The 57,015-nt window shown below is 61.4% G+C and carries 51 protein-coding genes and 3 pseudogenes (2 of these 54 only partly in view); 33 read left to right on the plus strand and 21 right to left on the minus strand.

Annotated elements, in window-relative coordinates:
- The 3 genes and pseudogenes from AB4O23_RS08630 to catA all read left to right on the plus strand — a co-directional run.
- A protein-coding gene (locus AB4O23_RS08630) for a muconate cycloisomerase family protein (protein WP_017531070.1) crosses the window boundary here: on the plus strand, positions 1-709 show its 3' portion. The gene continues 419 nt to the left of window position 1, outside the view; the window shows 709 of its 1,128 coding nt (coding positions 420-1,128); the start codon falls outside the window, past its left edge; its stop codon occupies positions 707-709.
- A gap of 12 nt (positions 710-721) precedes the next feature.
- Complete coding sequence (catC, locus tag AB4O23_RS08635; RefSeq protein WP_017531069.1) at positions 722-1,012, plus strand: muconolactone Delta-isomerase; 291 nt, start codon at positions 722-724, stop codon at positions 1,010-1,012.
- A 41-nt stretch (positions 1,013-1,053) separates the two neighbouring features.
- Positions 1,054-1,982, plus strand: a pseudogene (catA, locus tag AB4O23_RS08640) (catechol 1,2-dioxygenase).
- Between the two features lie 139 nt (positions 1,983-2,121).
- Here the strand turns inward: catA and AB4O23_RS08645 are convergent.
- Positions 2,122-2,595, minus strand: a complete 474-nt coding sequence (locus AB4O23_RS08645; protein ID WP_017531067.1) for an Lrp/AsnC family transcriptional regulator — start codon at positions 2,593-2,595, stop codon at positions 2,122-2,124.
- A 144-nt stretch (positions 2,596-2,739) separates the two neighbouring features.
- On the opposite strand from AB4O23_RS08645, the gene kynU reads away from it, so the two are divergent.
- Positions 2,740-3,990, plus strand: coding sequence for a kynureninase (gene kynU / locus AB4O23_RS08650; protein WP_017531066.1), 1,251 nt, complete (start codon positions 2,740-2,742; stop codon positions 3,988-3,990).
- Between the two features lie 67 nt (positions 3,991-4,057).
- Entirely contained in the window at positions 4,058-5,464 is a 1,407-nt protein-coding gene (locus tag AB4O23_RS08655; RefSeq protein WP_460150435.1) for an amino acid permease, read from the plus strand.
- On the opposite strand, the gene AB4O23_RS08660 is transcribed toward AB4O23_RS08655, so the two are convergent.
- Positions 5,410-6,306, minus strand: a complete 897-nt coding sequence (locus AB4O23_RS08660) for a LysR family transcriptional regulator (RefSeq protein ID WP_017531064.1) — start codon at positions 6,304-6,306, stop codon at positions 5,410-5,412. The two genes, AB4O23_RS08655 and AB4O23_RS08660, sit on opposite strands and share 55 nt — an antisense overlap.
- 190 nt (positions 6,307-6,496) lie before the next feature.
- On the opposite strand from AB4O23_RS08660, the gene AB4O23_RS08665 reads away from it, so the two are divergent.
- From AB4O23_RS08665 to AB4O23_RS08680, 4 genes are all read left to right on the plus strand, one after another.
- Positions 6,497-7,261 carry a sulfite exporter TauE/SafE family protein gene (locus tag AB4O23_RS08665; RefSeq protein ID WP_068933582.1) on the plus strand — a complete coding sequence of 255 codons (765 nt, stop codon included), beginning with the start codon at positions 6,497-6,499 and terminating at the stop codon, positions 7,259-7,261.
- A gap of 118 nt (positions 7,262-7,379) precedes the next feature.
- Entirely contained in the window at positions 7,380-7,970 is a 591-nt protein-coding gene (locus AB4O23_RS08670; RefSeq protein ID WP_460062880.1) for an NAD(P)H-dependent oxidoreductase, read from the plus strand.
- Positions 7,971-8,000: 30 nt separating this feature from the next.
- A complete protein-coding gene (locus tag AB4O23_RS08675; RefSeq protein ID WP_017531141.1) occupies positions 8,001-8,897 on the plus strand; it encodes a LysR family transcriptional regulator in 897 nt (298 codons plus the stop codon).
- Between the two features lie 102 nt (positions 8,898-8,999).
- Complete coding sequence (locus AB4O23_RS08680; RefSeq protein ID WP_065876575.1) at positions 9,000-10,445, plus strand: SulP family inorganic anion transporter; 1,446 nt, start codon at positions 9,000-9,002, stop codon at positions 10,443-10,445.
- Positions 10,446-10,449: 4 nt separating this feature from the next.
- Here AB4O23_RS08680 and AB4O23_RS08685 read toward each other — a convergent pair.
- Positions 10,450-10,913, minus strand: a pseudogene (locus AB4O23_RS08685) (lysozyme inhibitor LprI family protein).
- A 247-nt stretch (positions 10,914-11,160) separates the two neighbouring features.
- Between AB4O23_RS08685 and AB4O23_RS08690 the strand changes: the two are divergent.
- The 5 genes from AB4O23_RS08690 (at position 11,161) to AB4O23_RS08710 (ending at position 17,886) form a co-directional block, all read left to right on the plus strand.
- A complete protein-coding gene (locus AB4O23_RS08690; protein WP_017531138.1) occupies positions 11,161-12,510 on the plus strand; it encodes a GntT/GntP/DsdX family permease in 1,350 nt (449 codons plus the stop codon).
- Positions 12,511-12,522: 12 nt separating this feature from the next.
- Positions 12,523-13,383: a MurR/RpiR family transcriptional regulator gene (locus AB4O23_RS08695; protein ID WP_460085038.1), complete on the plus strand. Its 861-nt coding sequence runs from the start codon at positions 12,523-12,525 to the stop codon at positions 13,381-13,383.
- A gap of 1 nt (position 13,384) precedes the next feature.
- A complete protein-coding gene (locus AB4O23_RS08700) occupies positions 13,385-14,842 on the plus strand; it encodes an N-acyl-D-amino-acid deacylase family protein (RefSeq protein ID WP_065876573.1) in 1,458 nt (485 codons plus the stop codon).
- 133 nt (positions 14,843-14,975) lie between these two features.
- Positions 14,976-17,429, plus strand: a complete 2,454-nt coding sequence (locus tag AB4O23_RS08705) for a dermonecrotic toxin domain-containing protein (protein ID WP_460069886.1) — start codon at positions 14,976-14,978, stop codon at positions 17,427-17,429.
- Positions 17,430-17,517: 88 nt separating this feature from the next.
- The gene (locus AB4O23_RS08710; protein WP_116079762.1) at positions 17,518-17,886 is read left to right on the plus strand and encodes a glyoxalase superfamily protein; all 369 of its coding nucleotides are present in this window, start codon (positions 17,518-17,520) and stop codon (positions 17,884-17,886) included.
- 73 nt (positions 17,887-17,959) lie between these two features.
- On the opposite strand, the gene AB4O23_RS08715 is transcribed toward AB4O23_RS08710, so the two are convergent.
- The 3 genes and pseudogenes from AB4O23_RS08715 to AB4O23_RS08725 all read right to left on the minus strand — a co-directional run bounded on the left by AB4O23_RS08715 (position 17,960) and on the right by AB4O23_RS08725 (position 25,819).
- Positions 17,960-18,823 (minus strand): methyl-accepting chemotaxis protein, encoded by an 864-nt coding sequence (locus AB4O23_RS08715; RefSeq protein ID WP_411736595.1) that lies wholly within the window; start codon positions 18,821-18,823, stop codon positions 17,960-17,962.
- 39 nt (positions 18,824-18,862) lie between these two features.
- A pseudogene (locus AB4O23_RS08720) lies at positions 18,863-19,879 on the minus strand (methyl-accepting chemotaxis protein); the annotation flags it as partial.
- 192 nt (positions 19,880-20,071) lie between these two features.
- Positions 20,072-25,819, minus strand: a complete 5,748-nt coding sequence (locus AB4O23_RS08725; RefSeq protein WP_460062886.1) for a dermonecrotic toxin domain-containing protein — start codon at positions 25,817-25,819, stop codon at positions 20,072-20,074.
- 178 nt (positions 25,820-25,997) lie between these two features.
- Between AB4O23_RS08725 and AB4O23_RS08730 the strand changes: the two genes are divergently transcribed.
- Positions 25,998-26,615, plus strand: coding sequence for an FKBP-type peptidyl-prolyl cis-trans isomerase (locus AB4O23_RS08730; protein ID WP_017531131.1), 618 nt, complete (start codon positions 25,998-26,000; stop codon positions 26,613-26,615).
- A gap of 58 nt (positions 26,616-26,673) precedes the next feature.
- On the opposite strand, the gene AB4O23_RS08735 is transcribed toward AB4O23_RS08730, so the two are convergent.
- The 3 genes from AB4O23_RS08735 to AB4O23_RS08745 form a co-directional block, all read right to left on the minus strand.
- Positions 26,674-26,931, minus strand: a complete 258-nt coding sequence (locus AB4O23_RS08735) for a PA4570 family protein (protein ID WP_017531130.1) — start codon at positions 26,929-26,931, stop codon at positions 26,674-26,676.
- A 162-nt stretch (positions 26,932-27,093) separates the two neighbouring features.
- Complete coding sequence (locus tag AB4O23_RS08740) at positions 27,094-27,435, minus strand: zinc ribbon domain-containing protein YjdM (protein ID WP_017531129.1); 342 nt, start codon at positions 27,433-27,435, stop codon at positions 27,094-27,096.
- Between the two features lie 130 nt (positions 27,436-27,565).
- Positions 27,566-28,534: a polyprenyl synthetase family protein gene (locus tag AB4O23_RS08745; RefSeq protein ID WP_017531128.1), complete on the minus strand. Its 969-nt coding sequence runs from the start codon at positions 28,532-28,534 to the stop codon at positions 27,566-27,568.
- A 239-nt stretch (positions 28,535-28,773) separates the two neighbouring features.
- On the opposite strand from AB4O23_RS08745, the gene rplU reads away from it, so the two are divergent.
- The 7 genes from rplU (at position 28,774) to AB4O23_RS08780 (ending at position 34,381) form a co-directional block, all read left to right on the plus strand.
- Positions 28,774-29,088 (plus strand): 50S ribosomal protein L21, encoded by a 315-nt coding sequence (rplU, locus tag AB4O23_RS08750; RefSeq protein ID WP_017847748.1) that lies wholly within the window; start codon positions 28,774-28,776, stop codon positions 29,086-29,088.
- 34 nt (positions 29,089-29,122) lie between these two features.
- Complete coding sequence (gene rpmA, locus AB4O23_RS08755; protein ID WP_003176049.1) at positions 29,123-29,380, plus strand: 50S ribosomal protein L27; 258 nt, start codon at positions 29,123-29,125, stop codon at positions 29,378-29,380.
- 193 nt (positions 29,381-29,573) lie between these two features.
- Complete coding sequence (gene cgtA, locus AB4O23_RS08760; protein WP_003176048.1) at positions 29,574-30,797, plus strand: Obg family GTPase CgtA; 1,224 nt, start codon at positions 29,574-29,576, stop codon at positions 30,795-30,797.
- Between the two features lie 123 nt (positions 30,798-30,920).
- Positions 30,921-32,039: a glutamate 5-kinase gene (proB, locus tag AB4O23_RS08765; protein WP_026067516.1), complete on the plus strand. Its 1,119-nt coding sequence runs from the start codon at positions 30,921-30,923 to the stop codon at positions 32,037-32,039.
- Positions 32,040-32,055: 16 nt separating this feature from the next.
- Positions 32,056-32,520, plus strand: coding sequence for a CreA family protein (locus tag AB4O23_RS08770; protein ID WP_017531125.1), 465 nt, complete (start codon positions 32,056-32,058; stop codon positions 32,518-32,520).
- Between the two features lie 100 nt (positions 32,521-32,620).
- On the plus strand, positions 32,621-33,103 hold the full coding sequence (locus AB4O23_RS08775; RefSeq protein ID WP_065876569.1) for a glutathione peroxidase: 483 nt from the start codon (positions 32,621-32,623) through the stop codon (positions 33,101-33,103).
- 174 nt (positions 33,104-33,277) lie between these two features.
- Entirely contained in the window at positions 33,278-34,381 is a 1,104-nt protein-coding gene (locus AB4O23_RS08780; RefSeq protein ID WP_017531123.1) for an NADH:flavin oxidoreductase, read from the plus strand.
- 33 nt (positions 34,382-34,414) lie between these two features.
- On the opposite strand, the gene AB4O23_RS08785 is transcribed toward AB4O23_RS08780, so the two are convergent.
- Positions 34,415-35,593, minus strand: coding sequence for a glycosyltransferase family 4 protein (locus AB4O23_RS08785; protein ID WP_017531122.1), 1,179 nt, complete (start codon positions 35,591-35,593; stop codon positions 34,415-34,417).
- Positions 35,594-35,647: 54 nt separating this feature from the next.
- Complete coding sequence (gene cysZ / locus AB4O23_RS08790) at positions 35,648-36,412, minus strand: sulfate transporter CysZ (protein WP_017531121.1); 765 nt, start codon at positions 36,410-36,412, stop codon at positions 35,648-35,650.
- Between the two features lie 281 nt (positions 36,413-36,693).
- Between cysZ and trxB the strand changes: the two genes are divergently transcribed.
- Positions 36,694-37,656 carry a thioredoxin-disulfide reductase gene (trxB, locus tag AB4O23_RS08795; RefSeq protein ID WP_017531119.1) on the plus strand — a complete coding sequence of 321 codons (963 nt, stop codon included), beginning with the start codon at positions 36,694-36,696 and terminating at the stop codon, positions 37,654-37,656.
- 158 nt (positions 37,657-37,814) lie between these two features.
- Here trxB and AB4O23_RS08800 read toward each other — a convergent pair whose 3' ends face one another.
- Genes AB4O23_RS08800 through AB4O23_RS08825 form a run of 6 tightly spaced genes read right to left on the minus strand, consistent with a single transcriptional unit; the run spans position 37,815 to position 40,745 of the window.
- Positions 37,815-38,156, minus strand: coding sequence for a HopJ type III effector protein (locus AB4O23_RS08800; RefSeq protein WP_017531118.1), 342 nt, complete (start codon positions 38,154-38,156; stop codon positions 37,815-37,817).
- The gene (locus tag AB4O23_RS08805) at positions 38,149-38,445 is read right to left on the minus strand and encodes a DUF1244 domain-containing protein (RefSeq protein ID WP_017531117.1); all 297 of its coding nucleotides are present in this window, start codon (positions 38,443-38,445) and stop codon (positions 38,149-38,151) included. The genes AB4O23_RS08800 and AB4O23_RS08805 overlap by 8 nt, the downstream gene beginning before the upstream one ends.
- Before the next feature lie 16 nt (positions 38,446-38,461).
- Positions 38,462-38,833, minus strand: a complete 372-nt coding sequence (folX, locus tag AB4O23_RS08810) for a dihydroneopterin triphosphate 2'-epimerase (RefSeq protein ID WP_003176029.1) — start codon at positions 38,831-38,833, stop codon at positions 38,462-38,464.
- A 2-nt stretch (positions 38,834-38,835) separates the two neighbouring features.
- Positions 38,836-39,396: a GTP cyclohydrolase I FolE gene (folE, locus tag AB4O23_RS08815; protein WP_065876568.1), complete on the minus strand. Its 561-nt coding sequence runs from the start codon at positions 39,394-39,396 to the stop codon at positions 38,836-38,838.
- A gap of 20 nt (positions 39,397-39,416) precedes the next feature.
- Positions 39,417-40,127, minus strand: coding sequence for a dihydromonapterin reductase (folM, locus tag AB4O23_RS08820; RefSeq protein ID WP_065876567.1), 711 nt, complete (start codon positions 40,125-40,127; stop codon positions 39,417-39,419).
- A gap of 57 nt (positions 40,128-40,184) precedes the next feature.
- Positions 40,185-40,745, minus strand: a complete 561-nt coding sequence (locus tag AB4O23_RS08825; protein ID WP_460062896.1) for an antibiotic biosynthesis monooxygenase — start codon at positions 40,743-40,745, stop codon at positions 40,185-40,187.
- 227 nt (positions 40,746-40,972) lie between these two features.
- Between AB4O23_RS08825 and AB4O23_RS08830 the strand changes: the two genes are divergently transcribed.
- On the plus strand, positions 40,973-41,932 hold the full coding sequence (locus AB4O23_RS08830; RefSeq protein WP_065876566.1) for a MerR family transcriptional regulator: 960 nt from the start codon (positions 40,973-40,975) through the stop codon (positions 41,930-41,932).
- A gap of 2 nt (positions 41,933-41,934) precedes the next feature.
- Here AB4O23_RS08830 and AB4O23_RS08835 read toward each other — a convergent pair whose 3' ends face one another.
- On the minus strand, positions 41,935-42,540 hold the full coding sequence (locus tag AB4O23_RS08835) for a hypothetical protein (protein ID WP_460062898.1): 606 nt from the start codon (positions 42,538-42,540) through the stop codon (positions 41,935-41,937).
- 59 nt (positions 42,541-42,599) lie between these two features.
- On the minus strand, positions 42,600-43,067 hold the full coding sequence (locus AB4O23_RS08840) for a PAS domain-containing protein (protein ID WP_017531111.1): 468 nt from the start codon (positions 43,065-43,067) through the stop codon (positions 42,600-42,602).
- A gap of 128 nt (positions 43,068-43,195) precedes the next feature.
- Between AB4O23_RS08840 and AB4O23_RS08845 the strand changes: the two genes are divergently transcribed.
- From AB4O23_RS08845 to AB4O23_RS08875, 7 genes are all read left to right on the plus strand, one after another.
- Positions 43,196-43,651 carry a flavodoxin gene (locus tag AB4O23_RS08845; RefSeq protein WP_017531110.1) on the plus strand — a complete coding sequence of 152 codons (456 nt, stop codon included), beginning with the start codon at positions 43,196-43,198 and terminating at the stop codon, positions 43,649-43,651.
- Positions 43,652-43,851: 200 nt separating this feature from the next.
- On the plus strand, positions 43,852-44,634 hold the full coding sequence (locus AB4O23_RS08850; RefSeq protein WP_017531109.1) for a class II aldolase/adducin family protein: 783 nt from the start codon (positions 43,852-43,854) through the stop codon (positions 44,632-44,634).
- Positions 44,634-45,536 (plus strand): alpha/beta fold hydrolase, encoded by a 903-nt coding sequence (locus AB4O23_RS08855; protein WP_065876564.1) that lies wholly within the window; start codon positions 44,634-44,636, stop codon positions 45,534-45,536. The genes AB4O23_RS08850 and AB4O23_RS08855 overlap by 1 nt, the downstream gene beginning before the upstream one ends.
- A gap of 118 nt (positions 45,537-45,654) precedes the next feature.
- Entirely contained in the window at positions 45,655-46,566 is a 912-nt protein-coding gene (locus AB4O23_RS08860; RefSeq protein ID WP_017531107.1) for an SDR family oxidoreductase, read from the plus strand.
- Positions 46,567-47,051: 485 nt separating this feature from the next.
- Entirely contained in the window at positions 47,052-48,842 is a 1,791-nt protein-coding gene (locus AB4O23_RS08865; RefSeq protein WP_065876562.1) for a DUF1302 domain-containing protein, read from the plus strand.
- A gap of 26 nt (positions 48,843-48,868) precedes the next feature.
- Entirely contained in the window at positions 48,869-50,227 is a 1,359-nt protein-coding gene (locus AB4O23_RS08870; RefSeq protein WP_017531105.1) for a DUF1329 domain-containing protein, read from the plus strand.
- A 184-nt stretch (positions 50,228-50,411) separates the two neighbouring features.
- A complete protein-coding gene (locus AB4O23_RS08875; RefSeq protein WP_460062902.1) occupies positions 50,412-52,913 on the plus strand; it encodes a LuxR C-terminal-related transcriptional regulator in 2,502 nt (833 codons plus the stop codon).
- Here AB4O23_RS08875 and AB4O23_RS08880 read toward each other — a convergent pair.
- A complete protein-coding gene (locus AB4O23_RS08880) occupies positions 52,910-53,782 on the minus strand; it encodes a helix-turn-helix domain-containing protein (protein WP_017531103.1) in 873 nt (290 codons plus the stop codon). The two genes, AB4O23_RS08875 and AB4O23_RS08880, sit on opposite strands and share 4 nt — an antisense overlap.
- A 138-nt stretch (positions 53,783-53,920) precedes the next feature.
- On the opposite strand from AB4O23_RS08880, the gene AB4O23_RS08885 reads away from it, so the two are divergent.
- The gene (locus tag AB4O23_RS08885) at positions 53,921-54,823 is read left to right on the plus strand and encodes a DMT family transporter (RefSeq protein ID WP_017531102.1); all 903 of its coding nucleotides are present in this window, start codon (positions 53,921-53,923) and stop codon (positions 54,821-54,823) included.
- 108 nt (positions 54,824-54,931) lie between these two features.
- Here AB4O23_RS08885 and norR read toward each other — a convergent pair whose 3' ends face one another.
- Positions 54,932-56,473 (minus strand): nitric oxide reductase transcriptional regulator NorR, encoded by a 1,542-nt coding sequence (gene norR / locus AB4O23_RS08890; RefSeq protein WP_460150437.1) that lies wholly within the window; start codon positions 56,471-56,473, stop codon positions 54,932-54,934.
- Between the two features lie 147 nt (positions 56,474-56,620).
- Here norR and hmpA point away from each other — a divergent pair, with 147 nt between their 5' ends.
- Positions 56,621-57,015: the start of an NO-inducible flavohemoprotein gene (gene hmpA, locus AB4O23_RS08895; protein ID WP_017531100.1), read on the plus strand. Its footprint extends 787 nt past the window's final position; only the first 395 of its 1,182 coding nucleotides appear in the window; it begins with the start codon at positions 56,621-56,623; the stop codon falls past the right edge of the window.

Here is a 57,015-nt window from a genome sequence, read left to right on the forward strand (position 1 = left end):
GACCCTGGCCAGCGGCAATACCGAACAAGACATCGCCGAAGCCGAGAAGATGCTCGACCTGCGCCGCCACCGTATCTTCAAACTGAAGATCGGTGCCGGTGAAGTCAGCCGCGACCTGGCCCACGTCATCGCGATCAAGAAGGCCCTGGGTGAGCGCGCCAGTGTGCGCGTCGACGTCAACCAGGCCTGGGACGAAGCCGTGGCGCTGCGGGCGTGCAAGGTGTTGGGCGATAACGGCATCGACCTGATCGAGCAGCCGATCTCTCGCAACAACCGTGGCGGCATGGCGCGGCTGAACCTGTCGAGCCCGGCGCCGATCATGGCCGATGAGTCCATCGAGTGTGTCGAAGATGCCTTCAACCTGGCCCGTGACGGTGCGGCCTCGGTGTTTGCGCTCAAGATCGCCAAGAATGGCGGCCCGCGTGCCGTATTGCGCACGGCGGCCATTGCCGAAGCGGCGGGTATCGGCCTGTACGGCGGCACCATGCTGGAGGGCGGTATCGGCACCCTGGCCTCGGCCCACGCCTTCCTGACCCTGAACAAACTGGCTTGGGATACCGAGCTGTTCGGCCCGCTTTTGCTCACCGAAGACATCCTCACCGAGCCGCTGGTGTACCGCGATTTCCATCTGCATGTCTCCACCGCGCCGGGCCTGGGCCTGGCCATCGACGAAGAGCGCCTGGCGTTCTTCCGCCGTGATAAACACTAAGAGGCGCCCGCCATGCTGTTCCACGTAAAAATGACTGTGAACCTGCCCGTCGACATGAACCCCGAGCGCGCCGCCCACCTCAAGGCCGACGAAAAAGCGCTTGCCCAGCGGTTGCAACAGGAGGGCAAATGGCGCCACCTGTGGCGCATTGCCGGGCTTTACGCCAACTACAGCGTGTTCGATGTCGATAGCGTGCAGGAACTGCATGACCTGCTGATGCAACTGCCGCTTTACCCTTACATGGCCATCGAAGTGAACGCCCTGTGCCGCCACCCTTCGTCGATCCATGAGGACGACCGTTAAGCCGGTCCTACACCTGATAACTACAAGATGAGGAGTGCACCATGTCCATTCGACTGTCCCAGACTGCCCATGCCCAACAGTTTCTCGAAGAAGCCAGCGGCAACCTTAATGACGGCGGTAACCCGCGCACCAAGGCGCTGATCTACCGCATATTGCGCGACACCGTGAACATCATCGAAGACCTGGAGGTGACGCCCGAAGAGTTCTGGAAGGCAGTCAACTACCTCAACGAACTGGGCAAGAACCAAGAGGCCGGGCTACTCGTCGCCGGGCTGGCCTGGAGCATTACCTGGACATGTTGATGGATGCCGCCGATGAAGAGGCCGGCAAGACCGGCGGCACTCCGCGCACCATCGAAGGCCCGCTGTACGTAGCCGGCGCGCCACTCTCCCAGTACGAAGCGCGCTTGGATGATGGGACCGACGCCGCAGTGCCGCTGTTCATGCGCGGCCAGGTGCGCGATACCAATGGCAAACCGTTGGCCGGCGCGATTGTCGATGTGTGGCAGGCCAATACCGGCGGCACTTATTCCTGGTTCGATGGCACTCAATCGGAGTTCAACCTGCGCCGCCGTATCCAGACCGATGCCCAGGGCAACTACCGTTTTCGCAGCATCGTGCCGTCGGGCTACGGCTGCCCGCCGACCGGTCCGACCCAGCAGTTGCTCGACCAACTGGGGCGCCATGGGCAGCGGCCGGCGCATATCCACTTCTTCATCTCGGCGCCGGGCTATCGGCACCTGACCACGCAGATCAACCTGTCGGACGACCCCTACCTGCACGACGACTTTGCGTATGCGACACGCGATGAATTGATCGCCGAGATCCGCTTCAGTGACGACCAGCAACTGGCGCGGGAGTTTGGGGTGCAAGGGCGCCTCGCGCAGATTGATTTTGATTTTGAGCTGCAGGTGGCTGATGCACCGCTGGAACAGAAACGCATGCAGCGAGTGCGAGCCCTCGAAGACTGATAAGCGCGGTCAAAATATGGGAGGGGCGGTGCGACGATTCGACTTGCTCCCGATAGCAGTGTGTCAGTCACTTAAATGTTTACTGATCCGCCGTTATCGGGAGCAAGCCCCCTCCCACATTTGATCTTTGTTGCTGTCGCTATTTGCGTACGACCAGATCCAGCACCTCATCGCGATCCTTGATCTTCTGCAACACGATCTCCGACCGTATATCCATCACCCCCGCCGTGCGGTTCAGGTGGTTCACGATAAAGTCCGAAAAATGCTTGAGGTTCCTCGCCTGCACCCGCAGCACGTAGTTGCTCGCGCCGGTGATCACATAGGCGCTGGCCACCTCCGGCCAGCCTTGCACTTTCTTGATGAACGTTTCGTGCCAGTCCTCGACATCCTGGCGTAACGACAGGTGCACGATGGCTTCCAGCTCGATGCCCAGTTGCTCGGCATTCAACACCGCGCGGTAACCGCTGATGACTCCCTCGCTCTCCAGAAGGCGCAAACGGCGCAGGCAGGCGGAGGGAGACAGCGCGACTTTTTCCGCCAGTTCCTGGTTGCTGATACGGCCATCCTGTTGCAGGAAATGCAGGAGGCGCAGGTCGGTGGCGTCGAGAATCATGGTTAGAATAAATCCGCGTGTTTAGGTGTTAAATTCGAATTTCCTACAGCTTAATTAGCTTGTTGCCCACCACTTTGCACGAAAATTCTGCAAATCTTCGTTCATTATTTGCTTCGTCTTCACTGATAAGAACCAGGACCTGTCATGACCTCCCGAAGCCATTGCCAAACCCTCGACGCCCAGGACCCGCTGGCGCCTCTGCGCGATCAGTTCGCGCTGCCGGCGGGGGTGATCTACCTTGACGGTAACTCCCTCGGCGCGCGCCCGGTGGCCTCGCTGGCGCGGGCGCAACAGGTGATCGCCGAGGAGTGGGGCAATGGCTTGATCCGCAGTTGGAACAGCGCCGGCTGGGCCGACCTGTCGCTGCGCCTGGGCAATCGCCTGGCCCCCCTGATCGGCGCGGGTGCGGGCGAAGTGGCGATCACCGATACCACGTCGATCAACCTGTTCAAAGTACTCAGCGCCGCCTTGACCGTGCAGCGCCAACGCGAACCCGCGCGCAAGGTGATCGTCAGCGAAGCGAGCAACTTTCCCACCGACCTGTACATCGCCGAAGGCCTGGCCGAGCTGCTGCAACAGGGCTATTGCCTGCGTCTGGTGAACAGCCCGGACGAACTGCCCCAGGCGATCGACGCCGACGTGGCGGTGGTGATGCTTACCCACGTCAACTACAAAACCGGCTACATGTACGACATGCAGGCGCTCACTGCCCTGAGCCATGAGTGCGGCGCCCTGAGCATCTGGGACCTGGCGCATTCGGCTGGCGCGGTGCCTATCGACCTGCGCGCCGCCGGGGCGGATTACGCCATTGGCTGTACCTACAAATACCTCAACGGCGGGCCCGGTTCCCAGGCGTTCGTATGGGTCAACCCGGCGTTGGTCGACCAGGTGCGTCAGCCGCTGTCGGGCTGGTTCGGGCATACCCGGCAGTTCGCCATGGAGTCCAACTACGCGCCGAGTGCCGGCATCGCCCGCTACCTGTGCGGTACCCAGCCGATCACTTCGCTGGCCATGGTCGAGTGCGGGCTGCAGATTTTTGAACAGACCGACATGGCCTGCCTGCGCCGTAAATCCCTGGCGTTGACGGACCTGTTTATCGCGTTGGTCGAAGCGCGTTGCGCCGCCCATGGTCTTGTGCTGATCACCCCGCGTGAACACGCCCGGCGCGGCAGCCATGTGAGCTTCGAACATCCTGAAGGTTATGCGGTGATCCAGGCGCTGATCGCGCGCGGGGTGATCGGCGATTACCGCGAGCCGCGCATCATGCGCTTTGGGTTTACGCCGCTCTACACCCGTTTCAGTGAGGTGTGGGACGCGGTGGAAATCCTCGGTGAAATCCTCGATGAAAGCACCTGGGACCAACCGCAGTTCAAAGTGCGCCACAGCGTCACCTGAATTAGACACAGGGGATCGGCGCCAATATCCAAACAGTGCAATCACAATAATAAAGAGGCACACCAACGTGACCACGCCAGACCAAGGCTTTGCAGAAATCACCCACCGCGAACTGGGCCTGAGGCGCCAGCTCACTTCTGGCCAGATGAGCATGATCGCCATCGGTGGCGCCATCGGCACCGGGCTGTTCATGGGCAGTGCCTATGCCATCGGCTATGCCGGGCCCAGCGTGCTGGTGAGCTACGCCATCGGCGCATTGATCACCTTGCTATTGATGGGCTGCCTGGCGGAGATGACGGTGGCGCATTCCACCTCGGGGTCGTTTGGCGCGTACGCCGAGTTCTACATCAGCCCACTCGCCGGGTTCCTGGTGCGTTATGCGTACTGGGCGGCGATTGTGCTGGCGGTGGGCGCCGAGGTCACGGCGGTGGCGATGTACATGAAGTACTGGTTCGCCAACGTGCCGGAGTGGGTGTGGATCGTGGCGTTTTCCAGTGTGCTGATTGTGCTCAACGCCATCAGCGTGAAGACCTTCGGCAATTTTGAATACTGGTTCTCCACCATCAAGATCAGCGCGATTGTCGGCTTCATCATCCTGGCGGTGTACGTGGTGTTCGGTTCCGGCAACCCGGAATACGGCGTGCATCACTACACGGCTCACGGCGGTTTTTTCCCGCATGGGTTGAGCGGCATGTGGATCGCGGTGATCGTATCGATCTTCAGCTACCTCAGCGTCGAAATGATTGCCGTGGCCGCCGGTGAAGCCGCCGACCCGGAGCAGGCCGTGAAGAAGGCCTTTCGCGCCACCATCGTGCGCCTAGTGGTGTTTTACCTGCTGACCCTGGCGCTGATGCTGGCCATCGTGCCGTGGAACCAGGCCGGTCAGGCCCAGAGCCCGTTCGTCACGGTGATGCAGACCATCGGCATTCCCGGCGCTACCGGGGTGATGAACTTCGTGATCCTGATTGCCGCGTTGTCGGCGATGAACAGCCAGCTCTACATCACCACGCGCATGATGTTCAGCTTGTCCCGCGCCGGCTTTGCGCCCAAGTCCATGGGCGCCCTGACCAAGAGCGGCATCCCGTTGAACGCGTTGCTGCTGTCCAGCTCGGGCATTGCGCTGGCGACCTTGCTCAACGTGCTGTACCCGCAAAGCTCGTTCACCCTGATGATGGCGATCTCGATGTTTGGCGCGATCTTCACCTGGTTCATGATCTTTCTCACGCACCTGTTCTTCCGCCGCTATCGCAAGCGCCATGGCGGGGCGAAGTTGTCCTTCGAGCTGCGCCTGTTTCCCTACAGTACGCTGCTGGCCTCGGTGCTGATGGGCGCGGTGATGATCACCACGTATTTCACCGACGCGTTCAGGATGACCTTGGTCTTTGGCGTGCCGTTCCTGTTGATTCTGAGCGCGGTGTATTACGGGTTTTTCCGCAAGGGCAGGGCCAAGGCCTCGAACAAGGCTTTGGCGTAACCCGGCAACTGCTCGAACGAACGCGCGCAGAGCAACAACTGGCGGCAGGCCCAGCCTTCTTGCAGAGGCTGGGCCGTGAAGGCGCGTTGCAACGGCCAGCGGTCCAGTGCCGCCTGGGGCACGATGCCCAGGCCCGCGCCCCGGGCGACCATGCGAATCACCCCCTCAAACCCCTCGGCACGGACGCGCGTCTGCAAGCGAAAGCCGGCGTGCAGCGCTTGTTCCTCCAGGTACGACGCGAGTGCACTGTGGGCGGCCAGGCCGACGTAATCGTGTGACAGGCTGTCGATAAAACTCACCGTTTTATTCGCCAGGGGATGCTCCAGGGGCAGGATCAGCACCAGCGGGTCATCGCGAAAGGGCAATGTCTGCAAGCCATGGGTGTCGACGGCGTCGGAAATAATCCCCAGGTCCGCCGTGCCCTGGCGCAGGGCCTGGGTGATACGCAGGCTGGGCAACTCCTGCAGGTCGATCTCAAGGTTGGGGTGTTCGCACAGAAAGTCCGCCAGCAGTTCCGGCAGGTATTCCGTCAGCGCCGTGGTGTTGCACAGCAGGCGCACCTGGCCTTTGATGCCCTTGGCGTACTCGGCCAGGTCCTGTTGCAAATGGTCGGCCTGTTGCAGCAGCAGACGCGCGTGGCGGGCCAGCGCCTTGCCCGCGGCGGTTGGCGTGACGCCACGGCGACCGCGCGCCAGCAACTCGATGCCCAGCGACGCTTCCATGGCGCGAATGCGGGCGCTGGCGGCGGCCAGGGATAAATGGCTGCGGCCGGCGCCGGCGGTGATATTGCCGGTGTCGAGGGTGTGCAGGTATAGGCGCAGGTCGATCAGGTCAAAGTGCATGGCTGGGGTTCTCGAATGGCGTTACTGGCCTCATCGGGGGCAAGTCCCTTCCCACATGTTGATTTGCGAATACATTCAAATGTGGGAGGGAGGCTTGCCCCCGATGAGGCCCTCAGCCTCACATAAAACAAGAGGCTGCCTCAGTATATGGCGAATATCCAGCCCAGCTCCAAACCCGCACAATCGCCCCATGAATACCTTCCTCGCGCTCTACCAAAACCTCGGCCCCGCCCTGACTTTGCTGGTGATCGGCACCTTCCTGCTGGCCGGCACCGTCAAGGGTGTGATCGGCCTGGGCTTGCCGACTGTCGCAATGGGCCTGCTCGGCCTGGCTATGCTGCCGGCGCAGGCTGCGGCGTTGCTGATCATTCCGTCAACGGTGACCAACCTGTGGCAACTGGCATTCGGCGGCCACCTGAGTGGCTTGCTCAAGCGGCTGTGGCCAATGCTCGTGCTGATTTTCCTCGGCACGGGGCTTGGCACGGTGTGGCTGGGCATGGATGGCGGGCGTTGGGTGGTGCGGGCGCTGGGCGGTGCACTGCTGTTGTACGCGCTGAGCGGGTTGTTCCTGCCCGCCTTCAGGGTCAAGCCTGAAACCGAGCGCTGGCTGGCCCCGCTGTGTGGGCTGGTCACTGGCGTGATCACCTCAACGACCGGGGTGTTTGTGATTCCTGCGGTGCCGTACCTGCAAGCGCTGGGCTTGAATCGCGATCAACTGGTGCAGGCGTTGGGGCTGTCGTTCAGCGTGTCGACGCTGGCGCTGGCGGCGGGGTTGGCCTGGCGCGGCATGCTGGGCACGGGTGAAATCAGCGCCTCGCTGCTGGCGCTGGTGCCGGCGCTGTTGGGCATGTGGCTGGGCCAGGCACTGCGCCAGCGCATCAGTGCGGTGCTGTTCAAGCGCCTGTTTTTTATCGGCATGGCACTGTTGGGCGGGCATCTGCTGATCAGCGGTTAACAATGCGCTGGGTATTCGTGCTTTTTGGTCAAAGGTATTTTGCCGCGTGGCGGCTTATTCCCAGGGGCTGAGGTCGATAGTCTGCGTCCAGACATTTCAACCTTCTGGATGCCCTCCCATGAAAAAAGTACTCCTGCTCAACGGCGGCAAAAAGTTCGCCCACTCCGATGGCCGCTACAACAACACCCTGCATGATGCCGCGTTGGCCGTGCTGGACCGTGGCGGCGTCGACGTCAAGGTCACGCACATCGACCAGGGCTACGACGTGGCTGAAGAGGTCGCCAAGTTTCTCTGGGCCGACGTGATCATCTACCAGATGCCCGGCTGGTGGATGGGCGCACCGTGGATCGTCAAGAAATACATCGACGAAGTCTTTACCGAAGGCCACGGCAGCCTGTATGCCAGCGACGGTCGTACGCGTTCCGATGCCTCGCAGAAGTACGGCAGTGGCGGTCTTATTCAGGGCAAGCAGTACATGCTCTCGCTGACCTGGAATGCACCGCAGCAAGCCTTCGACGACCCGAGCGATTTCTTCGAGGTCAAGGGCGTGGATGCGGTGTACTTCCCGTTCCACAAGGCCAATGAGTTCCTCGGCATGCGCCGCCTGCCGACCTTCCTCTGCGTGGACGTGATGAAACGCCCGGCGATCGAGGCCGACGTGGCGCGCTACGAGCAGCATCTGGCGCAGGTGTTCAGCCTCTCGGTGTAAGCTGCGCGCAACCTACACCGAGGACCGCCCATGAAAGCCCGATCCGATGAGCTACAGACCTTCGTCAGCGTGATCGAGTGCGGCTCGATTTCCGCTGCGGCGGAGCAGGTCGGGCAGACGCCCTCGGCGGTCAGCCGCACGTTGTCGCGTCTGGAAGCCAAGCTCGACACCACGCTGATCAACCGCACCACACGGCGCATGGACCTGACCGAGGAGGGCAAGTACTTTTTCGAGCAGGCCAAGCTGATCCTGGCGCAGATGGATGAGCTGCAAGAGCGCATGTCATCGCGCCGCCAGAACCCCGCCGGGCGCTTGCGCATCAACGCTGCCGTGCCATTCATGCTGCATGGGATCGTGCCGTACATCGCCGAGTTTCGCAGCCTCTACCCGGATATCCAGCTGGAGCTGAACAGCGATGACCTGATCATCGACCTGCTTGAGCAAAGCACCGACATCGCCATTCGCATCGGTGCCCTGGCGGATTCCACCCTGCACGCACGCTCACTTGGCTGCACCCCGTTGCACATCCTCGCCAGCCCCGGTTACCTCAAGCAGTACGGCGCACCGCAGGCCGTTGCCGAACTGGCGGAACACACGTTGCTTGGCTTCACCCACACCGAAACCCTCAACCACTGGCCGTTGCGCCATGGGGAGGGCGACCGCTGGCTGATCGAACCGGGTATTGCTGCGTCCAGCGGTGAAACCCTGCGTCAGTTGGCGCTGGAAGGGCAGGGCATTTGTTGCCTGTCGAACTTCATGACCAGCGCCGACATCGACGCCGGGCGCCTGGTGCCGGTGCTGGAGGCGTTCAACAGTGGCTATCGCCAGCCGATCCATGCGGTGTTCTATCGCAACTCGCAGTTGGCGTTGCGGATCCAGTGCTTCCTGGACTTTATCCAGGCCAAGTTGGCGCGGTATGCCTGCTGAATGGGCGGCTACCGGGTTCATCTGTTGTTACACATTACTGGCCCCACCCGCTGCAATTTCGTACCATTCCCCGCCTAATCCCCCGCAATTCCCTGGTACCTCATGAACCTCACCCGTCTGCGCGCCGATGCCCTGGCCGGCCTCACCACGTCTTTCGCGCTGCTGCCCGAGTGCATCGCCTTTGCGTTGGTCGCTCACCTCAACCCGCTGATGGGGCTGTATGGCGCCTTTATCATCTGCACCCTCACCGCGTTGTTCGGTGGGCGCCCGGGCATGGTCTCGGGCGCGGCGGGGTCGATGGCGGTGGTGATCGTCGCGCTGGTGGTGCAGCACGGCGTGGGCTACCTGCTCGCCACGGTGCTGCTGGGCGGGTTGATCATGCTCACGTTCGGCCTGTTGCGCCTGGGCAAACTGGTGCGCATGGTGCCGCATCCGGTGATGCTGGGTTTCGTCAACGGCTTGGCGATCATCATCGCGCTGGCGCAGTTGGAGCATTTCAAGAGCGGCGAGCACTGGCTCAGCGGGACGCCGTTGTATGTGATGAGCGGGCTGGTCGTGGCGACCATGGCCATCGTCTACGTGCTGCCACGCATCACCCGCGCGGTGCCACCGGCGCTGGTGGCGATCCTCGGCGTAGGCCTGGCGGTGTATCTGCTGGGGTTGCCGACCCGCACCCTCGGCGACATGGCGCACATCGCCGGCGGCCTGCCGGGCTTCGCGCTGCCGCAGGTGCCCTGGACCCTGGAAACCCTGGGCATCATTGCGCCTTATGCGTTCCTGATGGCCATGGTCGGCCTGCTGGAAACCCTGCTGACCCTCAACCTCACCGACGAAATCACCGAGACCCGTGGCTACCCGGACCGCGAAAGCGTGGCCCTGGGCGCGGCGAATATGGTGTCGGGCCTGTTCGGCGGCATGGGCGGTTGCGCGATGATCGGGCAAACCGTGATCAACCTTAGTTCCGGCGGGCGCGGGCGTTTCTCCGGGGTGTTTGCCGGGGTGATGATCCTGCTGTTCATTCTGTTTCTGTCGCCGCTGATCGAGCGCATCCCGCTGGCGGCGCTGGTGGGGGTGATGTTCGTGGTATCCCAGCAGACGTTCGCCTGGGCGTCGCTGCGGGTGATCAACAAAGTACCGGCCAATGACGTGCTGGTGATTATTGCGGTAACGGTGATCACGGTATTCACCGACCTGGCAACCGCCGTGCTGTGCGGGATCGTCATCGCAGCGTTGAACTTTGCCTGGCAACAGGCCCGTGAGCTGTACGCCGATGAACATCTGGAGGCTGATGGCAGCAAGCTCTATCGCCTGCACGGCACGTTGTTCTTTGCCTCTACCACCGGGTTTTTGAACCAGTTCGATCCGGCCAACGACCCGGCGCAGGTCACACTGGATTGCCGCCACCTGAGCTTTGTCGACTACTCGGCAATTGCCGCGCTGATGACCCTGCGCGAGCGGTACACCAAGGCCGGCAAGCATTTACGCGTGCTGCACTTGTCGGAGCGCTGCAAGAAGCTGCTCAAGCGCGCTCGCGTTCATCCTGAATAAGTGATCACGGCCCGACCAGGTCTTCCAGTTCCTGGGCGCGTGCCTGGGTCATGTCCAGCACGCAGCCGGTGCCATTGACCTGATCGATGGTGCCGCCGGTGGCCGAGCCGATAAATTGGCAATTGGCATCGCGGTACTTTATCCACAGGCGCTGCACGTCTTGCAGTTGCTGCCGGCGGTGGCCGAGCCGATAAATTGGCAATTGGCATCGCGGTACTTTATCCACAGGCGCTGCACGTCTTGCAGTTGCTGCCGGCGGTTGCCTTCCTGCGCCGCGAGTGCGGTTGTGTAGGCGGTGTTCAGGCGCGTGTCCTGCACTTTGGTTTCCTTGATATTGCACGTGACCATGTCGGCGGTGGTGTTGGCGCCGTCCATGCATTTTTTCAGGGCCGGGTTCTCGGCGGCGGTGGCAGTAGTACCGCACAGGGCGAGCAGCAAGATACTGGCGGCGAATGGCGTACGAATCATCTGCGTTTTTCCTGGGCATCAAGGGATGTGAGTTTTATGACTCAAGCGCGTCCGTTGAGTTTCCAGCCGTGTGATCTTCATGTAAGAACGCCCCGCGAATTTTCATCCGCGGGTGTCGCGCATATCCCGACGCGACAGCACTTATCCGTGGGCGAAACTTACTTTCATAAAAATTGAAAACCCTCCTCGGTAATGATTTATGAGTTTCACAACCTATTCGACGTGACCCTTTTACGAGGAGTACCGCATGGCTGCATCACCGGGCTTCGGGCTACTGGCATATGCTGCCATCGCCATCATTGCTTTGATCGTGCTGATCGCACGCTACCGGCTCAACCCATTTATCGTCATCACCCTGGTGTCCATCGGCCTGGCGCTGATGGCCGGGATGCCGGCGGACACCATCATGGGCTCCTATGAAGCGGGCGTGGGCAAGACCCTGGGGCACATTGCCCTGGTGGTGGCGCTGGGCACCATGCTCGGCAAGATGATGGCCGAGTCCGGTGGCGCCGAGCAGGTGGCACGCACCTTGATCAACCGTTTCGGTGAGCGCAATGCCCATTGGGCGATGGTCTGCATCGCGTTCCTGGTGGGGCTGCCGCTGTTTTTCGAAGTGGGTTTTGTGTTGCTGGTGCCGATCGCCTTTACCGTGGCGCGGCGCGTAGGTGTGTCGATCCTGATGGTCGGCTTGCCGATGGTCGCCGGCCTGTCGGTGGTGCATGCACTGGTGCCGCCGCACCCGGCCGCGATGATGGCGGTGCTGGCGTATAACGCGTCGGTGGGGCAGACCGTGTTGTATGCGATTTTGATCGGCATCCCTACGGCGATCATCGCCGGCCCGGTGTATGCCAAGTTCATCGTGCCGCGCATTCAACTGCCGGCGGAAAACCCGCTGGAGCGCCAGTTTATCGAGCGTGAACCGCGCACCCGTCTACCGAGTTTTGCCCTGACCATGGGCACTATCCTGTTGCCGGTGGTGCTGATGATGATCGGCGGTTGGGCCAACGTGATCTCAGCGCCGGGCACGGGCTTTAACCAGTTCCTGGCCTTTATCGGCAACTCGGTGATCGCGCTGTTGCTGGCGACCCTGGTGAGTTTCTGGACCCTGGGCCTGGCCCAGGGCTTGAACCGCGAATCGATCCTCAAATTCACCAATGAATGCCTGGCACCGACCGCCAGCATTACCTTGCTGGTGGGCGCGGGCGGCGGGTTGAACCGCATTCTGGTGGATGCCGGCGTGACCCACGAAATTCTTGGCCTGGCCCATGCCTTCCAGCTGTCGCCGCTGGTGATGGGCTGGCTGTTCGCGGCCTTGATGCGCATCGCCACCGGCTCGGCCACCGTGGCGATGACGACGGCGTCCGGCGTGGTCGCGCCGGTCGCCCTGGGCCTGGGTTATCCACACCCGGAATTGCTGGTGTTGGCCACGGGCGCAGGCTCGGTGATTTTTTCCCACGTCAATGACGGCGGCTTCTGGCTGATCAAGGAATACTTCAATATGACGGTGATCCAAACCTTCAAGACCTGGACCGTATTGGAGACGCTGATTTCGGTGGTTGCCTTCGCTCTGACCTACGGCCTGTCCTGCCTTCTGTAACCCGGAGCCTCGATGGACATCCTCTACCAGATCCGCGCCCGCCAAGCCTCGTTCAGCGCTGGCGAAGGGCGTATTGCCCAACTGATGCTGGAGGACGTGGGCTTTGCCGCGTCCGCCAGCCTGGAAGAACTGTCCCAGCGGGCCGAGGTGAGCACGGCGACGTTGTCGCGCTTTGCCCGCAGTGTGGGATGTCGGGATTTACGCGATCTGCGCCTGCAACTGGCCCAGGTCAGCGGCGTCGGCAGCCGCTTCCTGGACCCGGCGGGGTTGCCCGAGCAGTCGGCGTTCCATCGGCAGATTCTCGGCGATATCGAGGCGACGTTGCGTCAGCACCTGTCTGGGTTCAGTCAGGCGAGCTTTGCCGATGCGGTGAGCCTGTTGGGCAAGGCGCGGATGATCCATGCGTTCGGCATGGGCGGCCCATCGAGCCTGTGCAGCGATGAATTGCAAGTGCGCCTGGTGCGCCTGGGCTATCCGATTGCAGCCTGTCATGACCCGGTGATGATGCGCGTCACCGCCGCCACCTTGGGCGCGGAGCACGCGCTGATCGTGTGTTCCCTCACCGGCCTCACCCCCGAGTTACTGGCGGTGACGGAGCTGGCGCGCAACTACGATGTGCGCATCCTCGCCATCACCCTGGCCGACTCGCCCCTGGCACGCTTGGCAGACGTTGTGCTGGCGCTGCAACCGGCCGAAACCAGCTTTATCTACAAACCCACGGCGGCGCGCTACGGCATGCTGCTGGCCATTGACCTGCTCGCCACCGAGCTGGCGCTGGCCCTGCCCGACGCCAACCAGGAACGCCTGCGCCGAATCAAGCTGGCCCTGGACGATTACCGTGGCGGCCCCGATAGCCTGCCGCTTGGAGACTGATATGAAGTACGACACGCTGATTCGCCAGGCGATGGTCATTGATGGCAGCAACACGCCTGGCTACGTCGCCGATGTGGGGCTGCGCGAGGGGCGTATCGAGGCGATCGGTGACTTGTCCACCGCCGTGGCCGCGCATGATATCGACGCCCGTGACCGCGTATTGGCGCCAGGTTTTATCGACGTGCATACCCACGACGACACCGTGGTGATCCGCCAGCCGCAGATGTTGCCCAAGCTCAGCCAGGGAGTGACCACGGTGATCGTCGGCAACTGCGGCATCAGTGCCTCGCCGGTCAGTTTGCGCCGTGATCCGCCAGACCCGATGAACCTGCTGGGCACGCGTAAGGCGTTCACCTATCCGCGTTTCGCCGACTACCGCGCCGCGGTGCAACGCGCCCACCCAGCCGTCAACGTTGCGGCGCTGGTCGGCCACACGGCGCTGCGCAGCAACCATATGGACGACCTGCACCGTACCGCCACGGCGGAGGAAATTACCGCCATGCGCGTGCAGTTGCGACAGAGCCTTGAAGCTGGCGCGCTGGGTTTATCCACAGGGCTTGCCTACGCCAGCGCGTTTAATGCCAAGACCGATGAGGTACTGCAACTCAGTGAAGAGCTGACCGCCAGCGGCGCGGTGTACACCACCCATTTGCGCAGCGAATTCGAACCGGTGCTGGAGGCCATGGACGAGGCGTTCTTGATTGGCCGGCATGCCAGGGCGCCGGTGATTATTTCCCACCTCAAATGTGCCGGCGCGGGGAACTGGGGGCGTAGCCCGCAGCTGTTGGCGGCGTTGGAACATGCCGCGAAAAGCCATCCGGTGGGCTGCGATTGTTATCCCTATGCGGCCAGCTCTTCGACCCTGGACCTCAAGCAAGTGACCGATGCGTTTCGCATCACCATCACCTGGTCCACGCCGCACCCTGACATGGGCGGGCGTGATCTGCAGGCTATCGCGGCAGAGTGGGGCGTTTCGCTGATGAACGCCGCGCGTCGCCTGCAACCGGCGGGCGCGGTGTATTACGGCATGGACGAGGCGGATGTACGACGCATCCTGGCGCATCCATTGTCGATGGTGGGCTCTGATGGCTTGCCGGAAGATCCGTTTCCGCACCCGCGATTGTGGGGCGCGTTTCCACGCGTGTTGGGGCATTTCAGCCGGGATGTGGGGTTGTTCCCGTTGCACACGGCGGTGCACAAAATGACCGGCTTGTCGGCCGCGCGTTTCGGGTTGTCGGAGCGCGGCGAAATTCGTGTAGGGCACCGGGCGGATCTGGTGTTGTTTGATCCCTTGCGGGTGCGCGATGTAGCGGATTTCAAAACGCCGCAGCGTGCGGCGCAGGGCATTGATGAGGTGTGGGTCAACGGCGTTCTGAGCTACCACGAAGGTCAGGCAAACGGGCAGCGGGGCGGGGTTTTCCTGGCGCGTTCCGGCAATTTGAACGCGGGTTTCCAGTAGGTTTCACGGCCGTTGTCGGCGCGGTTGAAACGCACGTGCAGAGCTGGATATCGGGCTAATGAGCGCTTACAAAAGGCCCGTTGCCCCTGAAAGGGCACTGCTTATGATGCAGGCCCTTTCATGGAGAACCTGTATGCGAGCACCCCTGGCTGAAATGCGTTGCTTCAACAAAGATTATGCGAGCCACCTTCCCCGTCGCGCCGCTGCGCCCACCAAGTCGGCTCCAACGCCCCTCGCTGAAGGCATGGGGGCATTTCCTTTTCCTCGCGACACGATCAAGGCCTGGATCCAGGACAAAGTCTTCGCTGCCACCGGCCAGCGAATTGATCCGGACAAAACCTACCTGCATCAGTTTTCCAGCACTCATACCGTAGCGTCCGGCGGCACGTCTACGGGTTGGCAGCACAACGGCCGCCCCGAAAAAACCATGACGCTGACCGACGCTGTCGCCAGTGATTTCTTTTCGGCGGAGCGTTATGGCGCAATCGGCGAAGCCCAGGCGGTGACGCATTTTCTGTCGTCCAATGTCAGTCCGTTCTCCATCTTCCACAGCGAAAGCGTGTCGGATTTCTTCAGTCGCCTGGGGCGAACGATCTTTGATAGAACCGGGCCTGGTTATATCTATTCGAAAATCCATGACGATGTGCCGCAACTGACGGAAAGCTGGCGTGATCTGGATGCCGCCTATGGCCTCTATCTGGATGGCCCGGAAAAGGGCCGTTATGACGCCGACAACGAATTGCGCCTCAAGCCCAGCGAACTGTTGAACATCGTGCGCGAGGGCGACCTGCAAAAGAAGGTGCTGGCCAAGCTCGATGCGTTTTGGTCAGGGCACATGCCGCAATGGCGAGCCATGGCCAAGGGGCAATTCGTCAAGGAGGCCAAGGCGGCCTTGGCGCTTCACCAGGCAAACCCTGCTGAAGGCCTGAGCCCGCAGGATTATCAAAGCGTGATGAGGGCGGCGGCTGCGAATGTGCCACTGGAGGGGCCGGCGACCCCGGCACAGTGTCTGGCGCTGGCGGCCCCTGATCCGGATAGCAAAGTGTTGGGTTTTGACATCAATGGGTACGTCGCCAGCGATATTCTGCGGTTTGTCTCCAGGGACGGCTCCGAGGTGTTGTATGTACCCGGCGCGACGCCTGCGCTCCTCAAATTCAATGACCGCGTGGCGTTGAACCGCTGGGTGGCGGAGCAAGGCAAGGACCCGGCCAAGGCCATGGCGCTGGCCCAGCACTTCTCCCTCAAGGATCGCCAGCAAGGTATTTTCGGGGCTCTGAGTGTCAACGGCGTCGACAGCGCGCTACAGAAAATAGGCGCCGGGACCATGGCGGCGAACGGTAACCACATCAACAGCCGCAACTACCCGATTGCCGAGGACGTGTTTTCGGTGATGGCCCGGCAAACGCGAGAGCGGATTGCCAGCGACACCGACACTGAAATGAAATCCAACGCAGAGGTCTACAAGGACAACGCGCTGGGTATGCTACAGGCGGGGAATGCGCTGCTTTCCATTCCCTTGGCGTTACTGGGGCCTATCGGCCTCGCCATCGGCGGCGCGGCACTCGGCGCCCAGGTGGGAATGGAAGTCGACAAAGCCGTAGAGGGTGATACCCAGGCCGAGCGGCAGGCAGGGTTGCAGGGGGCGGTCATGGATGTTGCCACGCTTGCGTTCTTTCATGCGGCGGGCAAAGCCGGCGCTTCGTTGGGTGCCGCCCGGGCGCCTGCTGAACGTACGGCTTCCGCCGGCGTGAATAGCGGGGGTGCCAAGCCGTTCTTCAATTACAGGCGGGTCAACGGGCAGGTCGGCGTATTGATGAGCCCGACCCGGCCGCATGCGCTGGCGCTGCCCGAGCCCGAGTTGAACCCGGCCTGGGATCCGACCATGGAGGTTTACCTTGAGCCTGGCCGCAGGCGCGCCGCTTCCGGCCCTCGTGTTGATGAAGAGCAGGCAGGCTCCGGAAAAAGGCTGAAACTGCACGAGCCGCAGGCGCAGTCGCCGGCCTCGCCTGACTCGCCGGATTCTGTGGCATCCGACGCCACATCATCGGCGGACTACAGGCCCTACGATGACAGCGATGTCATACGGGAAAACCCGTTCCAGGCCAATGTCCAGTTGCCGGCCGGTGGGTATTTCAACAGTCGGGGCATGATCGAACGCACCGACTTGCCCAAGGTTTATCGCGTAGAGAAGGCCGAGCGTGTAGAGCGCCGTGGCGACCCCGAGCATTACGGTTTCATGAACTCCAACTATTTTGCCGGAGCGGAAAAAATGCGCGACGGCAATGTGCTGGTCACGTCGCGTTCCATGGAGGGCGCCATGCAATTCGGGGACAGCGAATTCGGTGGCAACTACAACCTCTATGAAATCGACAGCCAGGGCATTCCGGCCGTTTCCTTGAATGAAAATATCGACCTCAACCCGCAATTTTATGAGCTTCGCGAGCACATGGATCCGGGTGAGATCGCACACGCGCGTGCGAATGGAGGGCTCAAAGGGTTCTCCGAAGGGGCCTTTGATTTTGATGAGGTCCATCTGGATAACGACTTGGTGGGCAGCAGCAGGATCCGCCGCATTCGCCAGCGGTAGGCGCGCCTGGCCTGACGTTCACACACGCCTGTTTCTCGGTTAGTGTGGCGGTCCATCAATAGGGAGTACTGACGTCATGGAGCAGCCTGTGCAGTGCGGGAAAGTCGTTCCGATTTTGCGCATATTCGACGAAGCCAAGGCGCTGGAGTTCTACGTGGACTTCCTCGGGTTCAAGGTTGATTGGCAGCATCGTTTCGAGGCGAACTTCCCGTTGTATCTGCAGGTGTCGTTGGGGGAGTGCGTGCTGCATCTGTCCGAGCACCATGGCGATGCCTCACCGGGTGCGGCGGTGCGGATTCAGGCGCAAGGCGTGGATGTGTACCAGCAGCAATTGCAGGGCAAGAGCTACCGTTACGCCAAGCCTGGGGTTGAGCAAACGCCCTGGGGCTCGCGGGAGATGAGCATCAAGGACCCATTTGGCAATCGGGTGGTGTTTGTCGAGGAAGGCGAGGGCTGAGCGGCAGGTAATGCCGGTCAGTTAACGGCGGTGGCGAGGGAACAAGCTCCCTCGCCACGGTGATTGGCCGGGTTTAAACGCGGAAGTGGCTGACCATCTGCTGCAACTGGCTACCCAAGCGTGCCAGTTCCACACTCGACTTGGCGGTCTCATCACTCGCCGTGGCCGTCTGCTCCGACACATCGCGCACATTCACGATGCTGCGGCTGATCTCTTCGGCCACGGCACTTTGCTGTTCGGCCGCGGCGGCGATCTGCTGGTTCATTGACTGGATGTTCGAGACGGTACGGGTGATGTTCTCCAGCGATACACCGGCCTTGCGCGTCAGCTCAACGCTACTGTCGGTGAGGCTGCGGCTGTTGTTCATCACGTTGGCCACTTGCTGGGTGCCGTTCTGCAAGCCGGCGACCAGGCCTTCGATTTCTTCGGTGGACTTCTGCGTGCGCTGCGCCAGGCCCCGCACTTCGTCGGCCACTACCGCAAACCCACGGCCGGCTTCACCGGCACGCGCCGCTTCGATCGCCGCATTGAGCGCCAGCAGGTTGGTCTGTTCGGCCACGGCCTTGATCACATCCATCACGCTGCCGATCTTATTGCTCTCTTGTTGCAGATGGCTCATGGCGTCTGTGGAGCGCGCCACTTCGGCGGCCAGGCGCTCGATCTGGGCGATCGCTTCGGCCACCACCTTGTCGCCTGCACGCGCTTGGCCGTCGGCATCCGCCGCCGCCAGCGAAGCCTGTTCGGCGTTGCGCGCTACTTCCTGCACCGTGGCGGTCATTTCATGCATCGCGGTGGCGACTTGATCGGTCTCGATCTTCTGGCTGTTGACGCCGGCGCTGGTTTGCTCGGTCACGGCCGATAACTCTTCGGCGGCGCTGGCGATTTGCGTCACGCCGTCGCGAATCCCGCTGATCAGTTCACGCAAGGTGCTGCCCATGCGCTGGATGCCTTGTTGCAACACACCCAGTTCATCGCGGCGGGTGACTTGGATGTTGTGGCTCAGATCGCCCGAGGCAATCCGCTCGACCACGGCCAGGGTGTCTTGCAATGGGCGGGTGATTTGGCGGGTGATAACCAGGGCAGCGATGATGCCAACCAGCAGGGCCAGCAAGGTGCTGGTCAATTGCAGGCTGCGGGCCTGGGCGCTTTCGGCGTCGCGGCGGTTGAGCTGGATCTCGTAGAGCTTGTCGCTGATGGTGACGATGTCTGCGCCTTGAGTAGTCATTTCGGCACGGGCGGCGACGATGTTGGCGTTGGCCGCCTTGTAGTTCTGCACGGCGGTGCGGTACGCGCCCAGGGCGGTTTCCAACGCGCTCAGTGCGCTTTGCTGGCTGGCGCCGAAGGCGCTGCCGAGGTCTTTCAGGCCAGTGATGGTTTTTTCGATCTGCGCGGCAGCGCGGGCTTCGGTGTCGGGGTTGACGTTAGCGGTATAGCCACGCACTTCGTAGCGGGCCGACAGGAATTCGAATTTGGCATTGGTCACGGCCTGGAACTGAGCGAAGCGTTCCGGGCTGTCTGGCATCTGCTGCACCGTGGCATCCAGTGCGTTGATCTGGGCGTTGGCGATGTCGGCCTTGTCGCCCATCACCTGGCGAGAGGCGTTGCCGTTACGGTAAGCCTCGCGCATTTTGTTCAGGGACTGCTGGTAGGCGGTGATGATCGCTTTCTGTTCGTTGAGCAGCTTGACGTTTTCCGGGCTCTTGAAACTGTCGAGCAGTTTCTGTTGCTGGGCGGCAAAGGCGTCGAGGCTGGTCTGTACGTTTTGGGCCACGGCTTCGTCGCCGTTGGCCAGCATGTATTGCAAGCGCACGATACGCAGTTTGGTCAGCGACGCATTGAGCTGGGTGATGTCGCTCATCCAGTTGCTGCGGTCGATCAGGCCGCCCAGGCTGGTCCAGCCGGTAAGGGCCAGGATCGAGGTGAGGACGAGCACCAGGCCAAAACCCAGGCCCAGTTTGAGGTTGACGCTGATGTTACCGAACCAGCTGTTCATTACTATGCCTCCAGGCACGCAGTCGATTTGTTTTCTGGAGCTGGAAGTTTTTGTTCTTGATGCCAGCACACAAAGGTGTACGCCCGTATCGGCCGCAAAATCTTGAGCTGTAGTAATTTTTTAGCCGCGCAGGGGTGGCCCCCGACGAATGGGTAAGATTGCCTCCGGGTGGAGGCAATCAATGAGGGGCGGTTACGGTGCGGGTGTCAGTTGTATGACGAACCTCAGTGCATGAATCAGGCTGTCCTGCGACAGGAAGCGCTGATCTTTGAGCGCCTCCCAGCGGTCAATGAAAAAGTGCCCGGTGTCATCCATCTGGATGGGCGTGGAGACCACCTGACCGCTGTTGGATTTGTGCAGAAGGTTGGTTTGCTCAGGCGTGGGGCGCTCAATCAGGAAATGGCCGGTGTCCCTCAACCGCGAGCGGTCCAACGGCACGAACGGCTCAGGGGCTTTTATACGCTCAAAGCCCATATTCAGTACGAAGTCACTGCGCAAGGCACGCCATTTGGTTTCGCTGAATACCTGCCAACTACCCGGCTCAATACCTTTTGCGAGGTGGGTGGCGCTGTCGCGTATGTGCAAACTCAATACGCCGTGTATCGGCGCCAGGCCCGGGATGCCGAGGTAAGTATCGGTATGCGCGGAGCCCACGAACGCCACCCACTTGTGCGCACCGCGCGCGGCCTGGTCGGCCGCTATCACGCGCGATGCGAAGTAGCTGAACATCACGTTGCGTAGGGCATCCGGGTCGCCGAGTGGCGCCGAGGTGCGTTTGAGCCCTTTGAGGTTATAGCTCGCCGCGCAGTCAATGGCCTGCACGCGAATCCCGTACTTGTTGGCCGCCTGCAACACGTTGGTGTAGGTGTACGGGCCGGTGTAGTTGACGGTCTTGCCATCGTAAAAACGCATCTGCCCCAGGTCTTGGCTTTGCACAAATGCTTTGAGGCTGTCGGCCAGTGTTGCTGTCTGGTTGAAGGCGCTGAGCTCGAGCTGGTGCAAATCGGTTTGCAAGTGCTCGAAGTAGAGGGTTTGAACGCCCTGTTTTTTCAGGTCGGCCATGTGCTCTATGAAGAATTTCTTGGCCGATTCCGAAGCATGGGCTTCGCCGATCACCAAGCCCGAGGAATAAGCGTACGCCTGCTCGATAAAGTCTTTTTCCGTGCGCAGCAACGTTGGGTCGGGTAGCGAGGGCCTGGCAGGCGCCGTGTAATCACTGAAGAACTCATCGGCGGTGGTGAGAAGGCGCCGCCGGGTTTCGATAAAGGCGGTGTAAGCCGCTTGCGCTTCAGGAAGCGCCAGCGTGTAGTTTGAGTCCAGGCCTCTGCGCATCATCTGCAGTTTGCGCAGTTGTTCCCTGAGGGCTGGGGCAACATCGAATGTGTTGAAGTGGGCCGGCTCGGGTAACGCAGCCACGGTCGGCACAAGGGGCGGCGGCAGCGTCGGCGAAGGGGGGCGGGCGGCTGGTTGGTAAGTGGTTTTCAGCCTCAGCCTGAAATCCACCGGGTCGCTCCAGATGCCCACCGCCGAGTCCGTGGCGACGTCGTCGATACGCAGGCCAATGGCGTTGTTCAAATCGGCCAGCCCGGGGATTTGCTCCGAGGTGCGTACACGGCTGTGTTCCACCAGCGCCACCCAGCGTGTTCCCGGCTGGTCGGCCAGATCGGCGCTGATCGCTTTATGTGAATAGAAATTGCGCAGGGCGTTGGCGCGTGGCGGGGCCTTGGCGTTTTCGATGATATGGAAGGCGTGGGTCAAGTCATAAGAGGTCGCGGCGTCGAGGGCCTTGAGTTCAATGCCGTGCTTGCGGGCCGTTTTCATCAGGTTCAGGTAGGACGGCGCAGACCCGCCGGCGAGGTTGAAGGTACGGTCCACGCTGCCCAGGTGTTTTTCGATATGCCGGGATGAACCCTTGGTGTTGAGTTTATGCAGCTTCTCGCGGAACACGTCGTTAGGCAGGTGTTCGATGTACAGGCGCTTGACGCCCTGACGGGCCAGCACGCCCATGTTATCGATCAGGAACTGCTTGCTGGCGATCGACTCGCTCACCTCGCCGAGCACCAACCCGTCGCTGTGTTTGAACAGCGCATCAAGGATCTGCGGGTGCGCGGCGTCGCTGGCCAGTGGCGGCAATGAAGGGCGCGCAACGCTGGGCCTGGAGGCGGAGAAAAACGCTTCGGCGTCTCGGCTCAACGTGTCGACCTGCTTGAGGTACGCCTGATGAATGGGTGCCATGTGTTCACGATGTTTGTCGACGAAATACAGGCGTGGAAGCACCGGGTCATCGCTGATCAGTGAGCGCCTGAAGTCCGGCTTGAGCAGGCGCTCGACATCCCGCCAATGGTGCGCATCGATTTCATAAGGCTTGAGTGCGTTGTATGTGTCGGGCAGTTTTTCATATTTGGGCGCGCCCCCCACGACGCCTGAACGTCGCCAACCGTCTGTGGTTTTTTCCACCAGTCGTGCGGTTGAACGCAACTGGCCGCTGGCGGGGTCAAGGCGAAACAACAGGAAGCGCCCCAACGGATCGGGCGTGGCGGGCGCCCAGTACCAATCGCCACGGAACAGCACCGGCTGCATGTGTTCGCGTGATGGGAGTGGGGTTTGCAGAGAACGCGTCTGCGCGATGGCCTGGCTGGCAGGCGTACCTTGCAAGCTTGGGCGTATGCGCTTGCTGAACGCCTTGATCGAGCCGAGGGCGGGGCGCAGGTCGGTGAACAAGGCGCCGCCTGCGTTGAGCAAGTAACCGATCAGGTGTTGCAGGGCGGCATCGTTATCGCCTTGAACGTAAGCCTCCAGTGCCAACATGGCGTCCTTGAAGGCCAGCAGCAGGCCCGTGCCCAGGCTCAGGACTGGAAAGGGCGCGGTCGCGACCGCCACGACCCATTCAACGCAGGTCCACACAATCCCCATGATCATCTGTGTGCGGTTATGGGTGGTGGCGAACACATCATCAATGCGGCGTTGCAGCTTCATGTTGTACAGCTCGTGGCGCAAGTCCATGAGCGGGGCGACGCGTTCGAGGCTGTCGTAGCGCGGCGCGCTGGGGGTGGTTCTATTGATGTGCTCGGGCAGCTGCTCGCGGGCGTTTTTAAGAAATTGCCCGACGCGAGCCTGGGACTGGATGGGCGCGCGCTTGGTCAGGTAGCCCACCATCCCACTGATCGTTTTCAGTGTGTGGTTGAACAGGCGTGCTTCGCGAAACACGATGTGATCGGGGGCTTTTGGGGTGTAGAGCAGTACCGGGTTATCCGCGTGGCTGAACAGCAAAGTGTCGATGATCCAGTCACCGTCTATCACCAGGCGATGGATCTTGTACTGCTGGCGAACGGCTGCGGATTTATCGCCCATGCTTTGAATGGCGGCTTCAAGCCAAGCCAGATCCATGCTGCTGATATGGCCATTGAGCTGGCATTCCAGGGCGGCATTGCGCATTTGCAGTTGCGTGATTGCCAGGGTCGCCTCGCGGCGTTTGTCGTAGCCGGGGCTGTTGGCGTTTTGCAGCTTGGCACGCACTTGGTTGATATAGCGTTCGCCGATCCAGGTACCGCGCACCGACGCCGCGACCTTCTGCGCAGTCAGTGGGCTCAGGTCGATACCTTCCGGGCCTTTGAAGGATGCGGATTCAGCGAATGCCTCGTTCAGAAAACCGATGCTGTCGTCATACCCATCTCGGTACAGCGTGGTGTAGTTGACCGGCGCCGGTGTCGAGGTCACAAAGTGCTTGGGGTAATAGGCCCACACCTTGTCCGGGTCGACATCGTCTTGTCGACGCCCAAGCAATCGGTTAAGGGCGGTTTTCGCCTGTTGATGCACATAGGCCTTGAAGCCGGCAAAGGCGTTGTCCGATTGCGGGTCGGCGTTGTAGGTGCGCAGCGCGCCTTCGGCGTCGTCGGCCAGTGTCAGCAACTTGCTGCGGTTGGCCGCGGTCGTCGATCGGTACCACGGCGCAGTGCTGGAGTCGTGGTCGTCCAACTGGGTGGCGATGAAATGTGCGGCCATGCTGGCAAGGCAATCGGCATGGCTGCAGGGGGTGTCGAATGTGACTTCTTTGTATTCCTGTTCGTGGGGCTTGAAGCTCAGGCCCATCAAGGTTTTTGCCATGGCCTCGCGAAACCGTAGGGCAACGCGTTCCAGCAGGTAATCGCTCATGGTTTTGCCGGCAGCGGAGCCGCTGTTTCGGCTCCAGCTCAGCACGTGGGTCTGACAGGCGATCTCACTGTCGAACGCCATGAATTGTTCTGGCCTGGGCGCGGAGGGCGTACACAGCAACAGGCGAATGGGCTTGCCGTTGCTGTCGACCTGGCGCAGTACCCACAGGTCCTGGAGTTGGGCCCCATGCAGCGAGAGGGTCGATGCACTCAGGCTCGGATCGTTGCCCAGGCGCAGGTTCTGGATCAGTTGGTAGTCCGGCTCGCTGATGTGCTGTTGCAGCAGGGCGGCGTAGGCCAGGCAATTGATGCGTTGATCCAGCATGTGCTGGATGGCCTCCTTGAGCCCGGGCCTGCCATGAATTTCACGCTGGAGCTGGGTGAACGCCATGCGGGGCTGCACGGTTTTGAGCAGTTGCGCCAGATAGCGCGGCGTCAGGTCTTGGTAACGCTCGGGCAGTGGGGCGCCAGCGTAACTGAGCGTGGTTTTTTCGAGAAAGGCCGAGCCGGGATTTTCGTCGCCGGTATGCAGGCCGCGAAGGGCCAGGTCGGTCAGGGACTTTTTATGCTCGTAGGCACCGACCTGCGGCACGTGGCGTTGCGTGGTAACTATCAGTTGATCGGGGTCCAAGTCCTGGATGTCGAGATCGACATCCAACTGTTCGATCAGTTGATAGTGTGCCAGCGCCTGCGGTGAGGCGGCGGGGCCAAAAAACTCGGCCAGTGCCTGGCGGGCCTGGTTGTAGTGCTGAACATGCTCGGCGAGCGAGGTGCGCCTGGCTGTATCGGCGCTGCGGTACCAGTCCGGTGCGCTGTAGCGCAGGCTGCGTTCCAACAAGGCTTGGGCGCGCATCTCAAGACGCTGGTCGTAGGTGGGCAGGGCGGCGCCGACGGCTTTGTCCAGGTATTGATAGAGCTGCCTTGCGCTGTGCTCGGGGTTGTCGATAAGGCTCAGTGCCCGTTCGATGTCCTGCGTGCGCTTGCTGATGCGGGCGTTGTAGAGGTGTTCAAAAAGGGGCGCGTCGTCGATTTTTTCCAAGGCCAGGGGCCAGATTCCTGCCACGCTGAGCGCTTGGTACTGCTGCGCCAGGCAGTCGGCGAATGCTGGGCGCAGGCTGGCGCTGTGAACGGCGTGTTGTAGCCAGGTATCGAGTTGCGCCAACGAATCGAAGGCTTCCAGGCCGCGGGAAGGCAGGAACAGCAGGAGGGGGCCAACGTTGGCGTCGCCGCTCAGGTTTGTAACCACGGGTGTGGGTTTTTCAGTCAGCACAAAGGCGCCGGCGACTTCGACACGTGTGTCCTGGTAGGTGAAGGTCAGTGCATACAGGCCGGGGCGCGCGTCGGGGCCCAGGGATATGTTCTGGATCGTTGTGCTCCAGTCCGGATGAAGCAGACGATCCTTGGCGAGCAGCTTGGCCTCGTGTTCCAGGGCCAAAATGCCGGCCTCGAAGGTGAGGTAGGTCTTGCGACTCTTGTTCTCGATCTGGGTGCGCTCGTCCAGCTCCTTGAGTGCTGGGTTCAGCTCAGCCTTCAGCCGGGTGATCAGTGCCTTACCCTGCGCCGTCTGCAGGTCGCTGTTTTCAACGGGTTGATACAGGGCGCGGGCACTGTGCAGCAGGGTCTGGTTATGGGTTTTGAGGGCCTGGTTCAGGCGCTCCAACTCAACGAGTTCCTCAGGTTTGGCCTGAGCCTTGATCGGGGCGCCCTGCAACAGGTAATCACTGATCTGTCCCAGGTCGTTGCGTATCTCCTGGAACGTCGGTGGGCGGTCAAGTGGGGTGGGGGTCATGTCTGAAGCTCCTTGATATTGAGGGGCTCAGCTTGTCGCCCGGTACCCGGGGCTCGGTAGTAGATACATAGCCGCCAGACGCGGGGCTCATCGGGAAGGGGGCTTGTGTGCTAGTCTGCGGGCCCTTTTAGTTTTGGATGGCGCGGGAAATCGTGTCGTCCTACAGCGGAGCCTCTTCATGTCCGAAGTTAATCTGTCCACCGACGAAACCCGCGTCAGCTACGGTATTGGCCGTCAATTGGGCGACCAACTGCGCGACAACCCGCCACCGGGTGTGAGCCTGGACGCGATCCTGGCCGGCCTGACCGACGCGTTCGCAGGCAAGCCAAGCCGTGTTGACCAAGAGCAAATGGCGGCCAGCTTCAAGGTTATCCGCGAAGTCATGCAAGCCGAAGCAGCTGCCAAGGCTGAAGCGGCGGCTGGCGCCGGTCTGGCGTTCCTGGCTGAAAACGCCAAGCGTGATGGCATCACCACCCTGGCTTCCGGCCTGCAATTTGAGGTGTTGACTGCCGGTGACGGCGCCAAGCCGACCCGTGAAGACCAAGTGCGTACCCACTACCACGGCACCCTGATCGACGGCACTGTGTTCGACAGCTCCTACGAGCGCGGCCAGCCTGCAGAATTCCCGGTAGGCGGCGTGATCGCCGGCTGGACCGAAGCCCTGCAACTGATGAATGCCGGCAGCAAATGGCGCCTGTACGTGCCGAGCGAACTGGCCTACGGCGCTCAAGGCGTTGGCAGCATCCCGCCGCACAGTGTTCTGGTGTTCGACGTCGAGCTGCTCGACGTTCTGTAAGACCTGCTGAAGCGGTGGGAGCGAGCCCGCTCGTTCCCACCGTTGTTGGCTGGTTTTTTCATGGATGGAATTTGCCATTCAGCTCTGTCGCCGGGCGCAACGCACGGGCATAGCAGAACAGAAACAGATTACGCACCACCTCTTTCAACACACTCGGTTCACTCGAACTCAGGCCATTGACGTCCAGGTCGCCCTGGTCCTGTAGCTCATTCAGCGCTTCTTCTTCCAGCACCGCACAGACTTCACCGGTTTCCCGATGCAGGATGCGCAGGTAAGGGTGTGGACGGTCCAGCCAGGCATCGATCAAATAAGTCATGGGGCGCATCTCCTTGATGGGTTTCAATGAGAATAATTCTTATTCGTGGAATAGCAAGAGCCTATTGGCGGTTTCCGGTTTTTTTCTGTGTGGATATTGAGAAGGGTCAACGGAGAGGGCAAAACGCCATCCCGCGGCGGGCGCGGGATGGAAGCAACGTATTCAGACTTTGCGCACGAATTCGGACTTGAGCTTCATCGGGCCGATACCGTCGATCTTGCAATCGATATCGTGGTCACCGTCACACAAGCGGATGTTCTTGACCTTGGTGCCGACTTTCACGACCAGAGACGTGCCCTTGACCTTGAGGTCTTTGATCACGGTAATGGTGTCGCCGTCCTGCAGGACGTTGCCCACAGAGTCTTTCTTCACGGTTTCATCGCCGGCCACTTCGGCCTCGCCGTTGGCGGACCACTCATGGGCGCATTCCGGGCAGATCAGTTGGGCGCCGTCTTCGTAGGTGAATTCGGAATTGCATTTCGGGCAGGGTGGCAACGTGCTCACTAAAGCTCCTCGGGAGTCAGGGATGGCTAAAAGTCGCACATTATATAGGGTTTTGTGCGCGGGGCGGTCTGGAATTGGCAATACACACTAAATGTGGGAGGGAGCAAGCCCCCTCCTACATGCAACTATTTTAGTGCGTACGCGCCACCGCAAATTCACTCAGCTCAACCAGGGCATCCCGGTATTCGCTGGCCGGCAGGGCTTGCAGGCATTTGATTGCGCGGGCCACGTAGTCACGCGCCAGTTGCGCGGTGTAGTCCAGCGAGCCCGAGGCTTCCACGGCAGCGCGGATGCTTTCCAGGTCTTCGATGCCGCCTTTCTGGATCGCCTTGCGCACCAGGGCGGCCTGTTCCGGCGTGCCTTCGCGCATGGTGTAGATCAGCGGCAGGGTCGGCTTGCCTTCTGCCAGGTCGTCACCGACGTTCTTGCCCAGGGTTTCGGCGTCGCCACGGTAGTCGAGCAGGTCGTCCACCAGTTGGAACGCCACGCCCAGGTGATCACCAAAGGTGCGCAGGGCTTCGGCCTGTTCGACGGTGGCGCCACACAGCGCGGCGGCGCTGTGGGTGGAGGCTTCGAAGAGCATGGCGGTCTTGCCGCGAATGACTTCCATATAGGTTTCTTCGGTGGTGCTGGCGTCACGCACCTTCGACAGTTGCAAGACTTCGCCTTCGGCGATGATGCGCGTGGCCTGGGAGAGAATCTTCATCACCGGCATCGAGCCCAGCTCGACCATCATTTCGAACGAGCGCGAATACAGGAAATCGCCCACCAGCACGCTCGGGGCGTTGCCCCACATCGCGTTGGCGGTCTCGCGGCCACGGCGCATGCCGGACATGTCGACCACGTCGTCATGCAGCAGGGTGGCGGTGTGCAGGAATTCGATGGTGGCGGCGAGCAGGCGCAGGTCATCGCCTTCACGGCCCAGGGCCTTGCCACACAGCAACACTAATAAAGGACGCAGGCGTTTACCGCCCGCCGACGTAATGTAGTCGCCAATTTTGGAGACCAGCGGCACTTTAGACGTCAGCTGCTGCTTGATGATGCCGTCGACGGCGCTAAAATCGTCCGCGACCGCGCGGTAGAAAGCTTGGGGTTGCATCAGCGACAGTCGCTCCAGAAGGGTTGCGCGGCATGCTAGGACCCTGACCCCGCAGTGTCAAGGCGCGATAGACGGCCACTTGCAAGGCCTCAATAGCTTGCGTACAATCGCGCACCCTGAACTTCCTGGGCAGCACCTGCCTTACGCAATTGCATTCGGGACGTCCATCCCATGCAGCCATGCCAGCCAATACCTCTTCTTATAAAGAGCTGGGTGAGCAGGATTATCGGAGAAATACCATGTCGTACGCAGTAATTGTTACTGGTGGCAAGCAATACAAGGTCGCCCCAGGTGAATACCTGAAGATCGAAAAACTGGAACTCGCTACTGGCGACTCCGTGACATTTGATCGCGTTCTGTTGGTCGCCAATGGCGATGACGTGAACATCGGCGCTCCAGTTGTTGCTGGCGCTACCGTTGTGGCTGAAGTGATCTCCCAAGGTCGTCACGATAAAGTCCGCATCATCAAGTTCCGTCGTCGTAAGCACCACATGAAGCGTATGGGCCACCGCCAGTGGTACACCGAGATCAAAATCACCGGTATTCAGGCTTAATTTCAGCCTAATTCCTCACTAGGAGAATTGACTCATGGCACACAAAAAAGCTGGTGGTAGTACCCGTAACGGTCGCGACTCAGAAGCCAAACGCCTTGGCGTTAAGATGTATGGCGGCCAGAAAATCATTCCGGGCAACATCATCGTGCGTCAGCGCGGCACCCAATTCCACGCCGGTTACGGTGTAGGCATGGGTAAAGATCACACCCTCTTCGCGAAAATCGAAGGCGTGATCAAGTTTGAAGTAAAAGGCGCGTTCAACCGCCGTTACGTGAGCGTTGTCGCAGCTTAATTGCGAGATCGCTGGAAAAGCCCTGTCTTGCGACGGGGCTTTTTCGTTTGTGGAGTGAGTCTCTTGCAAAGCTGTTTGTAATGGGCTCAGGCGCTGGATAGGCGGTCGCTGTTTGAGGTCGCTGCGCTCATTTTTGCAAGAGTCTTATGTCTTGGTTTTTTAAGCTCGTCCGTGCGGCGAGAGGCGTTTTGTTATGAAGTTCGTTGATGAAGTTTCCATCCGAGTAAAAGCAGGCGACGGCGGTAACGGTTGCATGAGTTTCCGTCGCGAAAAATTCATCGAAAACGGTGGCCCCAACGGCGGTGACGGCGGTGACGGCGGTTCCATCTACATGATGGCCGACGAAAACCTCAACACCCTGGTCGACTACCGTTACACCCGGCACTTCGATGCCGAGCGTGGCTCCAACGGCGGCAGCACCGATTGCACCGGTAAAAAAGGTGAAGACCTGGTACTGCGCGTACCGGTCGGCACCACGATCATCGACTCCGCGACCCAGGAAGTGATCGGTGACCTGACCAAGGCCGGCCAGAAGCTGATGGTGGTGCAGGGCGGCTGGCACGGTCTGGGTAACACCCGATTCAAATCCAGTACCAACCGTGCGCCACGCCAGACCACGCCGGGCAAGCCGGGCGAGCAGCGTGACCTCAAGCTGGAAATGAAAGTACTGGCGGACGTTGGCCTGTTGGGCCTGCCGAACGCCGGCAAAAGTACCTTCATTCGCTCGGTCTCGGCCGCCAAGCCGAAAGTCGCCGACTACCCGTTCACCACCCTGGTGCCAAACCTGGGCGTGGTCAGCGTCGACCGCTGGAAAAGCTTTGTGATCGCCGATATTCCCGGCCTGATTGAAGGTGCTTCCGATGGCGCGGGCCTGGGGATTCGCTTCCTCAAGCACTTGTCGCGCACGCGTTTGCTGCTGCACCTCGTCGACATGGCGCCGCTGGATGAAACCAGCGCAGCGGATGCGGCCGAAGTGATCGTCAGCGAACTAACCAAGTTCAGCCCGGCCCTGGCCGAGCGTGATCGTTGGCTGGTGCTGAACAAGTGCGACCAGATCCTCGAAGAAGAGCACGAGGAGCGCGTCAAGGAAATCGTCGACCGCCTGGAGTGGACGGGTCCGGTCTACGTGATCTCGGCCATTGCCAAAGAAGGCACCGAACGCCTGACCCGCGACATCATGCGCTACCTGGAAGACCGCGCCGACCGCCTGGCGGCCGACCCGGTGTACAAGGCCGAACTCGCCGAACTCGACCAGCAGATCGAAGACGAAGCCCGCGCCCAGTTGCAAGCCCTGGACGACCAGCGTGCCCTGCGCCGCAGCGGCGTGAAGTCGGTCCATGACATCGGCGACGACGATTGGGACGAAGAAGACGTGGATGATGAAGACGGTCCGGAAATCATTTACGTGCGCGACTGATTCGTTGCAGTAAACTTAAGCGCCGCTCACATGAGCGGCGTTTTGGTATCTGGGTATACGTAGTCACTAATAACGTTATGGGGCGCGCTGGGTCGCGCGGCCCTCACTCTAAGGTTGAAGATGATGCGGAGCAAAGTGACAGGTGCGCAGCGCTGGGTCGTAAAGATCGGCAGTGCATTGCTGACGGCAGATGGCAAGGGCCTGGATCGGGCAGCCATGAGCGTCTGGGTTGAACAGATGGTGGCCTTGCATGAAGCGGGCGTGGAGTTGGTGCTGGTGTCGTCCGGAGCGGTTGCCGCCGGGATGAGCCGCCTCGGCTGGACCGCGCGACCCAGCGCGATGCACGAACTGCAAGCCGCCGCCGCCATCGGCCAGATGGGCCTGGTGCAAGCCTGGGAATCGAGCTTCGCCGAGCACGGCCGCCACACGGCGCAGATCCTGCTGACTCACGACGACCTGTCCGACCGCAAGCGCTACCTCAACGCCCGCAGCACCTTGCGCGCGTTGGTGGAGCTCAAGGTGATCCCGGTGATCAACGAGAACGACACGGTGGTCACCGACGAAATCCGCTTCGGCGACAACGACACCCTGGCCGCCCTGGTGGCCAACCTGGTGGAAGCCGACCTGCTGGTGATCCTCACCGACCGCGACGGCATGTACGACGCCGACCCGCGCAACAACCCCGATGCCCAGCTTATCTATGAAGCGCGTGCCGATGACCCGGCGCTGGACGCCGTGGCCGGCAGCGTCGGCGGTGCCCTGGGCCGTGGCGGCATGCAGACCAAGCTGCGCGCCGCGCGCCTGGCCGCGCGTTCCGGTGCCCACACCATCATCGTCGGTGGCCGCCTGGCGCGCGTACTGGACCGTCTCAAGGCCGGTGAGCGCATTGGCACGCTGCTGTCACCGGAGCGCGGCATGCTGGCGGCGCGCAAGCAGTGGCTGGCCGGGCATCTGCAGACCCGTGGCACCCTGGTGCTGGACGATGGTGCGGTCTCGGCACTTTCCCAGGGCAACAAAAGCCTGCTGCCGGTGGGCGTCAAGCTGGTGCAGGGCAGCTTCCGCCGTGGCGAAATGGTGGTGTGTGTCGCGCCGGACGGTCGCGAGATCGCCCGTGGCCTGGCCAACTACAGCGCCCTGGAAGCGCAGAAAATTATTGGGCAATCGTCTGACGCCATTGTCGGGCTTTTGGGGTATATGGCCGAACCGGAACTGGTTCACCGCGACAACCTGATCCTGGTTTAACCATAGGAAGTACACGATGCGCGTGATGAAGGGATTACTCGGCCTGCTGTTGGCCATGCCGCTGCTGGCCTCGGCCGAAGAGATTGGCCAGGTGTCGACGGTGTTCAAGTTTGTCGGCCCCAATGACCGGATCGTCGTTGAAGCCTTTGACGACCCCAAGGTCGAAGGCGTGACGTGCTACCTGTCGCGCGCCAAGACCGGCGGGGTCAAAGGCGGCCTGGGCCTGGCCGAAGACCGTGCCGAAGCCTCGATCGCCTGCCGTCAGGTGGGGCCGATCCGCTTCAAGGGCGAACTCAAGGACGGCGACGAAGTGTTCAAAGAGCGCACCTCGCTGGTGTTCAAGACCATGCAAGTGGTGCGTTTCCTCGACAAGAAGCGCAACACCCTGGTGTACCTGGTCTACAGCGATCGCCTCATCGAAGGCAGCCCGCAGAACGCCGTCACCGCGATTCCGATTTTGCCGTGGGCGACCGCTCAGTAACCCGCAGGCGAGTTTTGTAATCGGCGTCTATGATTGCAGGCTTGCGGGTTGTAATCTCGAATCACTGCAATGCAAAGACCTGGAATATCTGGAGTTCGTCATGAGTGCTTTCCACGACCTTAAACTCAAAGCTTTAGACGGACAGGAACTGCCGCTGGCGCCCTTCAAGGGGCAAGTCGTGCTGGTGGTCAATGTGGCGTCCAAGTGTGGCTTGACCCCGCAATATGCGGCGTTGGAAAACCTCTATCAGCAATACAAGGACCAGGGGTTTACCGTGCTGGGCCTTCCCTGCAACCAATTTGCAGGCCAGGAGCCGGGTACCGAGCAAGAGATTCAGGCGTTCTGCAGCCGGAACTACGGCGTGACCTTCCCCCTGGGCAGCAAACTCGACGTCAACGGCCCTGATCGTCACCAACTGTACCGCTTGCTGGCAGGCGAGGGCGCCGAGTTTCCAGGGGATATCACCTGGAACTTCGAGAAATTCCTGCTCGGCAAAGACGGTCGCGTACTCGCGCGTTTCTCGCCACGCACGGCGCCGGATGATCCCACAGTCATCCAGGCCATCGAAAAAGCCCTGATCTGACCCTTCCCACTGGGCTTTTGGGGTGAGCGGGCTTGCCCGCGTTGGGCTGCGCAGCAGCCCCGTCTAACCTTTGCCGCTTTTACCCTTTAATCACCCAGATCAATAGTGCTACTCAGCACCGGGCACGGCCCATATTATCCGCGTCATAAACCTCGTCTTTCGTGGAGTGCCCGCATGCCTGTCCAAGCCCTGTTCAAACCCTTCCAGCTCGGTGCACTGCAGCTGTCGACCCGTGTGGTCATGGCGCCGATGACGCGCTCGTTTTCTCCTGGCGGCGTTCCCAATTCCAACGTCATCGAGTACTACCGTCGCCGCGCGGCGGCCGGCGTAGGCCTGATCATCACCGAAGGCACCGTGGTCGGTCACCAGGCCTCCAATGGGTACCCGAATGTGCCGCATTTTTACGGCGAGGCTGCGTTGGCCGGTTGGAAGAAGGTGGTGGATGCCGTCCACGCCGAGGGTGGCAAGATCGTCCCGCAACTCTGGCACGTGGGCAGCGTGCGGCGTATCGGCACCGAGCCGGATGCCAGCGTGCCGGCTTATGGCCCGATGGAAAAACTCAAAGATGGCACGGTGGTCGTCCACGGCATGAGCGCCCAGGACATCAAGGACGTGATCAATGCCTTCGCTCAAGCCGCCAAGGATGCACAAAGCATCGGCATGGACGGTGTAGAGATCCACGGCGCCCACGGCTATCTGGTGGACCAGTTCTTCTGGGAAGGCAGCAACCAGCGTACCGACGAATATGGCGGCAGCCTGGCCAACCGTTCGCGGTTTGCCATCGAATTGATCCAGGCCACGCGCGCAGCTGTGGGCCCGGACTTCCCTATCATCTTCCGTTTCTCCCAGTGGAAGCAGCAGGATTACACCGCACGCCTGGTGCAAACCCCTGAAGCGCTGGGTGAGTTCCTGAAGCCGTTGTCCGACGCGGGCGTGGATATTTTCCACTGCTCCACCCGCCGTTTTTGGGAGCCGGAATTCGAAGGCTCCGACCTCAACCTGGCCGGCTGGACCCGCCAACTCACCGGCAAACCGACCATTACGGTGGGTAGCGTCGGCCTGGATGGCGAATTCCTGCAGTTCATGGTCAACACCGACAAAGTTGCGCAGCCAGCCAGCCTGGAGAAACTGCTGGAGCGCCTGAACAACGATGAGTTCGATCTGGTTGCCGTGGGCCGTGCGCTGCTGGTTGATCCGGAGTGGGCGGTGAAGGTACGGGAAGGTCGCGAGGGCGATATTCTGCCGTTCAGTCGTGAGGCGTTGACGACCCTGGTCTAAGCGGCGCCAGCGATCTGACAAGCCTCACGCGTGTCAGATCAGGCGCGAGGCCCCCGCAAGCGCAGGCTGCTCGCCGCACGCCCCACGCAGTTGCTGTTCGAACTGCTCGATAATCGCCGGCCAGCCCTGGCGGCTGGCGTGTTGGCGTGCATTCAGGCGCGCCCTGCGCAACGTTTCCCGTTCTTCCAGCAGCCAAATGGCCGCATCGCAAAACGCATCCTCATCCCCCGGCATCGCCAGCACACCGTTGTAGCCATGGCGGATGTGCTGGGTGGCGGCCGCCTGGTCATAAGCCACTACGCCCAACCCTGAAGCCATTGCTTCCAACACCACATTGCCAAAGGTTTCGGTCAGGCTGGGGAACAGGAACAGATCCCCAGAGGCGTAATGCCTTGCCAGTTCCTCGCCGCGCTGGGTCCCGCAAAACACCGCGTCGGGCAGCTCGCGCTCCAGCAACAGGCGTTGCGGGCCGTCGCCGACGATGATCAGCCGCATCCGGCGCTGTGGGTACGTTGCCCGCAAGGCATCGAAACAGCGTTTGAGTAACCCGAGGTTTTTCTCCTGGGCCAGGCGCCCAACGTGCAGCACGGCAATATCGTCGTTTGCCAAGCCCCAGCCCTCACGCAGTGCGTTGTCGCGCTTGATCGGGTGGAACAGTTGGCTGTCGACCCCACGCGACAACATCCCCAGGCGTTCGAAATGCCGACGCTCCAGTTCCAGGCGCTGGCTGGCGCTGGGCACCAGGGTCAGGGTGGAGCGGTTATGAAACCAGCGCAGGTACTGCGTGACCATGCGGCTCAACAGGCTCAAACCGTACTGGTTCGAGTACTGCTGGAAGTTGGTGTGAAAACCGCTGACCACGCTGATCCCCAAGCGCCGCGCCGCCCGCAAGGCCGACAGCCCCAGCGGCCCCTCGGTGGCGATATACAGCACGTCCGGGCGCTGCCGTGTCCAGCGTCGCAGCAGCTTGTGCATCGAAGATTGACCCCATTGCAGGCCTGGGTAACCGGGCAACGGCCAGCCACGGCACAACAACAATTGGTCGTCGCTGGGGCGGCTTTGGTCGGCGCCCTGGCGTGGGCGTACCAGTTCGACTTGATGGCCACGCGCACGTAGCCCTTCGCACAGGCGGCCAAGGGTATTGGCCACTCCGTTGATCTCTGGCGGGAAGGTTTCGGTAATCAGGGTGATATGAAGCAAAGCAGTCGTCATGACCCACAGTGTCCCTGTGGGCCATGTCGCCATTGTGTCGTGCAGATGATGGATTTATGACGGGGTCACTTTCGCCACGGCCATCGCCTCGGCACCCTGCTCGCGCACCCAGAACAACGTCGCCCCGGCCACCGCCGCCGGCATCATCAGCAGGTTGAGCACCGGCACCAGCAGCACCAGGTAGACGATTCCGCCGAAGCTCATGCTCTGCCAGCGTTTCTGGCGCAGCCAGGCGAGCATTTCGTTCCAGCCCAGCTTGTGGTTGTCGGCCGGGTAGTCGATGTATTGGATCGCCATCATCCACACGCCGAACAACAGCCACAACGGCGCGGCGATCAGGTTGACCACCGGGATAAACGACAGGATAAACAGGCCGATGGCCCGCGGCAGGAAATAACCCAGCTTGCGCATTTCACGGGCCAGGGTGCGCGGCACCATGGCGATCAGCTCGCCCCAACTAAAGGCCGGGAAGTCATCGGTGCCACGCACCACCACTTCGACCTTTTCCGAGAGAAAGCCATTGAACGGTGCCGCGATGATATTGGCGAGCATGGTGAAGGTGAAAAACACCATCAGCACCACCAGCACCACAAACAACGGCCAGAGCAGGTAATTCAAAAAGCTCAGCCAACTCGGCAGGGTCGGCATCAAATGGTCAACCCAGAGGCTGAACTGATGACCGGCGAAATAAATCAGGCCGACGAACAGCACGAGATTGATCACCAGCGGTAGCAGCACAAACAGGCGCAAGCCAGGGCTCAGCACCAGTTTGAGGCCTTCACGCAGGTATTGCGGGCCGGAAAGAGCAGGGGCAGGCATGGAAAACTCCGAGCATAGGGACGAACGCGCCGACCTTACCGGCTTTGTATTCCGGGCGAAAGCGGCGACATCAGCGGTAACAAACCTGTCGATTGACCGAGCCGACTGCATAGAGACCACCTATGAGCTGGATTGTTATTCCGTATTTCCTTAATCTTGCCCCCCTCTATACGCTGCACCCATTATTTTCAGGATCTGCGAGTTCAAGCCTTCCCCAAGTGCTTCGCGGTCCTTTTTTATTCCAGCCGTCTTGTAGTCCGGGCGGTCGATAGGAGCGAGTCATGTCTGATACCCGTCATTCGCGAGTGATTATTCTGGGTTCCGGCCCTGCCGGTTACAGCGCTGCCGTCTATGCTGCCCGGGCCAACCTCAAGCCGCTGCTGATCACCGGCATGCAGGCGGGCGGTCAGTTGACCACCACCACCGAAGTCGACAACTGGCCTGGGGATGTCCACGGCCTGACCGGCCCGGCGCTGATGGAACGCATGAAAGAGCACGCCGAGCGCTTTGAAACCGAGATCGTGTTTGATCACATCAACAAGGTCGACTTCTCCAAGAAGCCTTACAGCCTGACCGGCGACAGCGGCGTGTACACCTGTGACGCGCTGATCATCGCCACCGGCGCCAGCGCCCGCTACCTTGGCCTGCCGTCGGAAGAGGCGTTCATGGGCAAGGGCGTTTCGGCCTGCGCCACCTGCGACGGGTTCTTCTACCGCAACAAGCCGGTCGCCGTGGTCGGTGGCGGCAACACTGCCGTGGAAGAGGCGCTGTACCTGGCCAACATCGCCAGCACCGTGACTCTGGTTCACCGCCGCGAAACGTTCCGCGCCGAGAAGATCCTGATCGACAAGCTGCACGCCCGTGTCGCTGAAGGCAAGATCATCCTCAAGCTCAATGCCACCCTGGACGAAGTCCTGGGCGACAACATGGGCGTGACCGGTGCCCGCCTGAAGAACAACGACGGCAGCTTCGACGAGCTGAAAGTCGACGGTGTGTTCATCGCTATCGGCCACACCCCGAACACTTCGCTGTTCGAAGGTGTGCTGGAAGCCAAGGATGGTTACCTGGTGGTGCAGGGCGGCCGTGAAGGCAATGCCACCGCGACGAACATCGAAGGTATCTTTGCTGCGGGTGACGTGGCTGACCACGTGTACCGCCAGGCCATCACCTCGGCCGGCGCCGGTTGCATGGCGGCTCTGGATGCCGAGCGGTACCTCGATGGGTTGAAGGACGCTTCGTTCTAACCAACGCCGCAAAAAAACAAATGTGGGAGGGGCGGTGCGACGATTCGACTTGCTCCCGATAACAGGGTGTCAGTCACCGGATTTTTGGCTGATTCACCGCTATCGGGAGCAAGTCGAATCGTCGCACCGCCCCTCCCACATTTTGGTTTGCGTCTGGCTTAGGGTTTGCGGATCAGAGGCTGTGCGGTGAATTTGACACCGGCCAGGCCATGCTCGATCAGCGCCCGAATATTGCCGTGATCGCTGCCCTCAGGCGTAGCCACCACCGAACGGTAATGCTCCCCAAACGCCAGCAACGCCTCCTGGTCACTCAACCCTTCCAGCAGCGCCAAACCCAGGGTCTTGCACGAACCTTCGTTCTGCCCGGCGGCGTTTTCCACGCCGCCGTTGGTGAAGGCTTGCGGCTGGTAGTCGTAGCCGGCAGCGACAAAGGCCAAGGTGTCGGCAAACGCGTGTTCGCCACTGTTGAGGCTTGCGCGCAGGGTGTTCAAATCAGTCATGGGTTTTTCCTTTGACGAACGCCGCGTGTTGCTCGGCGCTGGCTTCTTTCTGGTAGTGGGCTTTCCACTCGGCGTACGGCATGCCGTACACCACTTCACGGGCGTCATCGAGGCTGACGTCGATCTGGCGCTCATCGGCCTCGGCCTTGTACCACTTGGATAAGCAGTTGCGGCAGAAACCGGCGAGGTTCATCAGGTCTATGTTCTGCACATCCTTGCGGCTGTCCAGGTGCGCCACCAGCCTGCGGAAGGCTGCGGCTTCGAGTTCGAGGCGTTGTTGGTCGTTCATAAGGCTCACTTAACTATCAGCGGCTGGCCGCCAGAGTGATCGAAACCGACTCGGCAAAACGCAGCGCATGGGGCTTGTCCACTTCGACTTCGGCGTACAGGACCGATTCATTGCTCATCACCAGGTCCAGCAACTCCTGGGTCAGGCGCTCGAGCAGGGCAAAACGGTTGCCCTCCACGTGGGCGATGATTGCCTTGGTGATGGTGCGGTAGTTCAGGGCATGGTCGATGTCGTTGTCGCGCACGGCTTCCTGGGCGGCATACAGGATGGTCAGGTTGATCAGCACATCCTGCTTGTTGAGGATCTCGTCCTCATTGATGCCGATATAGGTGCGCAGGCACAGGTCCTTGACCCGGATGCGCGCCATGCCTGGTTGAAGTTGTGGCATTGCTACTTGCTCCGTCCAATCAGTTGCAGGAACTCCATGCGCGTGGTGTTCGACTCGCGGAAGGCGCCGAGCATCACCGAGGTGTTCATGGTTGAATTCTGTTTTTCCACACCGCGCATCATCATGCACATGTGCTTAGCCTCGATCACCACCGCCACACCGGCGGCCTGGGTCACGTCCTGGATGGCGTCGGCGATTTGCCGCGTGAGGTTTTCCTGGATCTGCAGGCGCCGGGCGAACATGTCGACGATGCGCGCCAGCTTTGACAGGCCCAGCACCTTGCCGGTTGGAATATAGGCCACGTGAGCCTTGCCGATAAAGGGCAGCAGGTGGTGTTCGCACAGCGAGTACAACTCGATGTCCTTGAGAATCACCATCTCGTCGTTGTCGGAGGCGAACAGTGCGCCGTTGACGATGGTTTCCAGGTTCTGCTCATAACCATGACACAGGTATTGCATGGCCTTGGCGGCGCGTTTGGGCGTATCGAGCAGGCCTTCGCGCTCCGGGTCTTCACCCAAGCCCTTGAGAATCTCACGGTAATGGTGGGGCAGGGATAAAGTCATACAACATCCTCACAAACGGCTTACTTGATATGCCGCCCGCCGTTGACGGTCAGGGTGGTACCGGTGACATAGGGATTGTCCAGCAGGTAACGCACGCTCTGGTAGATCACCTCGGGGCCGGGCTCGATGCCCAATGCCGACTTGGCCAGGACCTTGGCGCGGTAGGCCGCGTCGTCGTCCGCGTTGAACATCACCATCGCCGGGGCGATGCCGTTGACCTTGATCTGCGGCGCAAACTGCGCGGCAAATGACAGTGTCAGGCTGTTGAGCCCCGCCTTGGTGGCGCAATAGGCGATGTGCTGACGGCTGCCCTTGCGCACCACATCGTCGCTGATATGCACGATATCGGCAGGTGATGAGCGTTGCAGCAACGGTGAACAATGCAGGTTGATCAGGTAGGGCGCAAGCATGTGTACGCTGAACATGTCGCTGAACGCGCGACTTTCATCGCCTGGCGTTTCCGCGACCCAGGCCGAAGCGTTGTGGATGATCGCACGCAGGCTCTGGGTATGGGTGTTCAGTTCAGCAATAAACGCCAGGATCCCGGCCTCGCTGGAGAAATCGGCAAACACGCCGATCGCACCCCGTTCGCGCAGGGCCTGCACGCCGGGGCGTTCGCTGCGGTAGCTGAAAATCACCGACTGGCCCTCGTCCAGCAGGCGCTGGGCGCAATGTTGGCCGACGCGCTGGCCGGCGCCGGTGATCAGGATCGGGGCGTTCGTTGCAGTCATGGGAGGCTCGCGTCGCTGGCAGGCGCAAATCATACCAGCGACGGGCCGCCCCTGTACTCACGCCGCCGCTTCGGTGGCCTTGCGCGGTGCCGGCGCGGGATGCAGCCAGTTCGAAAGCAGGTGGGTCGACAGCGGAATGAACAGGTAAACCATCAGCGGTGTGAGCGCCAGCGTGCTGACCAGTACGCGCGGCAGCAGGGCCAATTCGTTGAGCAATGGCCCCAGTACAAAGTTGAACAGCAGCGACACCGGGAAAAACGCCAGCCAGATCGCCACGGCCTGCTTCCAGCGCGGCGGCCTTGAACCCACCGCACCGAACCAGCCATCGATGCCGCGCACGCGGTGCTCGGAGGGGTCGGCAAACAGCTCGCTGCCACGGCTCAGCCAGGCACTGCGGGACGCGGAAAACTCCCAGGCGTGCAGGGTCTTTTCGTCGGCGAAGCGGAAAATGATCTGGAACTCATCATCGTTGGGCGGTGGCGCGAGCACGCCTGAACCCAGGTAACCGGGGAAGTCCGTAGCCAGTTGCTCGCCTTCGCGCAGCCAAGCCATCAGTTCTTCGTAACGACCTTTGGCGACGCGGCGCGCAACCATCAAGGTGACGGGAGAGGTAGACATTGTGTATCTCCAAGTATTCGGGTGCGTTCAACCGGGTAGGTGGTGCACGGACGACGCTGCGGGGTGGTGCCGCGTCGTTGCTCTTTTCACCAGAGCAGACAGGCAAGAATTATTCCTGTTTTAGCGCAATAAATCAGCGACATTGGTCCGAAAAGCACAGAACTTGAAAAAGACAGGTGTAAAGGCGTTAAATAAGCGCCCAATATCCGTCGGTGTTTTGCTCTCAAATGCCCGTGATTACTGCTCCAATTGATAGTCTTTCGCATCTGGAACCGGTCGACGCCGACGCGTTGTTTCCAATCCGTGAAGTCTCGAGATTGACAGGCGTCAACCCGGTCACCCTGCGTGCCTGGGAGCGCCGTTATGGCCTGATCCAGCCCCTGCGCACCGAAAGCGGGCACCGTCTCTACTCCCAAGCCGATATCGTGACCGTCAATCGTATTCTCGATTGGATTGAGCGCGGGGTGGCGGTCAGCAAAGTGGGCAAAATTCTTGCCCGCGACGAGCAGCAGGCCGAAGCGGTTCGCGCTCAGCGGGGCGCCGTCGAAGAGTGCGAGTGGTCGCAGTGGCGGGCCCGCCTGCGGCAGGCCGTCAGTGCCTTTGATGATCGTCAACTGGAATGCCTGTATGGCCAGATCTGCGCGACATACCCCCTCAGCGTGGCATTCCAGGACATCCTGATGCCCCTCTGGAATGAACTGTTGCGTCATCAAGGCCGTTTCGGCCAGGCCAGTGAATGGCTGTTTTACGACTATTTCCTGCGTATCCATACCTTTGAGCGCTTGCACCTGGCGAGCGTGTCGCCTGCGCCTCGGGTATTGCTGGCGGCGATGCCCGGCGAGTGCCGTAAATTGGAGCTGCTGGTGGCGGCAATGCTGATGAGCGGGGAAGACCTGGCCGTGAAGGTGCTGGGCATGGGCCAGCCATTTGATGAGTTGACGCTGGTGTGTGAGAAGGCTCATCCGAAGGCGCTGGTGATGTTCTCCAACTATTCACATAACCACGAACTGGTCGGGCGCCTGAACCGTCTGGCGCAGACCCTGGACTGCCCGCTGTTCATCGCCGGGGCCGCTTCGGACCTGGCGGAACACGACCTCGCAGGGTCTTCCGTCGGTTGCCTGGGCAGTGAAGGGCGCTTGATGCAGCGCCGCTTGCAGCAGTTTCTGTATGGCAGCCTGGATACCTGAGGTCAGGCGTGCACGTGCGGGTGCATCAGGCGATGTTGATGCAGGATGAACTGGCGCAGGCGCTCGGTCTCGCCCCCATCAGTCTGGCTCAAGCGGTAGGCAAGCAGGTCACGGGCGGTTTCCCGCTCCAGCGCGCCACGCAACGCGATGCGTTCGTAGCCGGACGGGCTGAACCATAGTGAAAAGGTCCTGGGTGGTTTGATCCGGCCGCGAATTTCCACCAGCACCCCCTTGAACGACACTTCATGCACCCAAAGCGCGCCAGGAGTACCCCTGACGTTCTCCAATGCCACCGGTTCCTCAAGTGCCATGCGCCACGGCCGGATCATCGGCCCGTCTTCGAAAATGCTCGGTACCCCCAAGCGCAGATGCACCGCATTGAACTCATCTTCGACCAGATGCAGAGGGAAGGTCAGTTGCTGGTTGTCGAACTGCGCCTGGATGGTGACCTGGTCGTGGGCCGCCAGTCGGGTGAGCAAGTCGCGAATTTGTGCGCCTCCATTGACGGTCAGGCTCGACGAAGCCTCATGCAGGTTCAGTTGCGGGTTGTGCTGCATGCTCTGGATGAAATCCAATTCGTCTTGGGTCAAGAGTGCGTTGCGTGGCATCGCGGTTGCTCAATAGAAGGGCATTAAAGTGCCATTATCCTACCGAATGGCTGCGGATTCTAAATTTTGTTAGATCCGCTCGTCGCCTTGAGCGCGGCCAGCTCGGCCTTGACCCCCGCCAGTTCGCTTTCCAACTGGGTAACACGCTGCTGGGCCTTGACCTGGAGCGTGACGTCCTTTTGTACGCCGACAAAATAGGTTTGTTTATCGGCCTCGTTATACACCGTTGAAAGTGACAGCTCATTCCAGAAATGGCTGCCGTCCTTGCGGTAATTACGCAGGATCTCCCGGCACGCACCGCCGTCTTCCAAGGCCTCTCGAATCGCCATCAGGGCCGGCTGATCGCGATCGCCCGATTGCAGGAAACGGCAATCCTGATAGAGGATTTCATCCAGCGTGTAGCCCGTCAGCCGTTCGAAGGCCGGGTTAACGTAGATCAGCGGCTTGTCCTTGCCTTCGCGTTCGGCGACCACGATGCCGTCGTTGGAAGCGTTGACGATCATTTGCATCAGCTTGGCGTTGATCATTAGGCGATCCATGGCTGAGTGAGGAGTGAGACAGTTTATGGCAACTTCACAATCTTGCACGGCGTGCCGCGAAATTTTTGCACCGCTGTTAATATCCCAGCCTTTCGCTCAACTACAGGATCAGATTGATGAAAGTCGCCATCCTTTCCGGCTCGGTGTACGGCACGGCTGAAGAAGTCGCCCGCCACGCCGCAGGCATCCTCAATAACGCCGGTTTTGAAGTCTTGCACAACCCGCGCGCTACCCTGGCCGAGGTGCAGGCCTTTGCCCCGCAGGCCTTCCTTGCAGTGACGTCGACCACCGGCATGGGCGAATTGCCCGACAACCTGCAACCGCTGTACTCGACCATTCGCGATCAGTTGCCCGCCGCCTGGCGTGGCCTGCCCGGCGCGGTGATCGGCCTGGGCGATGCGAGCTACGGCGATACCTTCTGTGGCGGCGGCGAACAGATGCGCGAGTTGTTCGGTGAGTTGGGTGTACATGAAGTGCTGCCGATGTTGCGCCTGGACGCCAGCGAAAGCGTCACCCCGGAAGCCGACGCCGAGCCTTGGCTGGCCGAATTGGTTAGCGCACTGCGCAATTGAACGGGCTTTGCCGACGGTGCGCGGCAGTTTTATTGACGGCGTCTCTTTGACGCCGTTTAAACAAAATTAAACTATCCTCACAGCTGACTCGCTCGGTCATCAAGCTGGCTGCGAAGGCAACTCCTTCGGCCAGGGCGTCTGACTAGACTGGCCCATCACTTAAAAAAACAATAAGAACGTGCGCCAAGGAGGTCATTGCCGTGAGCCTAGCCCCGGTTGTATCGCCGCAGAATGTCAAAGACCAGGTCAGCGCTGCCGAATGGCAAACCCGTGTCGACCTGGCGGCCTGCTACCGCCTGGTGGCGCTGCATGGCTGGGATGATTTGATCTTCACCCATATCTCGGCCAAGGTGCCGGGCACCGATGATTTCCTGATCAACCCCTACGGGCTGATGTTCCACGAGATCACCGCGTCGAGCCTGGTCAAAGTCGACCAGGCCGGCAACAAGCTGATGGACAGCCCCTACGAGATCAACCCGGCGGGCTACACCATCCACAGCGCCATCCATGAAGTGCGTCACGACGTGACCTGCGTGCTGCACACCCACACCGCCGCCGGTGTTGCGGTGGCCGCGCAAAAGCAAGGTGTGTTGCCGATCAGCCAGCAATCGATCTTCGTGCTGTCGAGCCTGGCCTATCACGCCTATGAGGGTGTGGCGCTGAATCACGAAGAGAAGGCGCGCCTGCAAGCCGACCTGGGCGACAAGCATTTCCTGATGCTGCACAACCATGGGCTGCTGACCTGCGCCAACACCATCGCCGACACCTTCCTGATGATGTTTACCTTCCAGCGTGCCTGCGATATCCAGGTGCTGGCGCAAAACGGCGGCGCGGAACTGATCGCCATCGGCCCGCAGATTCTGGCGGGCGCCAAGGCCATGGTGGCGGCGGTCACCAAGAGTGCTCAAGGTATGGGGGGCGCGCTGGCCTGGCCGGCGTTGCTACGTAAATTGGATGCTCAAGACCCTGGGTATAGAAGCTGATGCCACTCGCCGAGATCCCCCTCAGAGCCTGGCGCAAGCGCAGCCAGAGTTTCGATTTTCGCGGCCACACCCTCCGCTATTGGGTGGCGGGGCAGGGCGAACCCTTGCTGTTGATCCATGGCTTCCCCACGGCCAGTTGGGACTGGCATTACCTGTGGCAGCCCCTGACCCAGCACAACCTGGTCATTGCGTGTGACATGCTCGGCTTCGGCGATTCGGCCAAGCCGCTCGATCACGGCTACTGCCTGTTGGAGCAGGCGGATGTGCAACAAGCCCTGCTCGAACACCTGCGGGTTGAGCAGCCGGTGCATGTGCTGGCCCATGACTACGGGGACAGCGTCGCCCAGGAACTGTTGGCTCGCCATTCCGAGGGCCGGTTCCGGATGGCCAGTTGCGTGTTTCTCAACGGCGGGTTGTTCCCGGAAACCCATCGCCCGGCGTTGGTACAAAAGCTCTTGCTCAGCCCATTGGGCTGGATGATCGGTCGAGCCTTCGGGCGCAATGCCCTGGCGAACAGCTTCAACGAGATTTTCGGCCCCGATACCCGCCCCAGCGAAAGCGCCCTGGACGACTTCTGGAGCCTGATCGACGGCAATGACGGCACGCGCATCCTGCACAAATTGATTGCCTACATCCCTCAGCGTCGGCGCCTGCGTGAGCGCTGGGTTACGGCGATGCAGCAGGGTGAGGTGCCGCTGAAGCTGATCAACGGCGAGCTCGACCCCATCTCCGGTGTTCATATGCTGGAGCGTTACCACCAGTTGGTGCCCCACGCCGACACGGTGTTGCTCGCCAATATCGGCCACTACCCGCAGATCGAGGCGCCGGTGCAGGTGCTCAAGCACTACCTGGCGTTTCGTGAGCGCATCCGGCAGGTTGAGTCGCGAGTGGCTTATTCCTGAGCCGCAGGATCATCCCCCAGCCTTATCGAGCACCATTCAGCCCTGGCCGTTTTTATTGTGACCAGAGACGCTGTGCCTGACACTCCACCCATTGCCATTGTCGCCATTGGAGTTCGGTATGAGTGAGTCAGTGCAGTTCCAGGATAAGGTCGTGATCGTCACCGGTGCCGGCGGCGGCTTGGGCCGGGCCCATGCGCTGTTGTTCGCCAGGCACGGGGCCAAGGTACTGGTCAACGATCTGGGTGGTTCTACCCAGGGCGAAGGCGCCAATGCGTCGGCGGCTGATCGGGTGGTGGCGCAAATCCGCGCGGCGGGCGGTATCGCCGAGGCCAACCATGACTCTGTCACCGACGGTGACAAGATCGTGCAGCACGCACTGGACGCCTTCGGCCGCATCGATGTGGTGGTCAACAATGCCGGCATCCTGCGCGACAAAACCTTCCACAAAATGGACGACGCCGACTGGGACCTGGTTTACCGCGTGCATGTCGAAGGCGCCTACAAAGTCACCCGCGCCGCCTGGCCCCATCTGCGTGAGCAAGGGTATGGCCGGGTGATCTTCACCGCGTCCACTTCGGGCATCTACGGCAACTTTGGCCAGTCCAACTACGGCATGGCCAAGCTTGGCCTGTATGGCCTGACCCGCACCCTGGCGCTGGAAGGGCGCAAGAACAATATCCTGGTCAATGCCATCGCCCCCACCGGCGGCACGCGCATGACCGAAGGCCTGATCCCGCCGCAGGTATTCGAGCGCCTCAAGCCGGAGCTGGTCAGCCCGCTGGTGGTGTACCTGGGCAGCGAGGCGTGCCAGGAAACCTCGGGTCTATTCGAAGTGGGCGGCGGCTGGGTTGGCAAGACCCGCTGGGAGCGCAGCCTGGGTGTGGGTTTTGACCCCGAGGCCGGTTTTTCGCCCGATGACGTGGCGGCGCACTGGCAGCAGATCTGCGATTTCGAAGGCGCAGCCCATCCTCAAGACAACATCGAGGCGTTGAAGGAGATGATGGCCAACCTGCAGAAATACAGCCTGTGATCGTTGCTTGAATACCCTTGAATATGACGGGGCGCCATGGGCGCCCCGTTTTTTATTCCAGGCATAAAAAAGGCCGCTGCAAACGCAGCGGCCGAAGTAAGACGTTGGATCAAGGAGCGACAAATCAACGTCAGTGAACACCGGTAACAGATTGAAAACAGGCACCAATCCATTTGAACATGGCTTTTCTTCCGGTGGCGGAAGCGGGCGGTTTGCCCTGAAAGCCCGGCAAGAATAGCCGTTGGTAACACAATGAGTAATAGCGCTTCGGAACAAGGACTGTTACCGATACGGCAACAGTTGCCCTGGGCGCCATCCATCCCCCTGATAAGCCACCATCCACCCGATCCATGCCGTCGCCAAGACCCCAGCCAGAGCGCCCGGTAATCCTTTTGAGCGACAACGCGAATCCCTCCTTGGTGCGCTTATCGCTCCCGATGCGCGGCAGTAGGGTGGAGCCTTCTGTCACTCACCGGGGAAGACGCATGACAAAAACAACAATGCGCGCCATCTTCACGCCACAGGCGCTGGCCGCTGCGGTTGCCTTGGGTTGCTGTGCCCAGGCTCAGGCTGTTTCGTTCAATATTGGCGAGATCGAAGGGCAATTCGATTCGTCGTTGTCGGTGGGTGCGAGTTGGGGCATGCGCGATGCCGACAAGAGCCTGGTCGGCACCGTCAACGGCGGTACGGGGCAAGCGTCCACCGGGGATGACGGGCGGCTCAATTTCAAGAAGGGCGAAACCTTCTCCAAGATCTTCAAGGGCCTGCACGACCTTGAGCTCAAATACGGCGACACCGGTGTGTTCGTTCGCGGCAAGTACTGGTACGACTTTGAACTCAAGGACGAAGACCGCGAGTTCAAACAGATCAGCGACCACAACCGCAAGGAAGGCGCCAAATCCAGCGGCGCGCAGATCCTCGATGCGTTCGTCTACCACAACTACTCCCTGGGCGACCTGCCGGGCACCGTGCGCGCCGGTAAGCAAGTGGTCAGTTGGGGCGAAAGTACCTTCATCGGCAACTCCATCAACAGCATCAACCCCATTGACGTGTCGGCCTTCCGTCGGCCCGGTGCCGAGATCAAGGAAGGCCTGATCCCGGTGAACATGCTATTCGCGTCCCAGAGCCTGACCAGCCAGCTGACCGTGGAGGGTTTCTACCAGTTGGAGTGGGACCAGACCGTGCTGGATAACTGCGGCACGTTCTTCGGTGGGGATGTGGCGGCGGATGGTTGCACGGGTAACTACACGGTGGGCAGCCCGGCGATTGCACCGTTGCAACCCGTGGCCGCGCGCTTTGGCCAAGGCTTTGGGGTAACCAATGAAGGGGTGATCGTACGCCGCGCCGGCGACCGTGATGCTCGCGATTCCGGTCAATTTGGCGCCGCCCTGCGGTGGTTGGGGGACGACACCGAGTACGGTTTGTACTTTATGAACTACCACAGCCGGACGCCGACTGTGGGGACAATTACCAACAACTCCAACGCGACGACGATGGACGCCATCCGCGACCTTTCCAACCTGTTGCGGCCGAATACGGGAGATAGCCTGGTCACCAGCACGATGCTCGGCCGTGGCCAGTACTACCTTGAATATCCGGAAGATATCCGCCTGTTTGGGGCCAGTTTCTCCACCACCCTGCCCACCGGCACTGCGTGGACCGGTGAGATCAGCTATCGCCCGAATGCCCCGGTGCAGTTGAATACCACCGACCTGACCCTGGCCCTGATCAACCCGACGTCCGGTCAACTCGCTTCGCCCATCCGCAGCAATTTCGGCAGCGACAACAAAGGCTATCGCCGCAAGGAAATCACCCAGATCCAAAGCTCCCTGACTCAGTTCTTCGACCAGGTGCTGGGCGCCGAACGCCTGACGCTGGTGGGCGAAGCGGCCGTGGTACACGTGGCCGGGCTGGAAGATAAATCCAAACTGCGTTACGGCCGTGATTCGGTGTACGGCGCCTATGGTTTCCAGGGCGACACCGACGGTTTCGTCACTTCCACCTCGTGGGGCTACCGCGCGCGGGCGATCCTGGACTACAACAACGCGATTGCCGGGGTGAACCTCAAGCCCAACCTGTCCTGGTCCCATGACGTGGCCGGTTACGGTCCCAACGGTCTGTTCAATAAAGGCGCCAAGGCCATCAGCGTCGGCGTGGATGCGGACTACCGCAGCACCTACACCGCCAGCCTCAGCTACACCGATTTCTTCGGTGGCGACTACAACACCCTGACCGACCGTGACTTCCTCGCCCTCAGTTTCGGCGTGAACTTCTGATCTGGCTTAAAGAAGGACAAGAACCTATGCGTAAGACAATTGCAGTATTGGCCCTGAGTCTGTTGGCCGCCCACGTGATGGCGGCGGTGTCGCCGGAAGAAGCCGCCAAGCTGGGCACCACCCTGACCCCGGTCGGTGCCGAAAAGGCCGGCAACGCCGACGGCTCGATCCCGGCCTGGACCGGCGGCATCCCGAAAAACGCCGGCGCGGTGGACAGCAAAGGTTTCCTTGCCGACCCATTCGCCAGCGAAAAACCGCTGTTCGTGATCACCGCCGCCACCGTCGACAAGTACAAAGACAAGCTCTCCGACGGCCAGGTGGCGATGTTCAAGCGCTACCCCGAGACCTACAAGATCCCGGTGTACCCCAGCCACCGTACGGTCAACCTGCCGGCGGATATCTACGAGTCGATCAAGCGCAGCGCGCTGAACGTCAAGGCGATCAATGACGGTAACGGCCTCGAAAACTTCACCGGCAACCGTTACTACGCATTCCCGATTCCGAAGAACGGCGTGGAGGTGCTGTGGAACCACATCACCCGTTACCACGGCGGTAACCTGCGCCGCATCATTACCCAGGCCACCCCGCAGACCAACGGCAGCTACACGCCGATCCGCTTCGAAGAAGAAGTGGCGGTGCCGCAAGCGATCCCGGATATCGATCAGGCCAAGGCGGCCAACGTGCTCAGCTATTTCAAGCAATCGGTCACCGCCCCTGCGCGCCTGGCGGGCAACGTGCTGTTGGTGCATGAAACCCTCGACCAAGTGAAGGAGCCACGCCTGGCCTGGATCTACAACGCCGGCCAGCGTCGCGTGCGACGTGCGCCGCAAGTGTCCTACGACGGCCCGGGCACCGCCTCCGACGGCCTGCGCACCACCGACAACTTCGACATGTTCTCCGGCGCGCCCGACCGCTATGACTGGAAGCTGGTGGGCAAAAAAGAGATGTACATCCCCTACAACAGCTACAAGCTCGACTCGCCCTCGCTCAAGTACGACGACATCATCAAGGCCGGGCACATCAACCAGGACCTGACCCGCTACGAACTGCACCGGGTATGGGAAGTGGTCGGTACGGTCAAGCCCAGCGAGCGGCATATCTATGCCAAGCGCCACATGTACATCGACGAAGACAGCTGGCAAGTCGCGCTGGTGGATCACTACGACGGCCGCGGCCAACTGTGGCGGGTTGCCGAAGGCCATGCGCAGTTCTACTACGACCACCAGGTGCCGGCCTACACGGTGGAAACCCTGTATGACCTGATCGCCGGGCGCTACATCGCGCTGGGCATGAAAAACGAGGAGAAAAGCAGCTTCGTGTTCGGCTTCGCGGCCAAGGCGGCGGACTACACCCCGGCGGCCTTGCGGGCTGAGGGCGTGCGCTGATCCCGGATCGAAGTGGAGGCAAAATCTGGGAGGGGGCTTGCTGCCCCCTCCCACACTGGTTTTGTACACATGGGGTTCTATGCATGGCCCTCAATCACCCCGCTGAATACTTCTTCAACAATCGCCCGCCTCAGGACTAGGGTACGCATCACGTTGCATAACAATAAAAACGCAGGATGCAGCAATGACTGCCATGACACGCTGCCTGGACCGTCCTGGATTCATGCCTCGGCTGTCCGCCCATCACCTGCTGCGCCCGCGCCTGGCCGAGCCGTTGCTGGCGGCGCAGGTACGGGTCAAGTTGTTGTGCGCGCCCGGCGGCAGCGGCAAGAGTGCCTTGCTCGCTGAATGCGCATTGCAGGCGCCGACGGGTTGCCAGGTGTATTGGCTGCCCCTCAATGGCGTGGCCCTCAGCCCGCTCGACCTGTGCCGACACCTGGCGCAGAACCTGGGCCTGACGTTTACCGATGAAGCCACCTTGTTGCTGGACCTCAGCCGTTGGCAGACCCCTGCCTGGCTGTTCCTCGATGATTTTTGCCGCTTGCCCGCTCCTGCCACCGACGCCTTGCTCGATCGCCTACTCATTGCCAGCAGCCCGGCGCTGACCTGGTGGCTGGGCGCGCGACGGCGGCCGGCGTGTAACTGGCCGCGGCTGCTGCTCGACGATGAGCTGCTCGAATGTGGCGCCGAACTGGCGTTCAACCCGGCGGAAATCCAGCAACTGCTCAGCCATGCGCCGGGGCAGACTCTGCACAGTGTGTTGCAGTTCAGCGCCGGCTGGTGCGCCGGGGTGCGCATCGCCTTGCTGGGCGACGGCCATCCCGACAAAACCCTGCTCGATTACCTGCAACATGAACTCTTCAGCACCCTGCCGCCCGAACTGACGGAGGCCTGGCAGGTGCTGGCCCATCTGCCGCGTTTCAACATTGGCCTGTGCGAGCATCTGTTCGGCGCCGGTGATGGCGACCAGTATCTGCGCGATCTACAGGCGCTCGGTGCATTTATCCAGCCGTGGGAAGACAGCGACTGGCTGCAGGTTTTTCCGCCGCTGGCGCAGTTGATGCGCAACGCACCCTGGCCGGCCAAGCGCTCGTGGCACCGGCGCGCCTGCCAATGGTTCTGCGCCGAACAGGACTGGCAGGCCGCCTTCGAGCAGGCGCTGTTGGCCGAAGAATATGAAGTGGCGGTGAGCCTGTTGCAGCACTTCAGTTTCGAGGACCTGTTCCGCCAGCAAAACGCCGCGCTGCTGTTGCGCCTGCATGAACAGCACGGCGATGAATTGATGCTCGGTTCGGCGCAACTGGTGGGCCTGCTGACGGCGGCGCTGCTGTTCGCCGGGCGCTTCGATCAGGCGGCGGTGTGCATCGATCAGCTCGCGCGGTTTGCCCCGCAACCCACGGCGCCCCGCCAGCGACATTTGCTGGCGCGCTGGCAGGCGCAGTGGGGCTGGCTGTTGCACCTGGGCGGCGATGCCCAGGGTTCTCGCGGGCATTTTCTGGAAGCCCTGCAAGCCTTGCCCGACAGCGCCTGGACCTCGCGCCTGATGTGCCTGTCGGGGCTGACCCAGCAAGCCTTGCTGCGCGGTGAACTGGACGTGGCCCAGGGCCTGAACCGCGAGGCGTTGTGCCTGGCTCGCGCCCATGGCTCATTGTTGCTGGAGGCGCTGCTCGAGCTGGATCACGCCCAGTTGCTGGAACAGCGCGGCGCGCCTTACCGTGCGCAAAGCCTGCTGGAAGGGGTGCAGGCGATGTTGCTTAAACAGCGGCTCAGCGCGGGCCCGTTGGTTGGGCGTATCGCTCTGCGCCGTGGGCATCTGGCCCTGCGCCAGGGGCAGGATAGCCTGGCGGTGGAGTGTTTCGAGAGCGGCATGAAGATGTGCCTGCACAGCCAGGACAAACGCGTGCTCTACGGGTTTCTCGGCCTGGCACTGGTGGCTGCCAATCGTGGCGATTACGCCCAGGCATTTTTCCAGTTGCGCGAGGCCGAGCGCCTGATGCAGCAACGCCAGGTGCCGGACACGGTGTACCGCGCCGTACTGTTGTTGGTCAGTGGGCACTTCTGGTTGCAGCAGGGCCGCGCCGAACTGACCGTGGAAGCGATGCGTCGCGTATTGCGCCACTTCCGTGGGCCCCAGGCCAAACAAGCGCCGCCGGCCACCCTGGAATTGATCCCGCGCCTTGAATACCTGCTGGTGTTGGCGGAGGTGAAGCTCGGTTGCGCCGAGCAACCGGTGGCGCGGCTCAGTGCCTTGCTGCAGGCGACTCACCAGCGCGGCATGCTCTGCCTGGAAACCGAACTGCACCTGGTGCTGGGGGAAGTTGCCTGGCACGTCGGCGAGCCCGCGTTGGCGCGTCGCTCACTGCAAAACGGCTTGGAGTTGGCCGAGCGTTGCCAGGTGCAACAAGCGATCCGCGAGCTGCGGCTACGCTCGCCGGGGCTGTTGAGTGAACTGGGCATGGAACCCCGCGCGTGCACTTCGGGGGCAGTGGAAAACCCCTTGAGCCAGCGTGAATTGGAGGTGTTGCAGTTGATCGCGTTGGGCAGTTCCAACCTGGAAATCGCCGACCGGCTGTTTATTTCCCTGCACACCGTCAAGACCCACGCGCGGCGTATCCACAGCAAGCTCGGGGTGGAGCGACGCACCCAAGCGGTGGCCAAGGCCAAGACGCTGGGCTTGATGGTTTAAATGAAGGCCTGGCGGTAATCGCCAGGCGCCGCGCCCATGGCCTGGCGGAAGCGATGGGTGAAGTGGCTGGCGCTGGAAAACCCGCACAGCAAGGCAATTTCACCCAGGGCCAGGGCGCCGCTGCGCAGCAGGTGTTGCGCGCGGCTGAGCCGGCGCGCCAGCAGGTACTGGTGGGGCGGCAGGCCGAAGCTTTGGCGGAACATCCGCGCGAAGTGGTAGTGCGACAGCGCACACAGCCCGGCCAGTTGCCCGAGGCTGAGCGGCTCTTCCAGGTGTTGCTCGATGTAGTCCACCAATAGCCGTCGCTGGTATGCCGCCAAGCCACCTTTGAGGCGCAGGCCTTCGCGGCTGCCGACTTGGCTGAGCAAGGTGTGGCTGAGCATTTCATGGGCCAGGCTGCTGGTCAGCAAGCGTTCGGCGGGCTCGGCCCAGTTGAGGGCGATGAGCTGGTGGAAGCGCCGGGCCTGGCGGGCGTCTTCCAGGAAGGTGCTTTCGCGCAGCTCCAGCGCGCGCGGTTCGCGGTCGAGCAGGGTGACGCAACCCAGGGCAAATTGCTCCGCGCTGAAATACACATGGGCCAGGCGGATCTCACCGTTGATTACCCACGCCGACTGGTGCTCGGCCGGCAGGATGCACAACTTGTCGGGCCCACCCTTGGTGCCCGGTTGGTCACGCCGAAACGTGCCGGTGCCGCCGCCGATGTAACAGGACAAAGTGTGATGGCTGGGCGCCTGGTAATCCTGGGCGTCGTGGTGGTTGCTCCACAAGGCTGCGGACAAGCCGTCACCGAGCTCGGCGCAGGCTTCAAGGCGTGCGTTGGGCGAGCGGTTAAGGGCTTGAAAGACTTGCAGGGATTCCAGGTCTGGCATGGTGAGTGTTCTCCGACGCTTTGCATCCTACTCCGCGAAGCCTGCGCTGTGATCCGGGCGCCCGACAAAAGCGCAAGATTGTGCAAGAACGGTGTACGGGTTCAAGGCGACACTGTGGCTCAACCGATGGAGCCCGCTATGAACCTTTCTTTGTATCTACTCACCGTGCTGATCTGGGGTACCACCTGGATCGCGCTCAAATGGCAGTTGGGCGTGGTGGCGATTCCGGTGTCCATCGTCTATCGCTTCGGCCTCGCGGCGCTGGTGCTGTTTGTGTTGTTGCTGCTCAGCCGCAAGTTGCAGGTGATGAACCGACGAGGGCACCTGATCTGCCTGGCCCAGGGCCTCTGCCTGTTCTGCATCAACTTCATGTGCTTCCTGACCGCCAGCCAATGGATCCCCAGCGGCCTGGTGGCGGTGGTGTTTTCCACGGCCACGTTGTGGAACGCCCTCAACGCCCGTGTGTTCTTCGGCCAGCGCGTGGCGCGCAATGTATTGATGGGCGGCGGTCTCGGCCTGGCGGGCCTGGGTTTGCTGTTCTGGCCGGAACTGGTGGGGCATACCGCCAGCCCTCAGACCTTGCTCGGCCTCGGCTTGGCGTTGCTGGGTACGATGTGCTTCTCGGCGGGCAATATGTTGTCGAGCCTGCAACAGAAGGCCGGGCTCAAGCCGTTGACGACCAATGCCTGGGGCATGGCCTATGGCGCCGCGATGCTGGCGACCTATTGCGCGGTAAGCGGGATCCCGTTTGAGATGGACTGGAGCGCACGCTATATCGGCGCCTTGTGGTACCTGGTGATTCCCGGGTCGGTGATCGGCTTTACCGCCTACCTCACGTTGGTGGGGCGCATGGGGCCGGAGCGGGCGGCGTATTGCACGGTGCTGTTTCCGGTGGTGGCGCTGAATGTGTCGGCGTTTGTCGAGGGCTACCAGTGGACCGCGCCGGCGTTGGCGGGGTTGGTGCTGGTGATGGTGGGGAATGTGTTGGTGTTTCGTAAGCCGAAGTCTGCCAGCCCGGCCTTCCAGGCGAAGACCGTCTAATGTGGGAGGGGACTTGCCTCCGATGGCAGTGTGTCAGCCAGACCGCTATAGCGGGGCAAGCCCTCTCCCACATTTCCTGCATTTCATACATTTGATCCAGTTGTGTGGTTATTTGAGGCCAAGGCGCTTGGCCATGCGGCCCAGGTTGGCGCGGTCCAGGCCCAGTTCGCGGGCGGCGCCGGCCCAGTTGTGCTGGTGGCGTTCGAGGCAGGCGTTGATCACCTGGCGCTGGTAGTGCTCGGTGGCCTGGCGCAGATCGCCGGTTATCGGCGCCACTGGGCTGGGCGCGTCAGCGACCGGTGCGCCGACATCAGGCAAGTCCAGGTCCTGGGCGCTCAGGCTGAGAATCTTCGGACGTTCGCGACAGTTGCCCAGGGCTTTCAACGCGCTGCGTCCGATCAGATGCTCCAGTTCGCGCACATTGCCTGGCCAGTTATAGGCCAACAGTGCCGCCTGGGCGTCGCTGCCCAGGCGCAGGCTGCCCAGGCCCATGCGTGAGCGGTTCTGCTCCAGGAAGAAACCCGCCAGCAGCAACACATCACGCCCGCGTTCGCGCAGCGCGGGCACTTGCAACGGGTACACGCTGAGGCGGTGGTAGAAATCGGCGCGGTAGCGGCCGTTGCGCACTTCATCGGCGAGGTCGCGGTTGGTGGCGGCGATCAGCCGCACATCCACCTGGTGCTCCTTGTCCGACCCCAGGCGCTGCAACTGGCCGCTTTGCAGTACCCGCAGCAGCTTGGCTTGCACGGTCAGCGACAGTTCGCCCACTTCATCCAGGAACAACGTGCCGCCATTGGCCAGTTCGAACTTGCCCCGGCGCTCGTTCAACGCGCCGGTAAAGGCGCCGCGGACGTGGCCGAACAGCTCGCTTTCCACCAGGGTTTCCGGCAGGGCAGCGCAGTTGAGGCTGATCAGCGGTTTGTCCGCACGGGTTGATGCCGCGTGAATGGCCTGGGCCACGAGCTCCTTGCCCACTCCGGTCTCGCCGGTGATCAGCACGGTCAGGTCGCTGCCGCCCACCAGTTTGATTTCCTCGACCAGGCGTTTATGAGCCTTGCTTTGGCCGATCATCTCGTTGTGTTGCTGGCCGCTGGCCTGACGGTAGATCTCGGCGCGCTGGTGTTCGTCTTCGGCACGCAGGGCCAGGCGTTCGATGCGTTCGGCGACGTTGACGGTGGCGGCGGCGAGGCTGGCGAAGGCTTGCAGGGCGTCGAGCTCAACCCGTTCGAAACGTTCGGTGTCGAGGGCGTCCAGGGTCAGCAGGCCCCAGGGGTGGTCGTCGACAAACAACGGGCAGCCCATGCAGTCGTGGACTTCAAGGTGCCCGTGCAGGCCATCGACCAGGCCGTCGTAAGGGTCGGGCAGTTCGCTGTCGCTGTCGAAACGTGTCGGGCCGGGGCTGCTCAGCAGCACGCCGAAGCGCGGGTGTTCGCTGACCTTGAAGCGCCGGCCGAGGGTGTCGGCGCTCAAGCCGTCCACCGCCAACGGTACCAGCCATTCGCCATCCAGGCGCAGCAAGGCGGCGGCATCGCAGGGCAGCAGGGCGCGCATGGCTTGCAGCAGGCGGCGGTAGCGCTCGCCTTCGGGCAGGTCGCGGGACAGGTCGGCGACCAGGGGCAGCAGGGTGGTGAGCAGCGACTGTGCGGTCATAATGACTCCTTGTAGTCCTTATGACTATAAAGTGTAGGAAGTCATACTGACTACATATAATTTAAGATATTGAAAAATAACGGTTTATTAGTTGGCATGAATGCTGACTAGGTAAAGGCAGTCAGTAAAGAAGCCCAGGAGGCTCCCATGCTTAGTGCCCAAGACCGTGCCATCGTCAAATCCACCGTGCCTCTGCTGGAAAGCGGCGGTGAGGCGCTGATTACCCATTTTTACCGCATGATGCTCGCCGAATACCCTGAGGTGCGTCCGCTGTTCAACCAGGCTCACCAAGCCAGCGGCGACCAGCCTCGCGCCCTGGCCAACGGCGTGTTGATGTATGCGCGGCATATCGACCAGCTTGACCAACTCGGCGACCTGGTGGCGAAGATCATCAACAAGCACGTGGCGTTGCAGATATTGCCCGAGCATTACCCGATCGTGGGGGCGTGCTTGCTGCGTGCGATATCCGAGGTGCTGGGCAGCGAGATTGCCACCCCCGAGGTGATGAATGCCTGGGGCGCCGCCTATGGGCAACTGGCGGA

The sequence above is a fragment of the Pseudomonas sp. H2_A10 genome, assembly GCF_054680085.1.

Bases quoted from the DNA above. Each gene is read 5' to 3' on its own strand.
- AB4O23_RS08670 (WP_460062880.1), top strand. From the start codon at position 7,380: ATGAAAAAAGTACTCCTGCTCAACGGCGGCAAAAAGTTCGCCCACTCC.
- folE (WP_065876568.1), bottom strand. From the start codon at position 39,396: ATGACTTTATCCCTGCCCCACCATTACCGTGAGATTCTCAAGGGCTTG.
- rplU (WP_017847748.1), top strand. From the start codon at position 28,774: ATGTCGTACGCAGTAATTGTTACTGGTGGCAAGCAATACAAGGTCGCC.
- AB4O23_RS08725 (WP_460062886.1), bottom strand. From the start codon at position 25,819: ATGACCCCCACCCCACTTGACCGCCCACCGACGTTCCAGGAGATACGC.
- AB4O23_RS08665 (WP_068933582.1), top strand. From the start codon at position 6,497: ATGAATACCTTCCTCGCGCTCTACCAAAACCTCGGCCCCGCCCTGACT.
- AB4O23_RS08700 (WP_065876573.1), top strand. From the start codon at position 13,385: ATGAAGTACGACACGCTGATTCGCCAGGCGATGGTCATTGATGGCAGC.
- AB4O23_RS08735 (WP_017531130.1), bottom strand. From the start codon at position 26,931: ATGACTTATTTGATCGATGCCTGGCTGGACCGTCCACACCCTTACCTG.
- AB4O23_RS08705 (WP_460069886.1), top strand. From the start codon at position 14,976: ATGCGAGCACCCCTGGCTGAAATGCGTTGCTTCAACAAAGATTATGCG.
- norR (WP_460150437.1), bottom strand. From the start codon at position 56,473: ATGACCGCACAGTCGCTGCTCACCACCCTGCTGCCCCTGGTCGCCGAC.
- rpmA (WP_003176049.1), top strand. From the start codon at position 29,123: ATGGCACACAAAAAAGCTGGTGGTAGTACCCGTAACGGTCGCGACTCA.
- AB4O23_RS08805 (WP_017531117.1), bottom strand. From the start codon at position 38,445: ATGAACGACCAACAACGCCTCGAACTCGAAGCCGCAGCCTTCCGCAGG.
- AB4O23_RS08785 (WP_017531122.1), bottom strand. From the start codon at position 35,593: ATGACGACTGCTTTGCTTCATATCACCCTGATTACCGAAACCTTCCCG.
- AB4O23_RS08675 (WP_017531141.1), top strand. From the start codon at position 8,001: ATGAAAGCCCGATCCGATGAGCTACAGACCTTCGTCAGCGTGATCGAG.
- AB4O23_RS08775 (WP_065876569.1), top strand. From the start codon at position 32,621: ATGAGTGCTTTCCACGACCTTAAACTCAAAGCTTTAGACGGACAGGAA.
- AB4O23_RS08865 (WP_065876562.1), top strand. From the start codon at position 47,052: ATGACAAAAACAACAATGCGCGCCATCTTCACGCCACAGGCGCTGGCC.
- AB4O23_RS08800 (WP_017531118.1), bottom strand. From the start codon at position 38,156: ATGACTGATTTGAACACCCTGCGCGCAAGCCTCAACAGTGGCGAACAC.
- AB4O23_RS08770 (WP_017531125.1), top strand. From the start codon at position 32,056: ATGCGCGTGATGAAGGGATTACTCGGCCTGCTGTTGGCCATGCCGCTG.
- AB4O23_RS08845 (WP_017531110.1), top strand. From the start codon at position 43,196: ATGAAAGTCGCCATCCTTTCCGGCTCGGTGTACGGCACGGCTGAAGAA.
- cgtA (WP_003176048.1), top strand. From the start codon at position 29,574: ATGAAGTTCGTTGATGAAGTTTCCATCCGAGTAAAAGCAGGCGACGGC.
- AB4O23_RS08695 (WP_460085038.1), top strand. From the start codon at position 12,523: ATGGACATCCTCTACCAGATCCGCGCCCGCCAAGCCTCGTTCAGCGCT.
- catC (WP_017531069.1), top strand. From the start codon at position 722: ATGCTGTTCCACGTAAAAATGACTGTGAACCTGCCCGTCGACATGAAC.
- AB4O23_RS08885 (WP_017531102.1), top strand. From the start codon at position 53,921: ATGAACCTTTCTTTGTATCTACTCACCGTGCTGATCTGGGGTACCACC.
- AB4O23_RS08830 (WP_065876566.1), top strand. From the start codon at position 40,973: ATGCCCGTGATTACTGCTCCAATTGATAGTCTTTCGCATCTGGAACCG.
- cysZ (WP_017531121.1), bottom strand. From the start codon at position 36,412: ATGCCTGCCCCTGCTCTTTCCGGCCCGCAATACCTGCGTGAAGGCCTC.
- AB4O23_RS08840 (WP_017531111.1), bottom strand. From the start codon at position 43,067: ATGATCAACGCCAAGCTGATGCAAATGATCGTCAACGCTTCCAACGAC.
- AB4O23_RS08680 (WP_065876575.1), top strand. From the start codon at position 9,000: ATGAACCTCACCCGTCTGCGCGCCGATGCCCTGGCCGGCCTCACCACG.
- AB4O23_RS08870 (WP_017531105.1), top strand. From the start codon at position 48,869: ATGCGTAAGACAATTGCAGTATTGGCCCTGAGTCTGTTGGCCGCCCAC.
- AB4O23_RS08660 (WP_017531064.1), bottom strand. From the start codon at position 6,306: ATGCACTTTGACCTGATCGACCTGCGCCTATACCTGCACACCCTCGAC.
- folX (WP_003176029.1), bottom strand. From the start codon at position 38,833: ATGCCACAACTTCAACCAGGCATGGCGCGCATCCGGGTCAAGGACCTG.
- kynU (WP_017531066.1), top strand. From the start codon at position 2,740: ATGACCTCCCGAAGCCATTGCCAAACCCTCGACGCCCAGGACCCGCTG.
- AB4O23_RS08690 (WP_017531138.1), top strand. From the start codon at position 11,161: ATGGCTGCATCACCGGGCTTCGGGCTACTGGCATATGCTGCCATCGCC.
- AB4O23_RS08645 (WP_017531067.1), bottom strand. From the start codon at position 2,595: ATGATTCTCGACGCCACCGACCTGCGCCTCCTGCATTTCCTGCAACAG.
- AB4O23_RS08825 (WP_460062896.1), bottom strand. From the start codon at position 40,745: ATGTCTACCTCTCCCGTCACCTTGATGGTTGCGCGCCGCGTCGCCAAA.
- AB4O23_RS08715 (WP_411736595.1), bottom strand. From the start codon at position 18,823: ATGGGCAGCACCTTGCGTGAACTGATCAGCGGGATTCGCGACGGCGTG.
- AB4O23_RS08855 (WP_065876564.1), top strand. From the start codon at position 44,634: ATGCCACTCGCCGAGATCCCCCTCAGAGCCTGGCGCAAGCGCAGCCAG.
- AB4O23_RS08860 (WP_017531107.1), top strand. From the start codon at position 45,655: ATGAGTGAGTCAGTGCAGTTCCAGGATAAGGTCGTGATCGTCACCGGT.
- AB4O23_RS08780 (WP_017531123.1), top strand. From the start codon at position 33,278: ATGCCTGTCCAAGCCCTGTTCAAACCCTTCCAGCTCGGTGCACTGCAG.
- AB4O23_RS08835 (WP_460062898.1), bottom strand. From the start codon at position 42,540: ATGCCACGCAACGCACTCTTGACCCAAGACGAATTGGATTTCATCCAG.
- folM (WP_065876567.1), bottom strand. From the start codon at position 40,127: ATGACTGCAACGAACGCCCCGATCCTGATCACCGGCGCCGGCCAGCGC.
- trxB (WP_017531119.1), top strand. From the start codon at position 36,694: ATGTCTGATACCCGTCATTCGCGAGTGATTATTCTGGGTTCCGGCCCT.
- AB4O23_RS08880 (WP_017531103.1), bottom strand. From the start codon at position 53,782: ATGCCAGACCTGGAATCCCTGCAAGTCTTTCAAGCCCTTAACCGCTCG.
- AB4O23_RS08730 (WP_017531131.1), top strand. From the start codon at position 25,998: ATGTCCGAAGTTAATCTGTCCACCGACGAAACCCGCGTCAGCTACGGT.
- AB4O23_RS08875 (WP_460062902.1), top strand. From the start codon at position 50,412: ATGACTGCCATGACACGCTGCCTGGACCGTCCTGGATTCATGCCTCGG.
- AB4O23_RS08745 (WP_017531128.1), bottom strand. From the start codon at position 28,534: ATGCAACCCCAAGCTTTCTACCGCGCGGTCGCGGACGATTTTAGCGCC.
- proB (WP_026067516.1), top strand. From the start codon at position 30,921: ATGCGGAGCAAAGTGACAGGTGCGCAGCGCTGGGTCGTAAAGATCGGC.